This is a genomic window from Pseudomonas sp. CFBP13508, from assembly GCF_005233515.1.
Taxonomy (GTDB): domain Bacteria; phylum Pseudomonadota; class Gammaproteobacteria; order Pseudomonadales; family Pseudomonadaceae; genus Aquipseudomonas; species Aquipseudomonas mercuritolerans.
In genome coordinates this window covers 1-57,445 of the sequence record NZ_QFZZ01000016.1, presented here as the reverse complement: position 1 = coordinate 57,445, position 57,445 = coordinate 1, and the positions used below count along the sequence as shown (strand labels likewise).

Genomic DNA, 57,445 nt, shown 5'->3' with positions numbered 1-57,445 from the left:
GCCGACCGCGTGCCTACCGGCCCGGTTACTCCGGGCACTTTCACCGGCACGTTCGGGACGTTGGTTTTGAACGCCGACGGCACTTACACCTACACGCTCAATACCAGCGATGCCGATTTCAAAGCCTTGACCGGCGGCGGTAACGGCACGGAAACCTTTGCCTACACGATCACCGATGCCGACGGCGATTCCAGCACTGCCAATCTGGTTCTGCAGATTCACAACAACGACGACCCGGTGCTGCTCAACGGCCTCGACGTCAACGGTGGCGAACTCACCGTCTACGAAAAAAATCTCAGCGACGGCACCAGCCCCAACACCCCGGCGCTGACCCAGAACGGCACTTTCACCGTCAGCGCTCTCGATGGTCTGCAGACCCTCACAGTCGGCGGCATCGCCGTGATCACCAATGGCGTGGCCGCAGGCTTCCCGCAATCAATTGTCACCCCGCTGGGCAGCACCTTGACCATCACCGGTTATGACCCGGCGACCGGCGTGGTCAGCTACAGCTACACCCTGGCCGACAACGAAGCTCATCCAACCGCCAATGGCGCCAACAGCCTCACCGAGAACTTCGACGTCGTCGCGACTGACACCGACGGCAGCACCGCCAGCGGTCAGATCAACGTCAACATCGTCGACGATTTGCCGACCGCCCATGCGGACGCGGCTTCGGTGGCTGAGGGCGGCACCGTCAGCGGCAACGTACTCAACAACGATATCGGCGGCGCGGATGGTCCTGCGGTTACCGGTGCAGTGGTCGGCGTGCGTGCCGGTGCCGACACCTCGACTTCGGCCATTGGCGGACTCAATTCGCAGATCAACGGCACCTACGGCTACCTCACGCTTGATGCCAACGGCAACGCCATTTATCACAGCAATCCGAACACGGTGAACGGCCCGGGCGCGGTGGATGTGTTCACCTACACCGTGCGCGATGCCGACGGTGACGAAAGCACCACGACCATCACCATCGACGTCTACAACAGCTGCCTGAAAGCCGTCAGCGACACTGACGTCACCGTCTACGAAAAGGCCCTCGACCTGAACAAGGATGGCCTGGATCTGGCGGCGGGCAGCGTGGTCGGCAGCGATCCGAACAGCCCTGGCGAAACCGCTTCCGGCACCTTGGTCGGCTCGGTCACCGGTGCGGTCGGCGCGATCAGTTATGCGCTGGTCGGCAGCGCCACCGGCACTTATGGGCAGATCGTCCTCAACGCCAATGGCACTTACACCTACACGCTGACTTCGCCAGCGACCACCACGCCGCACGCCGACGATGGCGCCAACAGCCTGAGCGAAACCTTCACCTATCAGGCCACCGATTCGCTTGGCAATGTCGTCACCAGCAGCATCGTTGTCAGCATCGTCGATGACGTGCCGAAAGCGCTGAATGACAGCAATGCCGACAACGCGACCGAAGCCCAGCTGACCCTGACCGGCAACGTTCTCGACAATGATGTGCAAGGCGCCGACCGCGTCGCTAGCGGCCCGGTGACTGCCGGTACTTTCACTGGCACTTACGGCACGCTGGTGCTCAACGCCAACGGCACTTACACCTACTCGCTGGACGCCAATGACGCCGACTTCAAAAACCTCCACGGCGGCGGCAACGGCACTGAAACCTTCACCTACACCATCACCGATGCCGACGGCGACACCAGCACCGCCAACCTGGTGCTGAACATCCATAACAACGACGATCCGGTGTGCCTCGACGGCCTCGATGTGAAGGGCGGCGAGATCACCGTCTACGAGAAAAACCTCAGCGACGGCAGCAGCCCCGACACCTCGGCGCTGACCCAGAGCGGCAGCTTCACCGTCACTGCGCTTGATGGCCTGCAAACCCTCACGGTCGGCGGCATTGCGGTGATCAGCAATAGCGTCGCCGCCGGTTTGCCGCAATCGGTGGTCTCGCCACTGGGCAGCACCTTCACCATCACCGGTTACGATCCGGCCTCCGGCGTGGTCAGCTACAGCTACACCCTGGTCGACAATGAAGCTCATCCGAACGCCAACGGTGCCAACAGCCTCAGCGAGAGCTTCGACGTGGTCGCCACTGATACCGATGGCAGTACCGCCAGCGGTCAGATCAACGTCAATATCGTCGATGACCTGCCGAGCGCCAATCCGGATGCGGCTTCGGTCGCGGAAGGCGGCACCGTCAGTGGCAACGTCTTCGCTAACGATAGTGGCGGCGCTGACGGTCCGGCGGTTTCCGGTGCCGTGATCGGCGTGCGTGCCGGTGCCGATACCTCCACTTCAGCCGTCGGCGGTTTGAATTCGCAGATCAATGGTACCTACGGCTACCTCACCCTCGATGCCAACGGCAACGCCGTCTATCACAGCAATCCGAACGTGGTGAACGGCCCGGGCGCGGTGGATGTATTCACCTACACCGTGCGCGATTCCGACGGCGATGAAAGCACCACCACCATCACCATCGATGTGCATGACAGCTGCCTGGTCGCCGTCAGCGACACCGACGTCACCGTCTATGAAAAAGCCCTCGACCTGAGCAAGGATGGCACTGACCTGGCCCCCGGCACAGTCACCGGCAGCGATCCGGGCAATACCGGCGAAACCGCCAGCGGCACGCTGGTCGGTTCGGTCAGTGGCGGCAGCGGCGCGATCACTTACACCCTGGTCGGCAACGCCACCGGCAGCTACGGACAACTGCAGCTAAACGCCGACGGCACCTACACCTACACGCTGACGTCGGCAGCGAAAACCGCGCCGAGCGCCAACGACGGGCCGAACACCCTGAGCGAAACGTTCACCTACAAAGCCACCGATGCACTGGGCAACAGCACCACCAGCACCCTCGTGGTGAACATCGTCGACGACGTGCCGAAAGCCGTTGCCTCGGATCGCTCGGTTACCGCAGTGGAGATCGATTCGAACATCCTCATCGTCCTCGACATCTCCGGCAGCATGGCCGATCCCTCTGGGGTGCCGGGCCTGTCGCGGCTGGCACTGGCCAAGCAGGCCATTGGCGCCTTGCTCGACAAGTACGATGATCTGGGCGATGTGAAAGTGCAGTTGGTGACGTTCAGCAGCAATGCCGCCGACCGCACCACGGTGTGGGTCGATGTCGCTACTGCCAAGACATTGCTCGCCGGCCTCAACGCCGGCGGCGGCACCAACTACGATGCCGCCGTGGCGGTGATGCAGACCGCGTTCAACACCTCCGGCAAACTCACCGGGGCACAGAACGTCGGCTACTTCTTCTCCGACGGCAAGCCCAACGAGGGCGACATCGGCACGGCTGACGAGGCCGCTCTGAAAAACTTCCTCGATGCCAACAACATCAAGAACTACGCCATCGGCCTGGGTGACGGCGTAAGCAATGCCTACCTCGATCCGCTGGCCTACGATGGCATCAGCCACACCAACACCAACGCCGTGGTGGTCACCGATCTCAACCAGCTCAACTCGGTGCTGTCCGGCACTGTTCAAGGCGCGCCGGTCACCGGTTCGCTGCTGGGTGACGGTGGTTCGTTCGGCGCTGATGGCGGTTTTATCAAGTCGATCATGGTCGACGGCACCACCTACACCTACGATCCGAAAGCCCTCAGCGGCCAGGGTTCGTTGACCGCGAGCGGCGGCGCCAACCACGGCACCTTCAATACCGCCAACAACTCCGTAAGCATCGCCACCAACAACAGCGGCACGCTGGTGGTCAATCTCGACACTGGTGAATACAGCTACACCTCGCAGAAAACCACCGCAGTGGTGATCACCGAAAACATCGGCTTCACCGTGAGCGACAACGACGGCGATCTGGCCAGCTCAACGTTGACCGTGAAAGTGATTCCCAACGCGCCGCCAGTAGCGATGGACGATCACGTCATCACCAACGTGCTGTCGGGCAACATCGTGGTGCCAGGTGAGCTGTTGCTGGCCAACGACACCGATCCGAACGGCGACAGTCTCAGCGCCACGCCAACCAGTTTCAACACCGGATGGGTGTCGAAAGCGGCGGACTTCACCGGCAGCGGCCTGATCGGCTTCACTAACCAGAGCAACAGCGCGGCCAATCAGAACCTGGCCAACGTGCGCAGCGCCTTCAGCGCCAATGCTGCGACCATGACTGCCGTGCTGGTGGTCAGCGGTTATCTCGGCATGGTGAGCAACAGCAATGCCAACGATGAAGACCGCATTACCGTGAACCTGCGCCAGGGCGAAACCCTCAACCTTGATCACAATCTGGACGCCGGTCGGATCAGCATGGAGTACTCGCTCAACGGCGGCGCCTACACCGCGCTGGCGGACGGGCAAACGCTTACCGCCTCGGCGGACGGCGTCTACCAGATCCACATCACCAATATTGGTAACAGCGGCGGCAACCCCAACGCCGCGGAAAACTACCAACTGACCATGACCCTCAACTACGCCGGGGCCCATGACATCACACCGGACTACCACGGCACTTACACCGCCAACGACAACCACGGCGGCAGCGACACGGCCAACGTCAGCATCAGCTATCAGGACGGCCACACCCTGACCGGCACTGCTGGCGACGATGTGCTGGTGGCAGGCAGCGGCAACAACGTGATCAACGCCGGCGAAGGCAACGACGTGCTCACCGCAGGCTCCGGCAACAACGAAATGCACGGCGACGGCGGCAACGACTTGCTCTACAGCGGTGCCGGCAACGACCTGCTCGACGGCGGCACTGGCAGCGACACCGCCAGCTACGCCCACGCCACGGCCGCTGTCACCGTCAATCTCGGCCTGCTCGGTGCGCAGAACACCCTCGGCGCCGGCACCGACACATTGACCGGTATCGAAAACCTGATCGGCTCGAACTTCAACGACAGCCTCACCGGCGACGGCAACAACAACGTGATCAACGGCGGCCTCGGCAACGACTTCCTCAATGGCGGCGCTGGCGATGACTTGCTGATCGGTGGCATGGGCAACAATACGCTGACAGGCGGGGCAGGGGCTGACACCTTCCAATGGCTCAAGGGCAACAGCGGTCACGACCTGATCACCGACTTCACCCCCGGCACCGACAAACTCGACCTGTCGCAACTGCTGCAAGGCGAAAACGCCAGCACCGCGTCGCTGGACGACTATCTGCACTTCACCGTCAGCGGCAGCGGCGCCTCGGTGATGACCAGCATCGACGTCAGCGCCATGGCCGGCGGCACGCCGAACCAGACTATCGACCTGGCCGGCGTCAACCTCGCCAGCCACTACGGCGTGACACCCGGCGCAGGCGGCATGGTGGCTGGGGGGCATGACACGGCGACGATCATCAGCGGGATGCTTAATGATCATTCGCTGAAGGTGGATACGGTTTGACCTGAGATCTGAAACGACAAAACCCGCCGCCCCGGTTGTTTCGGGGGCGGCGGGTTTGTGTGTCTGGGCAGATGTGAGATCGTTCCCGCGCTCTGCGTGGGAATGCAGCCCGAGACGCTTTCCCCCATCCACAGCTGGACAGCGGAGCGTCCCTTGAGGCATTCCCACGCAGAGCATAGGAACGATCATCGTGAGGCTTGCTGCTGCGGCAACTCCAGATTATCCAGCACCCGATTGGGCGGATGCTGGCGTAGCTGTAGGCCAAAGCGCAAGGATATGTAGCCTGAGAGGTGTATCTGCGAGTGTCTTTTAAACAGTTGGTGAATTCGAAAGGGTGTGTCGAATGGCGGTAGAGAATGGCAGGTGTTCAGTATTCTGGATTTCGTCCTGAAGGAATGTCGCCACGTCGTCTGGCGAAAGATCTCCGGCCAGATCCATCAGATCCTGGGCAGTTTTCAGGTGGGGGCGGATAGCCTCGCGTCTCATCGCCCGCAAGGCTCCGTTTTGCGCATCCAGATTGTATATTCGCAGCGTCTCGACGGCGCGAATTCGCGATTGATCATTCAGATTGGCAAGTGGGCTGATCGTGCCGTCACTGACAAAAAGCAGAAAATCGTCCGGATCATCTTCGTCAGGTTTGAGCAGGTTGCGGTGATCGTAGGGAGGGCAATTGTCCTTGAATTTCCCGCAGGCTTCTTCGCGACAACATGAGTGGAAGAGATTGGTCCACTCGAAAGTACCTTGTGGGTATCCGTGTCTTTGTCGGAAGTGCTCGATATGCGAATTGCCCGGTGTGCTGATATCTGCTTCGCAGTATGCGCAACGTGTGTCTTGCATCGATTGAAGGCACTGCCGGATCTGCTCTTTATCCGTGTGCATCATATCAGCCCATCTATCTGATCCATGCTGATAGTTCGCTAGACAGGTTGGAGCCGTACCTCGAATCAACTTCCGCATGCTTGAGATTTCCTTATTTTTGCGTCAGTTGTTTGCGCTTGAATTTTTCAAGTCGAATCAACCGATTACAATCAAGCATGTCAGGGTGTTCAGCGCCGAAATGCATATCCAGGAACTCGCGCAGCAACAAGCCTTGTTGCGATTCATGATGATCTTGCTGAATCAACGCTTTGTAGTCACTCAATTTGCGCGAAGGCTCATTGTCCGGGGTAGGGTCAATGCCCATCACGTAGGCCAGGACCTGAGAGCTGGCGACCCCCTGCGTTTGTTGTTCGACGTTGCTGATTCTGACTTGCTGCGATTTATCGTCAGTTACCGTGTGCAGGATACGAATGCATTTAGCCTCAACGGATGAAATCACCTGCGGACTATGCGTAGTCACAACGAACTGAATGTTCGCAAATGCGCCAAGCAAATCAGGTACGACTGTTTGCTGCCACTCTGGGTGAAGGTGCATATCGATCTCGTCGATCAACACTACACCAGTGCATTCGCGCGGCGCGGTAATGCCAAGGTGAGGGTTCAGCTTGATGCAGCGATAGGCGATATCCGCCGCCAGGGCAACAATATTGCGGATACCGTCGCTAAGTTGGCTGACTTTCAGCGTCCCGTGGACTGGATGCTCCAGTACCAGATCCGCGAACTCACTGCTGTAAGCCAGATTTCGCCATCCGGTTCGGGATTCAAGCATTGAGTTGACTGCGGCCTGGATGGCTTTGACCGGATTCAAGAACTCATCTTTGACTTCAGAACTGCTTCGTCCGCGTTCCAGGCTGCGAATCTGCTCTTCACGATAGCTGCGAAAGATTCGCGTATACCATTTGCTGAACTGTTTGTAATTGGATGCCGGATCAAGACTGTCTCGGTAACCATAGGTCCTCGAGAACTCAGCGTTATCGATTGCCTCTGACCCCGGAGTGTTATCCCTCCAGAGACGACTCGTACCGTAGTAAGCGAGTACGGGTAGTTCGATCGTTTCGGTAACGTCATTCAAAGCGTTAGCAAATATGCGCCGCTGCAGGTTTCTGGCGCTGTTTTCCAGAGCCCTTGCGCCTTTGTCGCTACGGGTTTTAGTCCCTTTGCGGATACTGATGCGACTGCGCGACCAATAACTTTCGGCACCCTTGAAGTCAGCATGCGCCGTCAAACGAGCGGGAAGAGAGGGCTCCATCTGATGCGCATCGACCGGACGTAAGAAGACGTCGTCAGACTGGATACCCGTCAGAGGCGCGTTGCCCAAATCAAAACCGCGTACAAACGGCCACAACGCAATCTTGATGGCATCCAGCAAACTCGTCTTGCCCTGACCGTTACGTGCGACCAGCAATGTCAGCTGTTTATCCAGTTCGAGTGTCAGCGCGGGGAAGCAGCGATAGTTTTCCAGTTCGAGCCTGATCAGTTTCAAAGACGTTCCTCCATGTGGACCGATGTCAGGCTACGGCAGGGGCAGTATTTGCGTCGGCCAACGTGGCGCAAATTCTACTGTTATTGAATTCAGGTGAATACCTGCTCACTGCTAACGGCATGTGTCAGGATTTGCGCAACGTCTTCTGCCGCAAAATATAGACCGTCACCAGCACGGCACTGGTCAGCATGAACCCTCGCGCCCAAACCAGCGGCACCAGATAGCACGAGAACAGGATGCTCGCCCACATCAGCCCGATCGCGTAGACCTTGCCTTTGAGCGGGATGCCGTTGCCTTCGAGGTAGTCGCGAATCCATGGCCCCAGCCGTGGGTGTTCGACCAGCCAGCGATAGAAGCGTGGTGAGCTGCGCGCGAAGCAGGCTGCGGCGAGCAGGAGGAAGGGGGTGGTGGGCAGGACCGGCAGGAAGATGCCGATCACCCCCAATGCCACGCTGAGCCAGCCGATGGCCAGCAGGACGTAGCGCAACATCAGGGGGCGGTTGCCTATGGGGTTGTCCATAGGCCGGGTCTTAGTGGTGACGAGGCTTGAGGATCGCCGGTTTTTCGTCGGGGGCCTGGCACAGCAGGTACAGCGCGGTCAGGGCTTCCGGGATCTGCACGATCATGTCGTCCATCAGATTGGCGTCCTTGGCGATGTCTTCGAACTCAGGCTGTTCGTCGAACAGGCCGGAGCCGACCATGATCGGCAGGAGCATTTCGCTGACTTCTTCTTCGGCGGTTTCAAACCAGGCCGCTTCGCGCAGGAATACGCCTTCCATGAAGCCGATGCACCAGCCACGCAGTTCGGAGTCGTCCGGCTCTTCGCCCAGATCCAGTTCGCACGGCAATTCGAATTCTTCATCCGAGGCCAGTTGGCGAGCGATGTGCGCTTTGAGGCCGATCAGTGTGGCTTCGATTTCGGCACGCTGGGCTTCGTCGGTGTAATGCGGCTCTTCGGCGAACAGCGCGTCGATCCACTCGCGCTCCGGAACGTCTTCGGAGCAGATCGACAGCGCGGTCAGGTAACCGTGGGCGGCGACGTAATCCAGCGCCTCGTCGTGCAGCTCGTCGGCGTCGAGGAAGACTTGCAGGCGGGTCAGTTGCTCAGCGAAGGACATTACGGGGCTACCTTGGGGAATAAACAATGCGGGAATTCTAGGCCTTCTTGCGCGCTCTAGCCAGCCGCTTGGCAGATTTGCCCGAATTACCGGCCTTACTGGAAAGATGAATAACCCTGTGGGAGCGAGCCTGCTCGCGAAGGCGGTGTATCAGGCACTTTTGCATCGACTGACAGGTCGCTTTCGCGAGCAGGCTCGCTCCCACAGGGTTTTGTGTGTGGCAGGTTTATCAGGTGTCTTCTCAGCGGCACCCTCTGCGGCGAAGGCCTCGGGTATACTGCCGCGTTTTGCGATCCCTGCCGGCGCTGCGCTGGTCATGCAATGTGTTCTTACGTTTTGTTTAAGCAGCCGAAGCTGCTCTGAACCAGCCTGAGCAGGGATGTATCGGTAGATTTTTGGAGTTTTTATGCTCGAACAGGCTCAACGCGTCCTCAAGGACATCTTCGGCTACGACAGTTTCCGTGGCCGTCAGGGTGCGATCATTGAGCGCGTGGCCAGCGGCGGTGATGCGCTGGTGCTGATGCCTACCGGTGGCGGCAAGTCGTTGTGCTTCCAGGTGCCGGCGCTATTGCGTGAAGGTCTGGCGGTGGTCGTGTCGCCGTTGATCGCGCTGATGGACGATCAGGTCGCCACCCTTGAAGAACTGGGCGTGGCCGCCGCTGCGCTGAACTCCACGCTGAGTGCCGAGCAGCAGCGCGACCTCGCTCTGCGGATCAAACGCGGCGAAGTGAAAATGCTCTATCTCGCACCGGAGCGTCTGGTCCAGCCGCGCATGCTGGCGTTCCTGCAAAGCCTGGAAATCGCCCTGTTCGCCATCGACGAAGCGCATTGCGTTTCGCAATGGGGCCACGATTTCCGCCGCGAATACCTGCAACTGGGTCAATTGGCCGAGCTGTTCCCCAACGTTCCGCGCATCGCTCTCACCGCGACCGCCGACAAGCGCACCCGCGAAGAAATCGTCGATCGCCTGCACCTGCAGAACGCCGAACGCTTCCTGTCGAGTTTCGATCGCCCAAACATCTTTTATCGCATCGTGCCCAAGGAACAGCCGCGCAAACAGTTGCTGGCGTTCCTCGCCGAGCGGCGCAGCGATGCCGGCATCGTGTATTGCCTGTCGCGCAAGAAGGTCGAAGAAGTTGCGGCGTTCCTCAGCGAACAGGGTTTCCCGGCGCTGCCGTATCACGCCGGTCTGCCCAACGATTTGCGCGCCTATCACCAGAAGCGCTTCCTCAACGAGGAAGGCCTGATCATGGTTGCCACGGTGGCGTTCGGCATGGGCATCGACAAGCCCAACGTACGCTTTGTCGCGCACCTTGATCTGCCGAAATCCCTTGAGGCTTATTACCAGGAAACCGGGCGCGGCGGCCGTGACGGGCTGCCGGCGGATGCGTGGATGGCTTACGCTCTGCAAGACGTGGTGATGCTCAAGCAGATGCTGCAGAACTCAGAAGGCGACGAACGGCATAAACGTCTGGAGCAGCACAAGCTCGACGCCATGCTCTCGCTGTGCGAAGAGACCCGCTGCCGGCGTCAGGCGTTGCTGGCCTATTTCGATGAAGACATGCCCGAGCCATGCGGGCACTGCGACAACTGTGTCGACGGCGTGCAGACCTGGGACGCCACCGAGCCTGCACGTCAGGCGTTGTCGGCGATTTTCCGCACCGGTCAGCGTTATGGCGTCGGGCATCTGGTCGACGTGTTGCTGGGCAAGGACAACGAAAAGGTGCGCAGCTTCGGCCATCAGCATTTGTCGGTGTTTGGCGTGGGCAAGGCGTTGAGCGAGAGCGAGTGGCGCTCGCTGTTCCGCCAGTTGGTGGCGCGTGGCTTGGCCGATGTCGATCACGAGGGTTATGGCGGTCTGCGCTTGAATGACAGTTGCCGGCCTTTGCTCAAAGGCGAAGTGAAGCTGGAACTGCGCCGCGACCTGAAACCGCAAGTCACCGCCAAGACCGGCAGCAAGAGCCAGGCCAGCCAACTGGTGCGCGGCGAAGAACGCGAACAGTGGGAAGCCTTGCGCGCACTACGGCGCAAGCTTGCCGAAGAACACGGCGTGCCGCCATATGTCATCTTCCCCGACTCGACGCTGCTGGAAATGCTCCGCAGCCAGCCGACCTCGCTGGCGGAGATGGCCCGGGTCAGCGGCGTCGGCGCGCGCAAGCTGGAACGCTACGGCGAAGCCTTCCTCGAAGTGCTCGGCGGCGAGGCGGAGGCGCCGAAGGTGGTCGCCGATGTCCGTCACGAGTTGATCATCCTGGCCCGCGCCGGCATGACCCCGCTGCAGATCGCCGGGCAGTTGCAGTGCTCGGAGAAGAACGTCTACGCCATGCTCGCCGAAGCCATCGGCAAGCAGCAGTTGTCGCTGGAGCAGGCGCTGGACTTGCCTGAGGAACTGATGGGCGAAGTGCAGGACGCGTTCCTCGATGGTGAGGGCGAGTTGCCGTCCGTCGCTGAAGTGGCGGAATTGTTTGCCGGGCGTGTGCCTGAAGGCGTGCTGTATTGCGTGCGGGCGGCGTTGCAGTCTGAATTCGAGATGTAATCTGGCCCGACCCCTCATCGGAACGCCGCCCGCCCAGCCCTCTCCCCGAGGAGAGGGAGCCGACCGCGGTGTCTGGTGTCATATGTCGACCCGCAAAATCGAGTCGATTATGGATTCAGCACAGCGCTGTCAGGTCGGCGAATTTTAAGAGCATCCCCACTCAGTTCCCTCTCCCTCTGGGAGAGGGCCAGGGTGAGGGGCTTTTGATCTTCGCGCAGTTGTAACGATTCAGTACAGAGCGACTCTTGCCTATAACTGCCGCCCATGCTTAGCTGACTAATAATTAGATTTTCCGTATTTTCAGTCTAACCGTGAGTGTTTTATGCCGTTAACCGATCAACATCGCTTTGGTATGCAACTGGCCCAGATGTCTCGTGGCTGGCGTGCCGAACTGGATCGTCGTCTCGCCGGGCTGGGCCTTTCACAGGCGCGCTGGCTGGTGCTGCTGCACCTGGCGCGTTTTGAAGAGGCGCCGACCCAACGCGAACTGGCGCAGAGTGTCGGCGTCGAAGGCCCGACCCTGGCGCGCTTGCTCGATAGTCTGGAGAACCAGGGACTGGTGCAACGCCAATCCGTGATGGAAGACCGTCGGGCGAAAAAGATCGTTCTCTGCGCACCTGCGCTGCCCCTGATCGAACAGATCGAAACCATTGCCACGCAGCTGCGCCACGAATTGTTCGAAGGCGTCGACGAGGCGGATTTGAAGGTGTGCATGCGCGTGCACGGGCACATTCTGGCCAACCTGGAAAAATCTTGAGGCACATCCCGGCAGCGATTTTTTGAGAGATCGCGCTGAGCGGACTATAAGAACTACTGGGCAATATCGTGTTCGTACCGGATGTGCGAACGCATAGAAACCGGTTTTGCTTATTTAAGGGATGCTCATGCTCGCAAGTCGGCACGTGCTGCGCGGGGGCGCCAAATGGCTGCTGCTCGCTGGCGTATTCAGCTATTCGACCTGGTCGATGGCGTTGGGGTTGGGCGAAATCACTGTTCACTCAGGCCTCAATCAGCCGTTCAAGGCCGACATCGCGCTGGTCGATGTCGGCACTTTGACGCAAAACGATCTCTCGGCCAGCCTGGCCTCGGCCGATGAATTCGGCCGGGCCGGCGTCGAGCGGGTGTTCTTTCTCAACGATCTCAAGTTCACTCCGATCCTGCGCGGCAGCCGCCAGATGATCCGGGTGACCTCGGATAAGCCGGTCAACGAACCCTTCCTGAATTTCCTCGTGCAACTCGATCAGCCCAACGGCCGTCTGCTGCGCGAGTACACCGTGCTGATCGATCCGCCGGGCTCGCCTGGCATCGTGCCCGCCACCGACGAGCCGGATCCTCGCCCGCAATCTTCTGAATTTCCAACCGTCGAACCGGTTACCGCGCCGCCCCAGGCTGCCCAGGGCAAACGCACTGCCGCGCCTGTGCCGCCAACGCCAGCGGCAGTTGCCAACGATGCGCAGGCCGAGCAACTGGCCGCCAGCGTGCTGCTGACCCAGCAGTTGCAAAAGACCATCGACGAACAGAACCTCAGGCTGCAAGAGCAGCAAGTGCAGATTGCCGACGGCAAGAAGCAGATCGACGACTTGCAAACCCGCTTGGCCGAAGTGCAGAAAGCACCGCCACCGCCCGTGGTCGCGCCGGTTCCGGTCGCTGTTTCAGATCCGGTCGAGTCAACAGACGAGGGGCTGAACTGGCCATTGCTCGGTGGACTGATATTGCTGCTGGGGGTGCTGGCAGCGTTGCTCATACGCCGCCGTCAGCAACGTTCGACAGCAGATGGCACGGCGCTGCCGCTATTGCCGGTGAGCGCCGAAGACGACGTCGATGAGCCCGAACTGCAGCAATCCGTCGGTTCGCACGCGGGCGCCGATCATCGCGACGAACCCGGTGCCGGCGACGTGCTGGAGGCCGTGGGCATCTATCTGGCCTACGGCCGCCTCAGCGAAGCCTCCGGCATGTTGCGCGATGCCTTGCACAAGGAACCGGAGCGCACCGATCTTGGTTTGCAGCTCCTTGAAGTACTGGGGCGGCAGGGCGACAGCGACACTTATGAACAGCAGGAAAAACATCTGCGTGCCCTCGGTGTTGATGACCGCGAACTGGTCGAAGCACGCGCGCGCCATCCAAAACTGGCGGGCGCCGCATCGGCGTTGGCAACACCGCCAGTGGCGCCCGAGCTGCCCGTGGCCACGGCAGCGACCGTCGGTGCGCCGCTCGCATCGACGCTCAGCCCCGCGGAGGATGATTTCGAATTGAATCTGGGAGAGCTGTCGATGGATTCAAATTGGGATCTCAACGACAGCCGCGTCGATTCCGCCGCACCGCCGATCGATGATCCGGAACTGGGCACCAGCCTGTCAGTGCTGCCTGTCGATTTTGAACTGCCACAGGCTGCATCTGGCGAAGAAGCCGAACTTGAATGGATCCCCGAGCCCGACGCCCAGCCGCTCGACGATGACTTCCTCAATGAGTTCGGCGATCCCGAGACGTCGCTGGTGCTGGAACCTCTGGATCTGCAATTACCCGAGTCCACCGAAACCGAAACCGACACCGAAGCCGCCGGCAAGCTCGAACAGGCGCAAACCTGTATCGACGACGGCGACATCGACAGTGCGATCGCGCTGCTCAATGAGTTGCTCAGGGAAGGGGACGAGCCGTTGAAGCAGACGGCAAGGACGTTGTTGGCGGGGATTCGCTGAGCGCCAACGGATTCGGGTTCATCCTGGACCGCTTTCGCGAGCAGGCTCGCTCCCACAATGGAATGCGCTCTCCCTGTGGGAGCGAGCCTGCTCGCGAAGGCGTCAGATCGGCCAACACCGTCTCACGTCAGAACGTCTGCCCCAGATTCAGATAAACCGCCTGCTCATCCGCATCATTCAACCCATAAGTGAAATTCAACGGCCCCAGCGGCGTATCGAAGCCGATAAACACACTCGCGGCATTGATGTAGCCGCTGTCGAATTCATTGTCGTTGTTCCACGCCCGACCGCGCTCCAGCGAGGCGCCGGCGTACAGCGGGAAGTCCAGTGGCAGGTATGAGCGCGGCGTCAGGCGACGGTAATACACAGCGCGCATCAGGCTGACGTTCTGCCCGGACAGCGCATCCTCACGGAACCCCGACAACTGCCGCGCGCCGCCGAGCAGGAAGCTCGAAGTCACCACGTTGGCATCGTCCAGCGTCCGACCGTAGCGCCCGCCGAGTATCAGCGTATCCGGCCCGTGGCTCATGGCCTTGTCGAAATTCACTTCCCATTGACGATAGCGCGTGTCCGAGCTCAGTCCCGGTTCGAATTGCGTAAAGGTCAGGCTGACGTCCTTGCCCTCGTGTGGAAAGTAGACGTTGTCCAGAGAGTCGTAGGAATACTTCACGGTGTAGAAGCCTTCGTTGAAACTTTCGCTCGGCAGATCCTGATCACCGATGCGCACGTCAGCCTTGCCCCAGGCCTGCCCAATGCCGAGTCGCACTTCACCGTTGTTGCCGATCTGCCGCCCAAGGTTGAGGCCGAAGCCGTAACGCTCGACGCGATACTGCGCGATCGGATCGTTATCCAGCACCGAGTCAACGTTCTGCGCCTCGAACGACCCATAGGGCGCGACGAAGTAGCGAGAGCCGACGTCCAGCGGCTGATAGAACTCGCTGTACAGCTCCTGCTTGTCGCCGATCTGCGCCCGGGTCAGCCATTCCGCGCCGAGGCGGTTGATGCCGTTGACGCGGTAACTGGCGCCGAGGTTGAAAGCACTGTCGCCGCGCATGTCGTCCGACAGGTTGAGGCCGACCCGCAAATAATCGGTACCGCTGCGCTTGCCGCTGGCACTGATGACCAGGGTGTGATCCTGGCCTTTGTGCACCACGCGGTAACGCACTTGATCGAAGTAATCGAGACCGTACAACGTGCCCATGTCCGAATGCAGGCGGCCGAGGTCGAGCGGCGCGCCGATCGGCTGGCGGATGTAATAGCGAATCACGTCATCGTCTACTTTCGAGTCATTCTCGACACGAATGGCCGTGATGATCGGCGTGCGCTGTCCGGGCTGGCGCGCGGCGTTGAGTTCGGCGTCCTGGGTTTCAGTGGGCTTGAGTTGCGCCAGGCGCGCATCGAGGATCCGCGTGGCGCGGTAACCGGCGTCGATCATCTCCTGAGCCTTGCCGAAATCGGTCACGCCGAACGCGGCCAGCGCAGGCTGAATCAGCACGTCGTTGGCGTGCAGAGTCGCCAGTTGTTCTTCGGAGTTGCGCCGGGTCATCAGGGTGATCGACTGATTGAGCACATCCACCACCGTGGTCAGTTGCTTGCGATTGCGCAGCGGTGTGCCGATATCGACGACGATGGCGATGTCGACGCCCATCTCCCGCGCGACATCGAGCGGGATGTTGTCGGTCATGCCGCCGTCCACCAGCAGGCGCCCGTCGAGCTCGACCGGGGCGAACACCGCCGGGATCGACATGCTGGCGCGGATCACCTGCGGCAGGTGACCTTTGCGAAACACCACTTTTTCGCCATTGGCGATGTCGGTGGTCACCGCGCGAAACGGGATCGGCAGCTTGTCGAAGTCGCGGGTGTCGCTGGTGTGGGCCAACAGGCTTTCCAGCAGCAGTGCGAGGTTTTGCCCCTGAATCACTCCCAGTGGCAGGCCGAGGCTGCCGTCGTCGCGAAAACTGAGTTTCTGCTTCACCAGAAAGTCGCGGTCGTCCTGCTTGCGGCGAAATGGCACGTCCTCACGCGGCGGGGCGTCGGACAGAGCCGCTTGCCAGTCGATGCTCAGGGCGAGTTTTTCCAACTCGTCAATCTTGTAACCCGAGGCATACAGGCCGCCGACCACCGCGCCCATGCTGGTACCGGCAATCGCATCGATTTTGATGCCTTGTTCTTCCAGTGCCTTGAGCACGCCGATGTGCGCCAGCCCGCGTGCAGCGCCGCCGGACAGCACCAGGCCGACTTTCGGTCGTGGCGCTTCACTGGCGTGAACCAGCAGGGGAAGGAAACCAAGCAGCAGGCAGAGCAGCAAACGGCGCATTGTGAGTCTCGGGGCAAGCGGTAAAGCCGGCTATTATAGCGGCGCCCTCTGTCTCAGGAGTTTCAGCGATCATGACCGTCGCCAAAGCCGAAGTTGTCATCACTTATTGCACCCAATGCCAGTGGCTGCTGCGCGCGGCGTGGCTGGCCCAGGAGCTGCTCAGCACCTTCGCTGACGACCTGGGCAAAGTGTCATTGGTGCCGGGCACCGGCGGGGTGTTTCACATCACCTGCGCGGGCGTGCAGATCTGGGAGCGCAAGGCCGACGGTGGTTTCCCCGAGGCCAAGGTGTTGAAACAGCGGGTGCGCGATCAGATCGATCCCGACCGCGACCTCGGTCACAACGACCGCACTCAGTGAGAGGCGGCCTCGGCGGCGACGGTTTTCTTGTCGGCCGAGCCTGACATCCGCGCCGACACCACGATCGCGACGATGATCAGCGCGCCGCCGATGAGCATGCGCAGGGTCGGGGTTTCAACGAACAGCAGCCAGGCGATGGTGATGCCGTAGACCGGCTCCATGGCGAACACCACCGCCGCCGTGCGCGCTTTGATCACCGCCAGACTGGCGACGAACAGGCTGTGTGCCACGCCCGTGCAGAACACCCCGAGCAGGGCGATCCACAACCAGTCCAGCGCTCGAACCTGACTCAACTGCGGCGCCGCGACCGGCAACAGACACAAGGCCACGACGACGTTCTGGCACAACGCTGCCTGCACCGCCGGGATGCGTCCGGAGCTGGCGCGGTTGGTCAGCGACAGAAGAGAAAACAGCAGGCCGGACAGTACCGCCCAGAGCAGGCCGACGGTGGCGCCGCTGGCCAGATCGAACGCCGGGGTTACCAGCACCAGACCGACGCTGACCAATACCACCAGGAGAATTTCATTGGCGCGGATGCGTTCGCGGAAGATCAGCCCTTCGAGAATCACCGTGAACGCCGGGAAACTGGCAAAGCCCAAGGTGGCAATGGCTACCCCGGCGATCTTCACCGAAACAAAAAAACTCACCCAGTGCCCGGCCAGCAACACACCACTCAGCGCCAGGCGTCGCCAGTCCACTGCTTGCAGCTTTTGCCAGCCGCTCTGGCTGGCGAATCGAGCGAAGAAGGCCAGGGCAAGCACGGCGAAAGCAGCGCGGCCGAACACGATGACCGCCGGCGATGCGGCAGCGAGTTTGCCGAACACACCGGTCAGGCCGAACATCAAAGCGCCGATGTGCAGGGCGCCGAGGGCGGTACGCGGAGTCATTGCAATCCTTAATCCAGACACAGTTTTGATCGTTCCCACGCAGGAGCGTGGGAACACTCATCAAAAGAGCGCCAGTCTAAAGCGCTGTCGCCGTCGCGTCTGTCATCCGATTCCTCAATTTTTCAACGATGTGCGCTGTCACACGACTGACTCGCGCCTGTCACGGGCGATTAACGGCGCGCGCGCAAGCTGGCGAAAACATCGCAGAGGGTTGCCCATGACCAGCGCCGAGCTCGCCCGACCCAGTCGCAAACAACGGGTGCGAACCCTGTGGATCTCCGATGTGCATCTGGGCACCCGGGATTGTCAGGCCGAGCACTTGTCGCAATTTCTCAAGGGCTACCACGCCGACAAGGTCTATCTGGTCGGTGACATTATCGACGGCTGGAAACTGCGCAGCGGCATGTACTGGCCGCAGGCGCACACCAACGTCATCCGCCGACTGCTGACCATGAGCAAGCGCGGCACCGAAGTAATCTACGTCACCGGCAACCATGACGAATTCCTGCGGCGCTATTCGAAACTGATTCTGGGCAATATCCAGTTGGTCGACGAAGCTGTGCATGTCACTGCCGATGGCCGGCATTTGCTGGTGATTCACGGCGACCAGTTCGACGTGATCACCCGTTATCACCGCTGGCTGGCGTTTCTTGGCGACTCCGCCTACGAATTCACCCTGACGCTCAACCGCTGGCTCAATCACTGGCGCGCCCGTTATGGCTACGGTTACTGGTCGCTGTCGGCCTACCTGAAACACAAGGTCAAGACAGCGGTGAGTTTCATCAGCGACTTTGAAGAAGCCATCGCCCACGAATGCGTGAAGCGCGAACTGCATGGCGTGGTTTGCGGACATATCCACCATGCCGAGATTCGCAAGGTGGGGGAGGTGGACTACCTCAACTGCGGCGACTGGGTCGAGTCGTGCACGGCGCTGATCGAGCATTGGGACGGCACGATCGAGCTGTATCGATTGGCGGATGCGCAGGCGCGGGAGGCGGAATTGAAAGCTGCCAAAATTGCCGAGATCGCCTGAGCGAAAAAGCACCCTGTGGGAGCGAGCCTGCTCGCGAAGGCGTAGCGTCAGACGAAACTTCTGTGCCTGATACAGCGCTTTCGCGAGCAGGCTCGCTCCCACATGTGTTCTCAGGCCGGGCTGTGTTCTTGCATCGCGGCTTTGTAAATCGAGTTTTTCGGCTGCGCAAACAGCCTTTCCATCATCGGCTCGAAGAAACTCAGCGGCAGCGTGTCATACGCCGGATCAAACGCCGCCGCGTCGTATTTGGCGCAGAACTCGGCAGTGGCGTGGAACTGCGGATGATCCTTGAATTGCTCGCGTAAATGCCGGTCCATGCCCAGGTGATGAAAGAAGTAATAGCCCTGAAAGATGCCGTGCTTCTCCACCATCCACAGATTTTCCGCACTCACGAACGGCTTGAGAATCGCTGCGGCGATGTCCGGATGGTTGTACGAACCGAGGGTGTCGCCAATGTCGTGCAACAGCGCGCAGACCACGTATTCCTCGTCACGCCCGTCGCGAAAGGCGCGGGTCGCGGTTTGCAACGAGTGGGTCAGGCGATCCACGGGGAAACCGCCGAAGTCGCCCTCAAGCAGCTTCAGATGCGCGAGGATCCGCGACGGCAGCTGTCTGGCATAGGCACTGAAATCAGCGGCGATGATCGCCCAGTCTTCCTCGGTGCCGTCCTTCATATGGGTGAAGCGAGCATGGGCATTCATGGGCAGACCCTCATTCAGAACGCCACGCGACCGAGAATCATGTCGCGGTACATGACGAAATCGCCGAGCAGGCTGTACAGCGGATGCTGAAACGTCGCCGGGCGGTTTTTTTCGAAAAAGAAGTGGCCGATCCAGGCAAAGCTGTAACCCGCCAGAGGCAGGGCCAGCAACAGCAGCCAGGCGCTTTTGGCGATGCTGAGCGCGAGAATGAAGATGACCAGAGACGTGCCGATGAAATGCAGACGACGACAGGTGCTGTTGCTGTGCTCGGCGAGGTAATACGGGTAGAACTCGGCGAAGCTGTTGAACTGCTTGATGTTTTCCACGACCGCGCTCTCTGTGGTGATTGTTCTGGCGACAAGTTGTGCGTCGGGCAGCTTATTTGAGTCTAGAGTGATCATTGGCGTGGGCCAGTGACAATCGGCGCCACTTTAGTATCCTTCGCAAATAGGGCGGTTATCTGCAGCCCGTCATGTAAAAGAATAACAACCATGAGCGAACGAACGACTTCTGCAAGCTGGGCGATGGGGATTGTCAAAGCACTGGAGATGGACGGCCTGGATTGCCGGGTTCTGTTCAAGCAACTGGGGCTGGACTTCAGTGCCCTCGAAGATCCGGATGCGCGTTTCCCGCAGGATTCCATGACCCGGCTCTGGCAGCGCGCGGTGGAGGTTTCCGGCAACCCGGCGATCGGCCTGAACATGGGCAAAGTGGTGCGCCCGGCATCGTTTCACGTCGCCGGCTATGCGCTGATGTCGAGCAACACGCTGGCTGAAGGCTTCCAGCGTCTGGTGCGCTATCAACGAATCATTGCCGAAAGCGCTGACCTGAGCTTTCGCCTGCTCGACGAAGGCTACGCGCTGATTCTCACCGTGCACGGCGATCATCTGCCGCCGACCCGGCAGAGTGCCGAAGCGTCACTGGCATGTGCACTGGCGCTGTGCGGCTGGCTGACCGGGCGTCCGCTGCACCCGGTCAAAGTGCTGGTTCAGGGCGATCAGCCGACAAACCTGCAACCCTATAAAGAAGCCTTTCACGCACCGCTGGTGTTCAACGCGCCTTACGATGCGTTGATCTTCGAACGTGCCGATATGGAGGCGCCGCTGCCGACCGCCAATGAAGCCATGGCGCTGTTGCATGATCGCTTTGCCGGGGAATATCTGGCGCGGTTTTCCGAAAGTCGCGTGACGCACCGGGCACGTCAGGTGCTGTGTCGTTTGCTGCCCCAGGGCGAGCCCAAGCGTGACACCGTGGCGCAGACGCTGCACCTGTCGCAGCGTACGTTGCAGCGGCGCTTGCAGGAGGAGGGCACCAGTTTTCAGCAGTTGCTCGACGACACCCGGCGCGAGCTGGCCGAGCAATATCTGGCGCAACCGAGCATGACCTTGCTGGAAATCGCTTACCTGTTGGGCTTTGCCGACCCGAGCAACTTCTTCCGCGCGTTTCGCCGCTGGTTCGACACCACACCCGGCGAATACCGCTTGCGCCTGACGCAGGTGCCGGACGCGGTCAATGACGCCAGAACGCCGGAATACACAGCACAAACACCGTAATGATCTCCAGTCGGCCGAGCAGCATGCCGAACGACAGAATCCATTTCGCCGCATCCGGCAGGGTCGCGAAGTTGCCGGCCGGGCCGATGGTTTCGCCCAGACCCGGGCCGACGCCGGACACGGTGCTGGCGGCGCCGGTCAGTGCGGTCATCCAGTCGACTCCGAGCAGCGACAGCAGCAGGGCGATCACGCAGATGGTGATGGCGAAGAAAAACGAGAAGGTCAGGATCGAACGGACAATTTCTTCGTCGAGGCGGTGACCGTTGTACTTCTGCTTGATCACCGCGCGCGGGTGGATCAGCTGATTGAGGTTGGCCTTGAGCAGGATGTAGGCGACCTGGAAACGGAAAATCTTGATCCCGCCTGCGGTCGAACCTGAGCAACCGCCGACAAAGCCCAGATAGAAAAACAGCATCAGCGAGAAGTTGCCCCACAGGCTGTAGTCGCCGAGGGCGAAACCGGTGGTAGTGACTACCGAGGTCACGTTCAGCGCCACATGCCGCAGCGCTTCCAGCCAATGCAGCTTGGTGGTCCACCAATACCAGGTGCCGAGCACCAGCCAGGTCACCAGCAACATCGCCAGCAAACCCTGCACCTGTTGATCCTTGATCAACGCCCGGCGGTTGCCGCGCAGCGTCGCCACGTACAGGGTGAACGGCAGACTGCCGAGGATCATGATGACGATGGCCACCCAGTGCACCGCCGGTTGCGTCCATTTGGCCAGCGACTGGTCGGAGGTCGAGAAACCACCGGTGGAAATCGCCGACATCGCGTGGTTGATCGCATCGAACGGGCTCATCCCCGCCCACCAGAATGCCAGGCTGCCGAGAATGGTGATGCCGACGTAGGCCGCCACAATCAGCCGCGCCACCATGTGCGAGCGCGGCATGACTTTTTCCGAGCGGTCCGAGGATTCGGTCTGGAACAGGCGCATGCCACCGATGCGCAGCAGCGGCAGAATCGCCACCGCCATGCCGATAAAGCCGATGCCGCCGATCCAGTGCAGCAGCGACCGCCACATCAGAATCCCCGGCGACATGTTGTCCAGGCCGTTGAGCACGGTGGAGCCGGTGGCGGTGATGCCGGACATGCTTTCGAAGAACGAGTCGGTGTAGCTGATGTGCTGGGTCAGCAGAAACGGCAGCGCGGCGAAGATGCACACCACCAGCCAGCTGCTGACCGTCAGCAGATACATGTCGCGCGGGCGCAGGTGGATGTGTTCGGGTCTGCCGGGTATCACCAGAGCGAGGCCGGCGACAAAGGTGATCATGCTCGCCCAGAGGAACGACGGCAGGTCGCTGGTGCGCTCGAAAATCACCAGCGTGGCCATCGGCACGACCATGGCCACAGCCAGGGTGATCAGGAAGATGCCGATGATGAAACCAATGATCCGTAAGGTCGGCAACGCCATGAAATCCGCTCGGGCTGGTGGGAGAAGGGCGCCATTCTACCTGCGGGGCAAGGCATGTAAACCGGCAGGCGCTGCGCAGATGAAGCTAGAATAGCCGCACATTTTTCAAAGGAGGTGGCCGATGCAGGCTCTCGACGCGTTGCTCAACCGTGTTTCCGTTCCCCGACTGGTCGAACCGGCCCCCACTGCCGAGCAGCGCGAAGCCCTGTTCGGCGCGGCCCTGCGTGCCCCGGATCACGGGCATTTGCAGCCGTACCGCTTTTTGACCGTCGAAGGCGCAGCGCGTGAGCAAATGGGCGAGTTGCTGGCCGAGGCGGCCCGCCAGCAGAGCGGCGAAGTCACCGACGCGATGATCGACAAGGCCCGCAATGGTCCGCTGCGCGCGCCGCTGGTGGTTGTGGTCATCGCGAAATTGCAGGAACACGTGAAATACCCGAAGGCCGAGCAACTGCTCACGGCGGGCTGTGCGGCTCACGGGATTCTGCTGGCGGCGTATGCGCAGGGAATCGGCGCGGTGTGGCGCACCGGGGACCTGGCGTATTCCAGGCATGTGGCCGAAGGTTTGGGGCTGGAGGAAGGCGAGGAGGTGATCGCGTTTCTCTATCTCGGCACACCGCAGAAAGAGCCGCGGGTGGCCGAGAAGGTTGATCTGGCTGAATTCGTCAGAGCCTGGCCCGCTAAAGCCTGAAGATCAAAAGCCCCTCACCCTAACCCTCTCCCCGAGGGAGAGGGGACTGATTGGGGGATGCTTTGGAATTACACCGACCTGAGCGACCTTCGCTGAATCCAGAGTCGGGATACCGGATATCTAGTTTCTGCGAATCCATAAGGTCGATGCACAACGGCAGACAACCCGGTCGGCCCCCTCTCCCTCCGGGAGAGGGTTGGGGTGAGGGGCTTTTCAGGGCTGGACGATAACTCCCGGCACCAAGGGCAACTCCAGACTCGCCACAAAGCCGCCCTGCGGATGATTGGCCAGCGTCAGCGTGCCGCCATGCCGTTCCGCCGCCCGTTTGGCAATCGCCAGCCCCAGGCCATGCCCGGCAGCGGTCTGCCCCGGCGCCCGGTAGAACGGCTCGCCCAACTGACTCAGATGTTCGGTCTGCACCCCCGGGCCGTGGTCGCGCACGCTGATGACAATCCGCTCTCCCTGCCGCGCAGCCTGCAATTCGATCGGCTGATCGCTCGGGTTGAAGCGCTGGGCGTTGCGCAGCAGGTTATCCACGGCGCGTTCGATCATCGTCGGCCAGCCTTTGAGATTCAGCTGCGGCTCGGCTTGCAGGCGTACGGTCTGCTCGGGCGAGCTGAGCTGCGCATCCTTTTGCAGCGCGGCGAGCAACGCATTCAGGTCCACTTCTTCAGCGCTGGCGTTGTCGGCATCGACTCGTGCCAGTACCAGAATTTCACTGATCAACGCCTCCAACCGGTCGCATTCACGGGTCAGGCGTGGCCACAGTTTTTCGCGCTCGTCAGGGTTGGCGCGCTCGGCCAAAGCCAGCGCGATGCGCAGGCGCGCCAGTGGTGAGCGCAGTTCATGGGAGACATCGCGCAGCAGCTGTCGCTGACTGCCGATCAGGCTTTGCAGGCGCGCGCCCATGCGGTTGAAATCGGTGGCCAGCACGCCGAATTCGTCACGGCGGTTGGCCAGTTTCGCCAGACTGTTCTGCTGATATGTGGTCTGTCCCAGATCATGCACCGCGCCGCGCAAGCGACTCAGTGGGCGGGTGATGGAGAAAGTCACGAGCAAACTGAACAGGGTCAGCACTACCAGCGCGATGCCCAGCGCACTCAGCGGCCAGAGCAGGCTTTCGCGGTGCCAGGCGTCGAGTTCCGGGTGTGGGATGCGGTAGATGAACAGGTAGGTGTCACCGGTTTTTTCGCTGGTGATTTCGTCGGTCAGACGCCGCCACGGCAAGCGGCGGTCATCGTTGTTCTGCCGCGCCTCGAATGCTGCGGCCCGGCGCGGGAAGGTGCCACGCACCACCGGATCGCCGGTTTCGTTGAGCACTTGAACGTCGATGTGATACTGGCGTTTGCGTTGTTCGAGAATGTCCTGCGCGGCTTCTTCGCCCTGGGTTTCGTAGGTCTGCGTCCATTCTGCCGCCAGCGTGTTGAGGCCGGGATGGCGGCTGAGAATCCATGCGTCCTGATTGAGCATGTGCCCAAGCAGGATCGACAGCCCGGCTACCAGAGCGATGGCCAGCCAGAAGCTCGCAAGAATCCGCCAGAATAGTGAACGCACAGAAACTCCTCGAAAATCACACCGTTCAAATGTGGGAGCGAGCCTGCTCGCGAAGACGTAGTGTCAGTCAAACCATCGCTGGCTGATACACCGCCTTCGCGAGCAGGCTCGCTCCCACATTTGATTTGAATGGAACAGGCCCGACGAGTTGAGTCGTCGGGCCCAGGGTCAAGCCATTATTGCGCCTTTTGTGCCTGCTGCGCTTTCCAGGCCATGAACTCGGCCCATTCGGCGCGGCGTTCGGCGCGTTTCTTCTGGATCTCGTCGAACTGCTTCTGTTGCTCGGGCTTAAGCAGTGCACGGACATCGGACTCGGCTTTCTTGTGGTTGGCCGCGATCTCGTCCTTCATGGCTTTCTGGTCGGCCGGCGAGAGTTTCTCCAGGTACTTGTCGACCACCTGCTTACGCTCGTGCATCTGCTCGCCCATGATCTTGCGAATCTGCTCGCGCTGTTCGCGGGACAGATCGAGCTGGCTGTACGGGCCTTTGCCGTGCATGCCGCCGTGCATCTGACCACCGTGGCGCGGGCCATCCAGCGGACCACCCAGCGGACCGCCATCCTGCGGCATGGCCATGGCCACGGTTGGCAGAGCGGCAGCGAACATCAGAGCGATAAGAGTCTTGCGCATGGTGTATCTCCTTGTCTCGTTCCCGGTACGTTCCGGATGAGTGCAGATTACGCAGATCAAGGTCAGCGGCGGTCAGCGCAGCGTAAAGCTTCGGTAAAGACGTTTCGTGCCCGGCCTTACACATACCCAGTGCAGGTGATGCTGAAGGCTGCGATCTTTTGGATAATGCACGGGCCGAGGCTGTGATCGCTCATTTAGACGGTACTCGCTCAGCATAAGAGCAACGGCTGCGTGCCTTAACAAAGCAAATACCGAGATCCCCATGACAAATAAAACGTTTACCAGGCAAGTCGGCCCATGGCTGATGGCAGCTTTATCGGTCAATGCGATTTTTTTGGCATTCTTGATTTTTGATCATGGTTCGCAGGGGCACGATAAGAAGATGATCAAAACTAAAGAACCGTTGCTGATCGAGGTTCCAAACGGCGACGAGAATTACTACGTGCTGCCGCAGGGTACTACGCTATATCACGATAAAAGCTTTCCTGAAGGGCATGATCGTTATGTGGTGTATCTCAACCATAAGGGTACGATTGCCCACGAAGAAGTACCGATGAAGCCTGAGTACGGCGGTTCTTTCATTGATCCGCTCTGGCTGGCAAATGTTGATGCGAATACTTTGCAAGAAATTTTCAAGCGTTTTCCACTTTCCAAAAAAGACATTGCCGCTGCCATTAAGGCCAACGAGATAACCAAGGACGATTTGGCCGACATTATTCGTTCGATGCCCGATTAACCGATTATGAGGCACCGAAGGCACCGAAGGCAGCGATCTTCAGGCTGTGGGACGCGAAACTTCCCAGGCCGCATTCCTTTGCTGCGCGTGGGAACGATCAGACACCACAAATCCAAAGCCAACCACCCGCTCCTAACCACTCAACAATGAGCGTTAGCTCGAGTGCCCTTGATCTTGCCTAACCGGCGACATCGGAAGGCTGAGTGGAGGGATTGATCCGGGCGTGGGAGCGTAGCGACCGTCTGGCGCAGCCAGACACAGCGGAAGTAGGTGCAGCGAAGCAAACCGGAGCCGCTGCGCCCGGATCGATCCCGCAGCGAAGGAACCCGAGCCTGCGAGGGCCGAACGTAGGAGCAAGCCTTTTGGGTTACCTTTTTGGCGTTTGAAAAAGGTGACCCGCTGTAAGAGCGGAACCTTAAGTAGCCGTTACCGCAGCAACGGATATACACGCAAAAAACCCGACCAAACAAACACCATCGCCAGCCGGCCCGCACAGGATAAGTGCGCTGGTTCAGAGGCTGTAGTAATAACCACGACTACGCAGCGCAACGATGCGCGGGCGGCCGTCGGGGTGGGGGCCGATTTTTTTGCGCAGATTGCTGACGTGCATGTCGAGGCTGCGGTCGTACAGGGTCAGCTTGCGGCCGAGGGCCAGTTGCGCCAGTTCCTGTTTGTCCAGCGGCTCGCCGGGTTGCTTGAGCAGGGCTTCGAGCAGGCGGCTTTCGGAAACGGTCAGGGTCAGTTCTTTTTCGTCGATGCTGACCACGCCGCGCACCGGGCTGAAACTCAGGTCGCCCAGCTCAAGTTGCGTTGACACAGCGGCGGGATGGCTGCGGCGCAACACGGCGCGCAGGCGCGCGGTCAGTTCGCGGGGGTCGCAGGGTTTGGCCAGGTAATCGTCGGCGCCCAGTTCGAGGCCGAGGATGCGGTCCAGCGGTTCGCCACGCGCTGACAGCATCAGCACCGGCAGGTCGGCGTGGTCGTTGCGCAATTGCTTGAGCAGTTCCAGACCGCTGCCGTCGGGCAGCATCACGTCCAGCACCACCGCCGCCGGGGCGGTTTCGGCCAACGCCTTGCGGGCGCTCTGGCCGTCGTGGCAGGCGCGCACCTGGAAGCCTTCCTGGCTCAACCAGCTACTCAGGAGTTCGCACAACTCCTGGTCATCATCAATCAGTAACAGCTCGCTCATGACTCACTCAATTTAGCCATTGCCGACGTTTTCGGCTTGCACCACTGGCAAAGATACCGCAGAGCAGCGCCAATAGCGCTACCCCGGCGCCAGTGACGAACCACTGCTGTTGATCGGTCAGCAAACGCGGCAGCGGGCTGGCCTGGGCTTCCTTGAGTTGCAGCTTCAGACGCTGGTTCTCCTGGCGCAGCCGGGCGAGCTGGGCGCTTTCGCGAGTGTTGTCGGCATTTTGCAGTTGTTTGTTCAGTTCTTCACGCTGCTGTTCACTGGCCTTGAGCCGCTGTTGCAGTTCGGTGATCTGGCTGCCGGCGCTCAGCGACAATGGCGTGGAGCTGCCGCTTTCGGTGGTTTCCTCACCATGGGCGGGGGCCATGATCGACAACGTGAGCAACATCAGACACAACGGACCCTTGCGCATCGCGACACCTGTTTCCAAATGGATATTGGGCAGGTTGTCGGCAGGCAAACGAGAATAATGAGCGATTGTGGCGAGGGGATTTATCCCCGTTCGGCTGCGCAGCAGTCGTGAGTTATTGAACGCGGTGTGTCAGACATTCCGCGTTGGATGGGTTTGGGGCGGCTTCGCCACCCAGCGGGGCGGTGCGACGTTTCGCTAAATCCCCTCGCCACATAAATCCCCTCGGCATTTCAACACCGGATTACGGCAGGACTTGCTTGAACGGCTTGACGATCACGTTGGCGTAGACGCCGGCGGCAATGTACGGATCGGCATCGGCCCAGGCCTGTGCGGCGCTCAGGGAGTCGAACTCGGCGACGATCAGGCTGCCGGTGAAACCCGCTGCGCCCGGATCATTGCTGTCGACGGCCGGGTGCGGGCCGGCCAGCACGATGCGGCCTTCGCCCTTGAGCGCTTGCAGGCGTTCCAGATGAGCGGGGCGTGCGGCCAGGCGAGCTTCCAGCGAGTTGGCAGCGTCGGTGGCAATGATGGCGTAGAGCATGTCAGTCCTCGGTTTTAGGCGTTGTGGTATCGGTGTCATGCAGATGGCGCGACAGGTAAACGCCCTGTGCGACCAGGAACAGCACGGTCATGCCCAGGCTGCCGAACACCTTGAAGTCGACCCAGATGCTCTGGAAGGTGAAGGCGACGAACAGGTTGGCTGCGCCGCAGAACAGGAAGAAGCCGATCCAGGCGATGTTCAGGCGCGTCCAGACCGGGTCTGGCAGGGTCAGCGCGTGGCCCATGATGCGTTTGATCAGCAGGCGATCGCCGATGAAATGGCTGCCGATGAACGCCGCAGCGAACAACCAGTTGACCACCGGCGCTTTCCATTTCAGGAAGGTTTCGCTGTGAAAGGCCAGCGTCAGGCTGCCGAATACCAGGCAGGCGATCAGCGTCAGCCATTGGCTCTTTTCCAGCTTGCGCTGCTTGATGAACAGCGCGCCGTACACCACCAGGGAGCTGATGATCAGCATCGCCGTGGCGCTGTAGATACCGCCTACGGTCACTTGCTGGCCGGCAATGTCGACGACCCGTGGATCAAGTTTGTAAACGATGAAGAACAGCAGAAGCGGGATGAAATCGATGAATTGTTTCACAGTGAGAGCCAGAAGCTGGATGTGGCGGCATAATAACAAACATATGGGCGCGCGATAGCGCCAGCTGATTTGAGGTTACAACTCCCCGTGAATGTTGATTTGCACTGCCACAGCACGGCCTCCGACGGCGCCCTGGCGCCTGCGGTTCTGGTTGCGCGAGCGTTCGAAAACGGCGTGCGAGTCCTGGCGTTGACCGACCACGACACCCTTGAGGGGCTCGCCGAGGCGCGTACTGCCGCCACCGAGTTGGGCATGCAACTGGTCAACGGCGTCGAATTGTCCTGCACCTGGGGCGGGGCGACTATTCACGTGCTGGGCTACGGTTTCGACGTCAACGCCGCGCCGTTGGTCGAAGCGATCGCCAAATTGCACGATGGCCGCTGGCTGCGGTCGGAAGAAATAAGCCGCAAGCTCGCTCTCAAGGGCATGCCCGGTGCTCTCGACGGCGCCCGGCAGATCCAGCAGGAACTGGGCGACAGCGGCAACGCGCCGGCCCGGCCGCATTTTGCCGACTGGATGGTGCGTGAAGGTTATGTAAAGGATCGCGCCGAGGCGTTTCGCAAATGGCTCGGCGCCGGCAAGCTCGGCGACGTCAAGCTGCACTGGCCGACCCTGGAAGACACCGTCGCCACCCTGCGCGCCGCCGGTGCCTGGGTCAGCCTGGCGCATCCCTGGCACTACGATTTCACCCGTAGCAAGCGCCGAAAGCTGATTGCCGACTATATTCAAGCAGGCGGGCATGCTATCGAGGTGGTCAATGGCCATCAGCCCGCAGAACAGGTGGGCAGCCTGGCGATCCTTGCCCGTGAGTTCGGTCTGCTGGTCAGCGCCGGCAGTGACTTCCATGGCCCTGGCGGCTGGTCCGAGATCGGCCAGTACCGGCCGGTTCCCGAGGACCTTCCACCCCTGTGGTGTCGGTTCAAACATGACACAGATATTGCCGCCGTCTGAACAGGTAGAGAATGTGAGTCAATTTTTCCAGATACATCCGGAAAACCCGCAAGCGCGCCTGATCAAACAGGCGGTCGAGATCATCCGCAAGGGCGGGGTGGTGATTTATCCCACGGACTCGTCCTACGCCATCGGTTGCCAGATCGGCGACAAGACCGCCATCGAGCGTGTGCGCCGGCTGCGTCAGCTCGATGAAAAGCACAACTTCGCGCTGATCTGCAGCGACCTGTCGCAACTGGGCAATTACGCCAAGATCGACACCGGCACTTTCCGCATTCTCAAGGCGCACCTGCCGGGGCCTTACACCTTTATTCTCAACGCCACCCGCGAAGTGCCGCGCCTGTTGCTGCATCCGAAGAAACGCACCATCGGCCTGCGCGTGCCAAGCCATCCGATCGCGCTGGCGCTGCTGGCCGAACTCGGCGAGCCGCTGATGAGTGTGACGCTGATCATGCCCGGCGACGAAGACCCGCTCAGCGATCCCTACGAAATGCGCCAGTTGCTTGAGCATCAGGTCGATCTGATCATCGACGGCGGTTTTGGCGGCATCAAGGCCTCGACGGTGATTGACCTGACCGGCGACGACCCGGAAGTGGTCCGTGTCGGTTGCGGCGATCCAACGCCGTTCATGGTCGAGGCCTGAATGTCCGCAGTGGAAACCGTGGTCGATCCCCAGGCCGGCGCCCAGCAGGAACTGCCGTTCGCGATGGTCTATGGCCAGGCGGTCATGGAAATGCCGCTGGATCTGTATATCCCGCCGGATGCGCTGGAAGTCTTTCTTGAAGCCTTCGAAGGCCCGCTCGACCTGCTGCTGTATCTGATCCGCAAACAGAACATCAATATCCTCGACATCCCGGTGGCGGAAATCACCCGCCAGTACATGGGCTACGTCGAGTTGATGCAATCGGTGCGTCTGGAACTGGCTGCCGAATATCTGGTGATGGCGGCGATGCTCGCCGAGATCAAATCGCGCATGCTTCTGCCGCGCGCCGAAACCGTTGAAGATGAAGAAGACGACCCGCGCGCTGAACTGATCCGCCGCTTGCAGGAATACGAGCGCTTCAAGGCCGCTGCCGAAGGTATTGATGGTCTGAGCCGGGTCGGTCGCGATGTGATCGTGCCCAAGCTCGACGCCCCGGAAGCGCGGGCGCGCAAGCTGTTGCCCGACGTCGCGCTGGAAGAGATTCTGATGTGCATGGCCGAAGTTCTGCGCCGTGGCGACATGTTCGAAAGCCACCAGGTCAGCCGTGAAGCGCTGTCCACCCGCGAGCGCATGAGCGATGTGCTGGAACGGCTCAAGGGCGGCGGTTTCGTGCCGTTTGTCGAGCTGTTCACCGCTGAAGAAGGTCGCCTGGGTGTGGTGGTGACCTTCATGGCGATCCTTGAACTGGTCAAGGAATCCTTGGTCGAGCTGGTGCAGAATGAGCCGTTCGCCGCGATCCACGTGCGAGCCCGAGCCGAATAACGAGTCCCTGTATGAACCTGACTGAACCCCGCGAGCTGGCGTCCCTGCTTGAAGCCTTTCTGTTGGCCTCGGGAAAGCCGCAATCCCTTGAGCGCCTGTTTGAACTGTTCGAAGAAGGCGAGCGGCCGGAGCCGGCGGTCTTCAAGAAAGCCCTGACCCTGCTCGGCAAGTCCTGCGAGGGCCGTGCCTTTGAACTCAAGGAAGTCTCGTCGGGCTATCGCTTGCAGATCCGCGAGAAGTTCTCGCCGTGGGTCGGCCGACTCTGGGAAGAGCGCCCGCAACGCTATTCCCGTGCGTTGCTGGAAACCATCGCGTTGATCGCCTATCGCCAGCCGATCACTCGTGGCGAAATCGAAGATGTGCGTGGCGTGGCGGTGAACAGTAACATCGTCAAAACCTTGCTTGAGCGTGAGTGGATTCGCGTCGTCGGCTATCGCGACGTGCCGGGCAAACCGGCGATGTTCGCCACGACCAAGGCGTTTCTCGACCACTTCAACCTGAAAAACCTCGAAGACCTGCCGCCGCTGGCCGAACTGCGCGAGATGGAAGCCGAACCGGTGCTCGATTTCGACGACGCGCCGGTGCCGCAGAGTCTGCAGGAGCTGGCCGACGCCAGCGCTGAGCCGGAGGAGGAAAAGGAAGAAACCAGTTTCCATTCCCTGCTGCTGGAGCTGGACAGCATGGAAGAGGGCATCAAAACCGACTTCGACGACTTGCTGCGCGATGCGGTGGATGGCGAAGCGCCGGTGCCGGAGCCTGAGATTATCGCGCCGGTTGTTGAAGCTGAAGCTGAAGTTGAACTTGAAGCGGCGCCTGACGCCGAACCGGAAGAAGATATTCTCGGTGTCGCCGAAGCTCGCGAGAAACTCCTGGCCGCCGTAGCCGCCCTCGAACAGCCGGAACCGGAACTCAGCGAAGAAGAAGCCGAAGCCCGCGCACTGGCTGAGGCAATCGAAGCCGAACGGCGCGAGTTCGAAGAATGACGCCTATTGAGAAACCAATGTAGACCCTTGTGGGAGCGAGCCTGCTCGCGAAGGCGGTGTGTCAGATACATCGATACTGAATGACACTGCGCCTTCGCGAGCAGGCTCGCTCCCACAGGGTGAAATGTCGTTCTGGAGATTGCGATGAGCTCAACCAAAGACCCCTGCATCAGCCTCTGCAAATTCTCCGACGACATCTGCCTGGGTTGCGGTCGCAGCAAGCGCGAGATCAAGGCCTGGAAGAAACTCGACAAGGACGACAAACGCACGGTGCTGGCGGAAGCCGCGCTGCGCCTGATCAAACTCGGCGGTGCCGGTCGGCGGAAAAAGAAATAACCGGCAATCGATCAGCTAGTCTCTGATGCGCGATGGCGCACATCCGCGTATGATTCGCGACCCTTCGCCGATCCCTTCGGCCGAACACCAGTTTCCAATGCTTCAGGCGCCGCCTGAACAGACCACACCGGGAGGTGCCCAGATGAGTGACATCAATCAGCAAGACGACCAGGAAATCGGCCCAGCAGGCGAAAAGCTGCAGAAAGTCCTCGCCCGTATCGGCGTCGGCTCGCGCCGTGACGTCGAAGCCTGGATCAGCCAGGGCCGGATCAAGGTCAATGGCAAAGACGCCACCCTCGGCCTGCGCGTCGACATGCATGACGCCATTACCATCGATGGCAAAGTGATCAAACGCGAAGAGGCCGCCGAATCGGTGCGCCGCGTGATCATGTACAACAAGCCTGACGGCGAAATCTGCACCCGTGACGACCCGGAAGGCCGTCCGACCGTATTCGACAAGCTGCCGCGTCCGAAAGAAGGCCGCTGGATCAACATCGGCCGTCTCGACATCAACACCACCGGTCTGCTGATGTTCACCACTGACGGTGAACTGGCCAACCGTTTGATGCACCCGTCCTACGAGATGGACCGCGAGTACGCCGTACGCGTACGCGGTGAAGTCGATGACGAGATGATCGAACGCCTCAAGGCCGGCGTGGTGCTGGAAGACGGCCCGGCGCGTTTCACCGACATTCAACAGGCGCCGGGCGGTGAAGGTTTCAACCACTGGTACCACTGCGTGGTCATGGAAGGGCGTAACCGTGAAGTGCGTCGTCTGTGGGAATCGCAGGGTCTGGTGGTCAGCCGTCTGAAGCGCGTGCGTTTCGGTCCGGTGTTCCTCAACTCCGACCTGCCGATGGGCCGCTGGCGCGAAATGAGCCAGTACGAAGTCGACGTGCTCAGCGCCGAAGTCGGCCTGACGCCGGTGGCGATGCCGCAGCTGAACGCCAAGAGCAAGGACAAGCTCGAACGCATGCAGCGCAAATCGTCGCGGCCGATGGCCAAGACCGAGCGCGTGCGCACCTTGCGTCCAGCCGCCGGCGCACCGACCGGTCCACGCCCGGGCCGCGAGCCGCAGATCGAAGGCGAGCGTCCAGGTCGCAAGCCAGTCGCCCGTGACGGCGAGCGCGCACCGCGTCCGGCCAATGGCCGTACTGAGCGCGGCGAACGCGGCGCTCCTGCCGGTCGCGGTACGCCAGTGGCGGATCGTCCAGCCGACACCACCAACAAGCGCCCGGCCAAACCAGCGCCGAAGCGTCCGGGGATCAAACTGGTCGACGGCGACAAGCCCTCGGGCAAGCGTCGCGGCGCACCGGCCGGTTCCGGTCAGCGCCCGGGGTTTGGACGCAAGAAGCCGGAATAAGGCAGCTGTGAGTTACTAGCTGCAAGCTGCAAGCTGAAGCAAAAACGCCAACCTAAGGGTTGGCGTTTTTTTGTCTGGCTCTCATGTGCGGTGCGCTCACCCGTAGGAGCTGACGAGTGAAACGAGGCTGCTATCTTTTGATCTTGAAAATCAACATCTAAAGATCGCAGCCTCGTTTAACTCGTCAGCTCCTACAGGGCTCATGCGCAGTCTAGAAGACGAATCGCCCATCAAACACCGGCTTGTCATCCAGCGCCAACACCCCGCCAGAAAAGATCAAATCCAGGTGATGGCTGCCCTTGGCACCACCGCCCAATCCGAGATGCAGCCCACAGTGCCGCTCCTCGAACCCGGCATTACGCGCATACAGATCCTTCACGCCTTCGTTGGTGCCAATCCCCAACTCCTCAATCCGCCGGTTTGAAGGGTTGGCGTCCAGGTATTTGTTGAAATCATGCTCCAGCCCCGGCACGTCGGTAGCGATGCGGCTGATGGTCGAGTTCTCGATCCATAGCTCCAGCGGCGATTCCAGCACGCCGTACTTGCGCGCGAACGGGATGGTGCTGAGGAAGGTGCCCTTGAATTTCACATGGCCGTTGATGGCTTCGCTGTGGGTGGCGATTTCGCCGGGAGCGAGGTCGAAGTTGCCGACGCCGTTGATGTCGGTCCACTTCTTGATGCTGCTCATCGGCGTTTCGAACCATGAGCCGTGGTCATCCTTGAAGCTCAGCGTGGTCGCCTGGGACATACGCTGGATCAGGTGACTGTTGAGCCCGGCGATGCGTTGCGGAGTGATACTGAAGGTGTCGTAGAAGTAATCGCCGTAATCCTTGAACAGCAGCGACTTCTTCCAGTTTTCCGCCATGACCGCTTGCAGCGCACGAACGAACTCCGGGCCATCGGGTCGTGGGTTGGGCAGGGTAGAAGAGTCGTAGAAGAAAATGTACAGATCGCTGTCGGCAATTGCCTCGGACAGCGCTGCGGTGCTTTCCAGGTCCAGACGCCGGACGCTGAACTGAAAGCGCGGATGTTCGCCGGCCTGTTCGGCGATCGCGCCGGTCAGGGCTTCGTAATCGGCGGTATGGCCGAGCATGACCTTCGCCGAGTCGAGGCCGGCGAGGGCAGGGTGATGTTCGAGGTAGTAAAGGAAATGCGAGATGGCGCGGGGCTTGTCCATGAATCCTCCCTGACTGACCGGGAAATGAAGCGGCAGGCACGACCGGCCGGACCGTGCCTGCCCGGGATGTCTTACAGAGGCCACATCGCCGTGCCGAACGGAACGACCGCGTCGGCTTGCATCATTTCCACAGCGGCCTCATGGGTTGGCGCTTCAAACCATTCGTCCAGTTGCAGTTCGGTATCCAAGTCTTTTTCCAGTGCTTGCATGGTCGATCTCCTAGAGAATTTCACGGTTTATGACTGACCGGTCGAGGTGGCCGGTGAGACGTGAAAAACCTAGTTGAGGCTTTTTGCGAATGCAAAATTTTATCCATTTAATTTTTAAATAGACTTTTTGTTCTGTTTTTCTAAATGAGTTTTCTTGTTTTAAAACAGAAAAATGGGTTGTCGGATTCGATAGCAAGCTAGCGACCGTCAAGATGCAGACGTCCTTCGGAAATTTCTGATTCGGAAAGTTTACGTTACGCGTTGTAAACAATACGTGACAAAACGGTCCGCCAGCGGTGCGCTTTTGCCTGCTTATGGCGCCCTGTAAGGAAAAGCTTCCGAAACCCGACAGTGCGGGCGCCACGCAAGGCTCTGGCGCGCTTGTTTCCAGCGCTCAGGCAGGGTGTGATGCGCCCCATGCCTGTTGTGCAGGCCAATAACAAGAAGGAGGCGCAATGAACGCCGCGACTGATTTCCACTTCTCCCCGTGGGACGGTTTTCTCCTCGTCCCCGTCGATGGCCTGCAAAGGCCTGACTCAAATTTTGCAGCCGCTCGAGACTGTCGAGGCGGACACATGCAATCCCGGCAACCGACACGCTGATCAGGCGGGTCTGGCAGCAGGGGGTTAGCGGTGTACAATGCGCCGCGTTTTAACTGTGACCCTCTGCGTAATCGCAAAAATCTCGAGGCTATCCGCCTTGTTCACTCCGCCGCGCCACAAGCGTGCCGGGTTCGATTTCGTCACAGATAAAAACAAACAGGTGACGCATGACCGTTGTAAATGAGCTGAACTCCTGGTGCCTGCGCTGGGGTTTGATCGGGGCTGCCTGAAATCGCAACCTTGCAGCAACGTCTACTGAACATCATCAAACCTTGCGTGAGACCTTTTTCATGAGTGGACAACCCTCGCAATCAGGCGAGCTGAAACGCGGCCTGAAAAATCGCCATATTCAACTGATCGCCCTCGGTGGCGCGATCGGTACCGGATTGTTCCTCGGTTCTGCCGGGGTACTGAAATCCGCCGGCCCGTCGATGATCCTCGGCTACGCCATCTGCGGCTTCATCGCCTTCATGATCATGCGCCAGCTCGGCGAAATGATCGTCGAAGAGCCGGTGGCCGGTTCCTTCAGCCATTTCGCGCACAAATACTGGGGCGGTTTCGCCGGGTTCCTGTCGGGCTGGAACTGCTGGATTCTGTACATTCTGGTGGGCATGTCCGAGCTGACAGCAGTCGGCAAATACATTCACTACTGGGCGCCGGATATCCCGACCTGGGTCTCCGCTGCGGCATTCTTTGTGCTGATCAACGCGATCAACCTGGCCAACGTCAAAGTCTTCGGTGAAGCCGAATTCTGGTTTGCGATCATCAAGGTTGTGGCGATTGTCGGCATGATTGCGCTGGGCAGCTACCTGCTGGTCAGTGGCCACGGCGGCCCGCAAGCCTCGGTGAGCAACCTGTGGTCCCACGGCGGGTTCTTCCCCAACGGCGTGAGCGGTCTGGTGATGGCCATGGCGATCATCATGTTCTCGTTCGGCGGTCTGGAAATGCTCGGTTTCACCGCCGCTGAAGCCGACAAACCGAAAACCGTGATTCCGAAAGCGATCAACCAGGTGATCTACCGCATCCTGATTTTCTACATTGGCGCACTGGTGATCCTGCTGTCGCTGACCCCGTGGGACAGCCTGCTGGAAACCCTCAACGCCTCGGGCGATTCCTACAGCGGTAGCCCGTTCGTCCAGGTGTTCTCGATGCTCGGCAGCAACACCGCCGCGCACATCCTCAACTTCGTCGTGCTGACCGCTGCGCTGTCGGTATACAACAGCGGTACCTACTGCAACAGCCGTATGTTGTTGGGCATGGCCGAGCAGGGCGATGCGCCGAAAGGCCTGGCGAAGATCGACAAGCGCGGCGTGCCGGTGCGTTCGATTCTGGCGTCGGCGGCAGTGACGCTGGTTGCCGTGCTGCTCAACTACCTGATCCCGCAGCACGCGCTGGAACTGCTGATGTCGCTGGTGGTTGCGACGCTGGTGATCAACTGGGCGATGATCAGCTACTCGCACTTCAAGTTTCGCCAGCACATGAACCAGACCAAACAGACGCCATTGTTCAAGGCGCTGTGGTACCCGTACGGCAACTTCGTCTGCCTGGCGTTCGTGGTGTTCATTCTTGGCGTGATGCTGTTGATTCCGGGGATTCAGATCTCGGTGTACGCGATTCCGGTTTGGGTCGTGTTCATGTGGGTCTGCTACGTGATCAAGAACAAGCGCAGTGTGCAGCCGGTGGTGGCTGCGACGGCGAAATAACCTAGCAGGTAGAAACGACGAACCCGGCCAGAGTGCCGGGTTTGTTGTTTCCAGAGGTCCCGAAAGATTCCCCTGTGGGAGCGAGCCTGCTCGCGAAAGCGTCGTACCAGCTTGCATAAATGCCGACTGACACACCGCCTTCGCGAGCAGGCTCGCTCCCACAGAGGTTGAGTGAATCAGGTTATCCTGCACCCTCTGATTACGGACGCTTTTCCATGCTGGTGATTTCCAACAATGTGCATCTGCCGGATGCCGAGATCGAATTGACCGCCATCCGCGCGCAAGGCGCCGGTGGGCAGAACGTCAACAAGGTTTCCAGCGCCATGCATTTGCGCTTCGACATTCCCAACTCGTCATTGCCGGAGTTCTACAAGGAACGCCTGCTGGCGCTGCGTGACAGTCGCATCACCAGCGATGGCGTGCTGATCATCAAGGCGCAGCAATATCGAACCCAGGAAGCCAACCGCGCCGACGCGCTGGAGCGGCTGGTCGAACTGATTCTCAGCGCCACCAAAGTCGAAAAGAAACGCCGCCCGACCAAACCGACCCTCGGTTCGAAGAAGCGTCGGCTCGAGTCGAAAACCAAGCGCGGCAGTATCAAGGCCGGGCGCGGCAAAGTGGACTTCTAAACCTCGCGATACTTCGCCGTGTGCTTGTACAGATAGACACTCAAGCCAAGTCCGCTCAACGCCGCGAAGGCTGCGAACAGAAAGATCGAAGCAAAACCGAACCCCGCCGCAATCGCCCCGGCCAGCGGCCCGGTGATCCCCAGCGACAAATCAATGAACAGTGAATAGGCACCGACCGCCGCGCCACGGCTCGATGCCGGCACCAGATTCACCGCTTCCACGCCCAGCGCCGGGAATACCAGCGAGAAGCCAAAGCCGCTCAGCGCCGCACCGGCCAATGCCCAATGCGCATCGGGTGCAATCCATAGCAGCAACAAACCCAAGGTTTCCACCGACAGGCAGGCAATCGCCACGCGAAAGCCGCCGAGGCGGTTGATCAGATTGCCGAACAGCAGCCGCGCGCCGATGAAGCTGGCGCCGAACAGGCTCAGGCACAGCACGGCGTTGTCCCAGTGCTGGGTCGCGTAATACAGAGTGATGAACGTGGCGATGGTGCCAAAACCGATCGAGCCCAGCGCCAGTCCGCAGCCGTGGGGGAAGACTTTGCCCAGCACATGCATGAACGGCAGACGTTCGCCGGCAACAATCGGCGCAGCGGTTTTGGGCCATGCCAGCGCCAGACCGAGCAAAGCGAGGAGGATGATGCTCACGCCCATGCTCCACAGCCCCAGCCGGCTCACCAGCCAGACACCGAACGGCGCGCCGATCGCCAGGGCGCCATAACTTGCGATGCCGTTCCAGGAAATTACTTTCGCCGTATTCGCCGCGCCGACCCGACCGATGCCCCAGCCAATCGAGCCGGAACCGACCAGACTCTCGGCGCTGCCAAGTACCAGGCGGCCGATCAACAGGCTGATCAGGCTCAGCAGCGGCAGGTTCGGCGTCCACGCGGAAATCAGCATGAACACACCGCTCAAGCCGCAACCAGCCAGGCCAATCATCACTGCGCGTTTGCTGCCCTGGTTGTCGATGATCTTGCCCGCGTACGGGCGGCTGAGCAGGGTGGCGAGGTATTGCACGCTGATCACCAGCCCGGCGATCACCGCACCGAAACCGAGGTCACTGTGGACGTAGCCCGGCAACACGGCGAGCGGGATGCCGATGTTCAGGTAACCGATGAAGGTGAAAAGGACGATGGAGACTACTTGCAGCGTAACCGTCAGCGGACGCTGGGGCTCGGGTATAGACGACATGGGTAACGATCCACGGGAGCAGCAGATTAGATAGGCTGCTCATGATACCGGCGTGAACCGCTCAAGGGCGGGGAAAAGTAAAACTATTTGCCGGGCGGCGCGTTCAGGATTTTGCCGGAGCGACCAGTTGCGTGGTGACGAGGGCGGCGAGGGCGTTTTCTTCGCTGCCGAAACGCTCGAGCAGGGCGGCCTGTTTCTCGGGTGAGAGGCGATTCCAGATCTCGATCATTTTCTCGGTGGCGCCGATCAGCACGGCAGCTTGGCTTTCGGAGAATTCGTCGGTCATGGCGGGCTCGGGTTTCAGGCAGTGTGGAAAGCGCATGTTAGCGCTTTCCACACGGTCTGTACGGCGGGTCTTACTCTTCGCTGTCGGCTTTGCGGCTGTCAGCGGCTTCTTGCGGCTCGGGCTTTTCAGCACCGGCGTGTTGCGGGGTCGTCTGCTCAGGTATGTGCAGGCTTGGGAAGGGGAGATTGGGAATCTCGTGCATGGTTGCGCTCCTCGCTAAGTCTGTTGATAGATCAGGTGCTCCGCGCTTTACAAAGCCTGCGCAGGATACAGCAGGAAAAATGACAATCAGACTTTTAATTCAAATTAATGCGACAGATGGCCGCAGGGCGCGAGATCAACCGAAAACCAAATGTGGGAGCGGGCCCTGTGGTGAGGGGATTTATCCCCGCTGGGCTGCGAAGCTGCCCCAGACCCTGCATTCGCGGAATGTCTGACACTCCGCGAGCAACGGTGTACGACTGCTGCGCAGCCGGGCGGGGATAAATCCCCTCGCCACAAGGGCCCGCTCCGACCGGGTTGTGTACTCCAAAAACTATTTGCAGGCGTCAGCGATGGCGTCTGCGAGCAATGCGAGGCGGGTGGCATCAATGCCGGCGACGTTGGCCCGGCCAGAGCTGACCATGTACACGCTGTGCCGCTCGCGCAGGCTCTTCACCTGTTCCGGCGACAGGCCGGTGTAGGAGAACATCCCGCGTTGCACGCCGATGTGGGCAAAACGCTCGCGTAGACCATGCGGTTCCAGCGCTTCGACCAGACCGCTGCGCAACTGCGCGATTCGCAAGCGCATCGCTTCCACTTCATCGGCCCAGCGCGCTTTCAGCTCTGGATCGGCGAGGATGGTCGCGACCACTGCCGCGCCATGATCCGGCGGCGTCGACCACAGATTGCGGGCGATGTTGGCCAGTTGGCTGCGGATGTCGATGAGCTTGTCGGCGCTGGTCGCGCAGACGATCAGCGCCCCGGTACGGTCTCGATACAGACCAAAGTTCTTCGAGCAGGAACTGGTGATCAGCAGCTCTGGCACTTCGGCTGCGAACAACCGGGTCGACCAGGCGTCCTGTTCCAGGCCATCACCAAAACCCTGATAAGCGAAGTCGATCAGTGGCAGCAGATCGCGGCTGCGCACCACTTCAAGCACGCGCTTCCAGTCGTCATGGCTCAGGTCGAAACCGGTCGGGTTGTGGCAGCACGCATGCAGCAGCACCACGTCGCCCTTCGGCACTTCCTTGAGCACGGCGAGCATCGCTTCGACGTCGAGGCGGTTGTCACTGCCGACGTACGGGTAGTGGCTGACCTTGACCTTGGCGGCGGCGAAAATGGTTTCGTGGATCGGCCAGGTCGGGTTGCTCAACCACACGCCTTTGCCCGGCAGGCACTGCGCGATGAAGTCGGCCGCCAGACGCAGGGCACCGGTGCCGCCCGGGGTCTGGGTGGCGCCGGCGCGTTGTTCGGCGATCAGTTGCGAGTCGGCACCGAGCACCAGTTCATTGATAACCTTGCCGAACAATGGGTTGCCGTGGCCACCGATGTAAGTCTTGGTGTCCTGGCTTTCGACCAGTCGCGCTTCGGCGATTTTCACCGCTTCCGGGATCGGCGTCAGGCCCTGGGCATCCTTGTAGACGCCAACGCCGAGGTCGAACTTGCGCGGATTGGCATCCTGCGCATAGGCCTCCATCAAACCGAGAATCGGGTCGCCGGGGACCCGGCCGATGGCGTCGAAGTGCATTACTTGCGTCCTTCTGCGGTCTTGGCCACTTCGTCAGTGCGCGCAGCCATGATGAAGTCGTTGCGGTGCAGGCCTTTGATCGAGTGGCTCCACCAGGTCACGGTGACTTTGCCCCACTCGGTCAGCAGGCCCGGGTGGTGACCTTCGGCCTCGGAGATCTCGCCCACGGCGTTGGTGAACGCCAGCGCGTGCTTGAAGTTCTTGAACAGGAAAACTTTCTCCAGCTGCATGATGCCGTCGCGTACTTCGATGTTCCAGTCAGGGATCTGCTTGATCAGGATCGGCAGTTCTTCGTCGCTGACTTGTGGCGCATCGGCGCGGCAGGCTTCGCAGTGGGCTTGGTTCAAAGTCGACATGGTGTATTCCTGAAAACGAGTGTGTTTTTTATTAAAGCGCGTGTGCCGTCAATGCCGTCACGCTAAAGCAAAGTGGCGGCGACGGACAGACGCAATTGTCAGCAAAAGTCGCGGTTCAGGCGGCTTTGGGTTTCGGCGGAAATTTCGGCGCGTGCAAGCCCAACTGCATGCCTTGGCGAACCATGGCCATGATGTCTTCATGGGCCACATCGAACAGGCGCTTGAGATTGGGCAGGACGAAGTACAGCGGTTGCAGGATGTCGATGCGATACGGCGTGCGCATGGCTTCCAGCGGATCGAAAATCTGATGCTCGGGCTCGTCCGACAGGCAATAAACGGTTTCTTTCGGCGAGGACAGAATCCCGCCGCCGTAGATGCGCTTGCCTTGCGGGGTATCGACCAGACCGAATTCGATGGTCATCCAGTACAGCCGCGCCAGATACACGCGCTCTTCCTTCGTCGCTTGCAGGCCGAGCTTGCCGTAGGTGTGGGTGAATTCAGCGAAATACGGGTTGGTCAGCAACGGGCAATGACCAAAGATCTCGTGAAAGATGTCCGGCTCCTGCAGGTAGTCGAGTTCTTCGCGGGTACGAATGAAGGTGGCGACGGGGAATTGCTTGCTGGCAAGCAACTCGAAAAAGGTCTGGAAAGGAATCAGCGCCGGCACTCGGGCAACCTGCCAGCCGGTGGTCTCGCCGAGGACTTTATTGATCTCGGCCAGTTGCGGGATGCGGTCGTGGGGCAGACCGAGTTTTTCGATACCGTCCAGGTATTCCTGGCACGCGCGACCTTCAATCACCTTCAACTGGCGAGTGATCAGCGTGTTCCACACCGCATGTTCTTCGGCGGGGTAGTCGATAAAACCTTGCGCATCGGGCTCGCGAGCCACGTATTGCGTCTGCTTCATGCTGCTCTCCTGCTAGGAAATTCGTTTTTGTTATGTCCAGCGATGGGTAAAGGAATACCCGAGAGTGACAGGGCGTGCAGCATGTTGACCGGTGCGTGCGTAGGAAAATTCTGCGTATTTCGTAAAGTTATCGTTACGCTTTGTCGGGTAATGCGCATTTACGGTGATTGGCGGGTTTGAAAAGGGCAGGGGCTGTCACATAATCTTGACAATTATATGCGTGCCTCGACAGAAAACTCTGCCTCGGGCGCGCCACAAAACCCTGTGGGAGCGAGCCTGCTCGCGAAAGCGATCGATACTGGATGTGCTGGCGCCTTCGCGAGCAGGCTCGCTCCCACAAGGACATGTGTTTACTTCTCAAACCTGTCGGGCCTTTTTCTATGCGCATCAAAGTCCACTGCCAGAACCGCATCGGCATCCTGCGCGACATTCTCAATCTGCTGGTGGCGTACGGGATCAACGTTGCCCGCGGTGAAGTTGGCGGTGAGCATGGCAATGCGATCTACCTGCACTGCCCGAACCTGATCAACATCCAGTTCCAGGCATTGCGCCCCAAGTTCGAGGCGATCGGCGGGGTGTTTGGCGTCAAGCGCGTCGGGCTGATGCCCAGCGAACGTCGGCACATGGAATTGAACGCGCTGCTCGGCGCGCTGGAGTTTCCGGTGCTGTCGATCGACATGGGCGGCTCGATCGTTGCGGCCAACCGCGCGGCGGCGCAGTTGCTCGGGGTGCGCGTCGATGAAGTGCCGGGGATTCCGCTGTCGCGCTACGCCGAGGATTTCGACCTGCCGGAACTGGTGCGCGCCAACAAGTCTCGAATCAACGGCATGCGCGTCAAGGTCAAGGGCGACATCTTTCTCGCCGACATCGCGCCGCTGCAATCGGAGCACGATGACAGCGAGGCCATGGCCGGCGCCGTACTGACGCTGCACCGCGCCGACCGCGTCGGCGAGCGTATCTACAATGTGCGCAAGCAAGAGCTGCGCGGCTTCGACAGTATTTTCCAGAGCTCGAAAGTCATGGCTGCCGTGGTCCGCGAAGCGCGACGCATGGCGCCGCTGGATGCTCCGCTATTAATAGAAGGCGAAACCGGCACCGGCAAGGAACTGCTGGCGCGCGCCTGTCACCTCGCCAGCCCGCGTGGACAGTCACCGTTGATGGCGCTCAACTGCGCCGGACTGCCGGAGTCGATGGCCGAGACCGAACTGTTCGGCTACGGCCCCGGCGCCTTCGAGGGCGCGCGGGCCGAGGGCAAGCTAGGCCTGCTGGAGTTGACCGCTGGCGGCACGCTGTTTCTCGATGGCGTTGGCGAGATGAGCCCGCGTTTGCAGGTCAAGCTGCTGCGCTTTCTCCAGGACGGTTGCTTCCGTCGCGTCGGCAGTGATGAAGAGGTGTATCTGGATGTGCGGGTGATCTGCGCGACCCAGGTGGACTTGTCGGAACTGTGCGCGCGCGGTGAGTTTCGCCAGGATCTCTATCACCGCTTGAACGTGCTGTCGCTGCACATCCCGCCGCTGCGCGAATGCCTCGACGGTCTGACGCCGCTGGTTGAACACTTTCTCGATCAGGCCAGTCGGCAGATCGGCTGTCCGCTGCCGAAACTGGCCCCGGCGGCGATGGATCGCCTCAGCCATTACCACTGGCCGGGCAACGTACGGCAGCTGGAGAACGTGCTGTTCCAGGCGGTTTCCCTGTGCGACGGCGGCACGGTCAAGGCCGAACATATTCGCCTGCCGGATTACGGCGTGCGTCAGCCGCTTGGCGATTTCTCCCTGGACGGAAGTCTGGACGAGATCGTCGGGCGTTTCGAGAAGGCCGTGCTGGAACGCTTGTATTCCGAGCACCCGAGCAGTCGGCAGTTGGGCAAGCGACTCGGAGTGTCGCACACCACCATTGCCAACAAGCTGCGTGAGTATGAGGTGGGGAAAGACAGCGGAGCTTAAGATCAAAAGATCGCAGCCTTCGGCAGCTCCTACATTTGGAACGCGGTTTCCTGTAGGAGCTGCGGAACGCTGCGATCTTTTGATCTCTTGCCGCGAAGCGGCATGACACCGCCGGTTTTTCGTCTTCTGCCCATTTCAAATTCCCCCTCCGATCCCCTCAAGTCCCCTGTTTACCGGGCCTTCGCTCGCCAATATAAAGTTGGTCTGCAAATTGCTTATGGCTGAGCAGTACAGCGGTGGGCGGCAAACGTCCGGCATGCAGAGGAAACACAGTGGACAAGTACCTTTATGTGGCAATGACCGGCGCCAGCCAGAACGCACTGGCGCAGCGGGCGCATGCCAACAACCTGGCGAACATCTCCACCAACGGCTTTCAGCGCGACCTTGAACAGGCGCGTTCGATGCCGGTGTTTGGTGACAGCTTTCCGGCGCGCGCGTTTGCCATGAGCGAACGTCCCGCCACCGACTTCACCCCGGGCTCGCTGGTGCAGACCGGTCGCGACCTCGACGTCGCAGTGACCGGCAACGGTTTCATTGCCGTGCAGAACCCAAATGGCGGCGAAAGCTACGTGCGCACCGGCAGCCTCAACATCGACGCCCTCGGCGTATTGCGCGCCGGCAACGGCATGCCGGTGATCGGTAATGGCGGCCCGATCGCCGTGCCGCCCGAGCAGCAGGTCGAAGTCGGCGAAGACGGCACCATCAGCATCCGCGCGATGGGCGAGGGCCCGCGCGTCATGGCCGAAGTCGACCGGATCAAGCTGGTCAACCCGGACATCAAGAACATGAACAAAGGCCTCGACGGTTCGATTTACACCAAGGACGGCCAGCCGGCGCAAGCCGACGCCAACGTCAAACTGGTCTCGGGTTTCCTCGAGTCGAGCAACGTCAATGCCGTGGAAGAAATGACTTCGGTGCTGGCCCTGGCCAAGCAGTTCGAGTTGCACGTCAAGATGATGAACACCGCCAAAGACGACGACCAGGCCATGGCTCGGGTCTTGCAGATCAGCTAATTATCAGAACGTCGCGCCGTAAAACAGGCGCACGAGGAGAATCGAATGCTTCCGGCTCTATGGGTTGCCAAAACCGGTCTGTCCGCCCAGGACACCAACCTGACCACCATTTCCAACAACCTGGCGAACGTCTCGACCACGGGTTTCAAACGTGACCGTGCCGAGTTCCAGGACTTGCTCTATCAGATCAAGCGTCAGCCAGGCGCCCAGTCGACCCAGGACAGCGAACTGCCGTCGGGTCTGCAAGTGGGTACCGGTGTGCGCATTGTCGGCACCCAGAAAAACTTCACCGCCGGCAGTCTGCAAACCACCGAGCAGCCGCTGGACATGGCCATCGACGGTCGCGGTTTCTTCCAGATCCTGCAGCCGGACGGCACCACGTCCTACACCCGTGACGGTACTTTCCACCTCGACTCCAATGGCCAGATCGTCAACGCCAGCGGTTTCGCGCTGGAACCGGCGATCATCATCCCGAACGATGCGCAGACCTTCACTGTCGGCCGTGACGGCACCGTGTCGATCACTATCGCCGGCAACCCGGCCTCGCAAGTGATCGGCAATCTGCAGACCGCCGACTTCATCAACCCGGCCGGCCTGCAAGCCGTGGGCAACAACCTGTTCCTGGAAACCGCGGCTTCCGGCGCGCCGCAGATCGGCACCCCGGGCCTGAACGGTTTCGGTACCACGCTGCAGAACACCCTGGAAACGTCCAACGTCAGCACCGTTGAAGAGATGGTCAACATGATCACCACTCAACGCGCCTACGAGATGAACTCCAAGGTGATCTCCACCGCCGACCAGATGCTCTCGTTCGTAACGCAGAATCTGTAATCCAGTCTTTGGGGCGGCCTGAGGTCGCCAGCAACACCGTGAGGTAGGGTCATGAAGCGCTTTGTATCTGTTCTGGCATTGAGTGGGGTCGTCTCGCTCGCGGGCTGCGTCGCCCCGACGCCCAAGCCCAATGACCCTTACTACGCCCCGGTGTTGCCGCGCACACCGTTGCCGGCGGCTGCCAACAACGGCTCGATCTATCAGGCCGGTTTCGAGCAGAACCTGTACAGCGACCGCAAGGCGTTCCGGGTGGGTGACATCATCACCATCACCCTGAACGAGCGCACCCAGGCGAGCAAGAACGCCAACTCGCAGATGGACAAGAACAGCGATAACTCGATCGGTCTGACCTCGTTGTTCGGCTCCAGCCTGACCACCAACAACCCGATTGGTGGCGGTGACCTGAGCCTCAACGCCGGCTACAGTGCCGACCGTTCGACCAAGGGCGACGCCAAGTCCGGGCAGAGCAACAGCCTGACCGGCTCGATCACCGTGACCGTGGCCGACGTGCTGCCCAACGGCATCATCGCCGTGCGTGGCGAGAAGTGGCTTACGCTCAACACCGGTGACGAACTGGTGCGCATCGCCGGCATGGTCCGCGCCGATGACATCGCGACCGACAACACCGTGTCGTCGACCCGTGTCGCCGATGCGCGCATCACCTACTCGGGTACCGGCGCGTTTGCCGATACGAGTCAGCCAGGCTGGTTCGACCGTTTCTTCCTCAGCCCGCTGTTCCCTTTCTAGGTGGCTACGTTGAATCTGAAAAGCCTTATGGTGGCCGCGTTGTTGATGTCTGCGGCGTTCACTGCACACGCCGAGCGGCTGAAAGACATCGCCAGCATTTCCGGCGTGCGCTCCAACCAGTTGATCGGTTACGGCCTGGTGGTCGGGCTTAACGGCACCGGTGACCAGACGACGCAGACCCCGTTCACCCTGCAGACCTTCAACAACATGCTCTCGCAGTTCGGCATCAAGGTGCCGCCGGGATCGGGCAACGTGCAGTTGAAGAACGTCGCGGCGGTGTCGGTGAGTGCCGATCTGCCGGCGTTCGCCAAGCCAGGTCAGCAAGTCGACATCACTGTGTCTTCGATCGGTAACTCCAAGAGCCTGCGCGGCGGCACCTTGTTGCTGACGCCGCTCAAGGGTATCGACGGCAACGTCTATGCGATCGCTCAGGGCAACCTGGTGGTCGGCGGTTTCGACGCTGAAGGTCGTGACGGTTCGAAGATCACCGTCAACGTTCCGTCGGCCGGTCGCATCCCTGGCGGTGCTTCGGTAGAGCGTGCAGTGCCGAGCGGTTTCAACCAGGGCAACAGCCTGACGCTGAACCTCAATCGCTCCGACTTCACCACCGCCAAGCGCATCGTCGACAAGGTCAACGACATGCTCGGCCCTGGCGTCGCCCAAGCCATCGACGGCGGTTCGGTGCGCGTGACTGCGCCGCTGGATCCGAGCCAGCGCGTCGACTACCTGTCGATCCTGGAAAACCTTGAAATCGATCCGGGTCAGGCGGTGGCGAAAGTCATCATCAACTCGCGCACCGGCACCATCGTCATCGGCCAGAACGTGAAAGTGTCGCCAGCCGCCGTGACCCACGGCAGCCTGACCGTGACCATCACCGAAGACCCGATCGTCAGCCAGCCAGGTCCGCTGTCCAACGGCCAGACCGCCGTCGTACCGCGCTCGCGAGTGAATGCCGAACAGGAAGCCAAACCGATGTTCAAGTTCGGCCCTGGCACCACCCTCGACGAGATCGTCCGTGCGGTGAACCAGGTCGGCGCAGCACCGGGTGACTTGATGGCGATTCTCGAAGCTCTGAAGCAGGCCGGCGCATTGCAAGCCGACCTGATCGTGATCTGAGGCCGACCCCCATGGATATGCGCAAAAGCGGTCTGGTCAGCAGCAGCGATTCGGGTTCCTACTCCGACCTCAATCGTCTGAACCAGCTCAAGGTCGGCGACAAGAACAGCGACGAAAACATGCGCAAGGTGGCGCAGGAATTCGAGTCGCTGTTCCTCGGCGAAATGCTCAAGTCGATGCGTTCGGCCACCGAAGCGCTCGGCCAGGACAACCCGCTGAACACACCTGCGGCCAAGCAGTATCAGGAAATGTACGACCAGCAACTGGCGGTTTCCATGTCCCGCGAGGGCGGTGGTATCGGCCTGGCCGACGTGCTGATCCGGCAGATGTCGAAGAACAAGCCGATGGCCCCGGGCGAGGCAGCGGCCGCGTCCGCCGCCAAGCAACAGGAAGCGCTGGCCAAGGCCGCCGCCGTGCCGACGCCGATTGCCGCCGGCACCGTTGCCACCGGTCCGCTGTCGCGGGTCAATGGCGAGCGTCCGTTGTGGGCATCGCGTTCGGTGCATGCGCCGAACAACACCGATATTTCCCATCGCAATGACATGGCACTGCTCAATCAGCGGCGTCTGGCATTGCCGCCGAAACTGGCCGATCGCTTGCTCGCTGGTCTGGTGCCGTCGGCGCCGAGCGTGGCCACTGCGACCACTGCAGCAGCGGCGACCAACGCCTTGCCGCAACGGGCTGCGACTACCGCCGTCACAGGCTCCGGCGCGTTGTACAACGGCGACTGGCTGGCCCGTGCCGAAGAGCAGAAAGCTGCCGGCGGGCAGATGCAGGTCTATGGCCGCGCCATGGCGCAGATTCCGCTGGCACCGGCGAAGAAGGCCTTCAGTTCCGCCGACGAATTCGTCAACACCATGCTGCCGATGGCCAAGGAAGCCGCCGACCGCATCGGCGTCGATCCACGCTATCTGGTGGCGCAAGCGGCACTGGAAACCGGTTGGGGCAAATCGGTCATGCGCGCCCAGGATGGCAGCAGCAGCCACAACCTGTTCGGCATCAAGGCGAGCAGCAACTGGAAGGGCGATTCGGCCCGCGCGATCACCAGCGAGTTCCGCAATGGTGCGATGGTCAAGGAGACGGCCGAGTTCCGTTCCTACGCCTCGTACAAGGACAGCTTCCACGATCTGGTGACGTTGCTGCAGAGCAACAATCGCTATCAAGAAGTGCTGAAGTCGGCCGATAACCCAGAACAGTTTGTACGCGAGTTGCAGAAGGCCGGTTACGCCACCGACCCGAACTACGCGACGAAGATTTCGCAAATTGCCAAGCAGATGAACAGTTTTGAAAACTACGCTGCGGCGGGTGTCTCCACCACGCCTTTATAAGGCACCAGGTAATAAGGTCTGAACCATGAGTTTGCTCAATATCGGGATGTCGGGACTGTCGGCCAGCCAGTCCTCTCTGGCTACGACAGGCAACAACATTGCCAACGTCGACACCGCCGGTTATTCACGTCAGCAAACCGTGCAGGGCACCAAGTCCTCGCAGCAGTACGGCAACGTTTTCATCGGCACGGGCACGACCCTGGCTGACGTGCGTCGGGTGTACAACTCGTACCTGGAATCGCAACTGCACACCGCGACTTCGCTGGACAGCGAATCGGCTGCGTTTCTCAAGCAGGCGACGCCGCTGGACGCCATGCTGTCGGACACCAACACCGGCCTGACCGGCGTGCTGCAGAAATTCTTCACCTCGATGCAGGGCGTATCGACCTCGGCCACCGATGACACTTCGCGTCAGTCGGTGCTGACCGGTGCGCAGGCGCTGACCAGCCGTTTCAATACCCTGGCCAAGCAGCTCAACGATCAGAACACCACGATCAACGGCAGCCTCGGCGACATGACCGCCCAGGTGAACAAACTTGCCACCTCGATTGCCAATCTCAACCAGAAGATCGGCGAAATCTCCACCAGTGGCGGGGCGCCGAACGACCTGCTCGACAGCCGTAACGAAGCCGTGCGTCAGCTCTCGGAGCTGACCGGTGCCCAGGTCGTCGAGCGCGGCACCAGCTTCGACATCTATGTCGGCAGCGGCCAGCCGCTGGTCATCGGCAACACCACCAACAGCCTGAGCATGGTCGCGAGCAAGACCGACCCGTCGCGCATGTCGATCCAGATGGATCGCGGTTCGAGCACCATCGACATCACTTCGGTGATCAGCGGCGGCGAAATCGGCGGTCTGCTGACCTATCGCAAGGAGGTCCTCGACCCGTCGCTCAACGAGCTCGGGCGCGTGGCCCTGGTGATTGCCGATCAGGTCAACAGCCAGCAAGCCCAGGGCATCGACAAGAACGGTGACTTCGGCGCGGCGATTTTCAACAACATCAACAGTGCCGCCCTGATCAGTCAGCGCAGCATTGCGAAGGACGGCAACAGCGCCGGCTCCGGCAACCTCGATGTGACCATCAAGGACACCGGCAAGCTGACCACCAGCGACTATCAGGTGACCTTCACCAGCGCCACCGATTACACCGTCAAACGTTCCGACGGCACCGATCTGGGCGCATTCAGCACCAACACCAGTCCGCCGCCAGTGATCGATGGCTTCACCCTGGCCTTGAAGGGCGGCGCGCTGAGTGCCGGTGACTCGTTCAAAGTCACGCCGACCCGCAACGCGGCGGCGAGCATTCAGACCGTGCTCAGCGATCCGAAGAAAATCGCTGCGGCAGGTCCGCTGACCGGCGTTGCCAGCGCCAACGGTCTGGGCACTTACACCCAGCCGACGCTCAGCGACAAGATCGACATCTACAACCCGACTGCCCAGGCCGACATGCAGGCGGCGCTGAAGAATTCGACACCGGTCAAATTGGTATTCGGCGCAGCCAGCGGTGGCAGCCAGTCGTACAACCTGGTCGACGCCAAGGGCGCGACCATTGGCACCGGCACCATCGTGCCCGGCCAGTCGAACACGCTGAACCTGAAAGTCGGCATCGTCGATGCCAGCGGCAATCCGGTGATGGACACCACGGTCACGCCGAACGTGCAGAAGACCTTCACCGTGCAGACCACCGTGGGCGGCACGCCGAAATCCGGCGAGACCTTCACCATGAACCTGACTGGCGCGGCGTCTTCGGACAACCGCAACGCCCAGGCACTGGTCGCGTTGCAAACCAAACAGACCGTGGACACCGGTTCGGCGAGCAAGGGCATCAGCCTGACCGACGCCTACAACACCCTGGTGACCAACGTCGGTACCAAGACCGCCCAAGGCAAGTCCGACAGCGCCGCGACCACGGCGATTCTGGAGAACGCCAAGGGTGCCCGCGATTCGCTTTCCGGGGTCAACCTGGACGAAGAAACCGGCAACCTGGTCAAGTACCAGCAGTACTACACAGCGTCTTCGCAGATCATCAAAGCTGCGCAGGAAACTTTCGCCACGCTGATCAACAGCCTTTAAGGAGTCGTAATTCATGCGCATTTCCACCGCCCAGTATTACGGAACGCAAGCTTCGGATTATCAGCGTAACTTCAACAAGGCCGTCGCCACCGCGAGCGAGGCGAGCAGCCTGCAGCGCATCAACACCGCCGCCGATGATCCGGTCGGGGCCGGGCGCTTGCTGCAATTGGGCCAGCAGGCCGCGATGCTCGATCAGTACAAGACCAACGTCAACACCACCAAAAGTGCCTTGACCGTGCAGGAGTCCACGCTGGATTCGATCACCACGGCGTTGGCACGAGCCAAGGAACTTGCGCTGGCGGCGAACAACGGCACGATCACCGACAAGGACCGCCAGGCTTACGCCTCGGAGATGGGCGAGATCCAGCAACAAGTGCTGGGCCTGATGAACGCCAAGGATGCCAACGGCAACTACCTGTTCTCCGGTTCGAAAACCGATACCGCACCGTACTCGAAGAATTCTGACGGCACATTCAGCTACAACGGCGACCAGACCACCATCGATCTGGGCATCGGCGACGGCATGACCGTGGGTACCAACACCACTGGTTGGGATGCGTTCCAGCAGACCATCAATACTGGCCGCACCAACACCAAGATGACTGCGCCTGCTGTGGATGACGGCCGTGTCGTGCTGTCCAACGGCACCGTCGGCACTGCCGCCACTTACGACGCCAAGTTCACCGCCGGGCAGCCGTATACCATCGATTTCGTCAGCAGCACGCAGCTGAAAATCACCGATGCCCTGGGCAACGATGTGACGGCCGAAGCGAGCCAGAATGGCTTGATCAGCAACAGCAGCGGCGCCAACCAGACCGTCAGCTTCCGTGGCGTCGACCTCAAGCTGAACGTCAACCTGAAGGCCGGCGATAGCAATCCGGACGCCGTTATCGCAGGGCACAGTTTTCAGCTGTCCGCGTCGCCGGACTCGTTCACGACCACGCGTAATCCGGGTAACCCGTCCACCAGCGTGATCACCGGTTCGACCATCACCGATCAGGCGGCCTACACTGCAGCGTTTCCGCAGGGCGGCGCAGTGCTCAAGTTCACCAGCGCTACTGCGTTCGATCTGTATGCCGCGCCAGTGACGGCCGACAGCAAGCCGGTTTCGTCGGGCACGGTGGCCGGCGGTAACGCGACTGCTGCCGGGGTGACTTTCGCTCTGGGCAACACGCCGGCTGCGGGTGATCAGTTCTCGATCCAGCCGAACAATCACCAGACCCAGAACGTGCTCGACACCCTGGGCCAGATGATCACTGCACTGAACACGCCGGTCGACGGTGACCCGGTTGCCAAGCAGAAATTGCAGGGCGCGATGGAAGCAGGCCTCGGCAACATCGACGCTGCCGCCAATCAGATCGGCACCGCAGTCACCACCATTGGTGCGCGCGGTCAGGCGCTGGACATGCAGACCATCACCAATGACAGCCTGACCACGGCCAACAGCACGACCCAAGGCTCGATCCGTGATTCCGATCCGGCCGAAGTCATGACCCGTCTGACCCTGCAACAGACCATGCTGCAAGCCGCGCAACTGGCATTCAGCAAGATCAGCCAGTTGGGCCTGTTCAACAAGATCTGATGGTTGCCGGGCGCGTGAGCGCCCGTTTTCAGTCAATGTTTTTTCGCGGTACCCAGGGCTCGCTTTTCCGAGCGGGCTCGTACCGCCTGTGAGCCCGCCGTGAATTCACTTCCCCTCGTCAGCATCACCATTCCTGCGTTCAATCCGCGCTTTTTCGAGCGCACGCTCAACAGTGCCGTCAGCCAGACTTACGGCAATCTCGAGATCGTCGTGTGCGATGACAGTCGTGGTGATGAAATCGAGACCGTCGTCAGCACGGTGATCGAGCAGACGGGCGTGGCGGTGCGGTACGTGCGCAACCCACAGACGTTGGGACTGGTGGGCAACCTGAAGGTCTGCCTCGAGCAGGCGCGCGGCGAGTTCATTAAATTCCTCTGCGACGATGATTTGCTCTACTCGGCCTGTATCGAACAGCAAGCCCATGAGTTGCAGCGCGAAGAAGTCAGTCTGGTGGTCGCGCAGCGGCTGTTGTGGGACGCCAACGACATCATCCTGCCGGCGCGTCTGGAAAACAGTTCGTTGTCGCCGGTCAGCGGCTTGCTCAAGGGCGACGATGTCCTGAGCATTTTCGAAAAATTCCCGGTCAACGTCCTCGGCGGTTTCAGCAGTGCGCTGTTCCGGCGCGCCGACGTCGCCGAGCTGTTGCCAGCCCTGACGGAAGACGGCGCGTGCTTCGTTGCGACCCTGGATTTTGCCCTGTACGTCTGCCTGCTGCGGCGCGGCAATCTGGTGACATCGAACAATGTCCTGAGCGCCGAGCGCCTGTATCCGGAACGCCTGAGCGCACAGCAAGCGATGAAGGACGCGGCAGAGATCGAGCGTGAGTGGATTTCGCAAATGCTCAAGGTCCGTAGCGGCGAGTCGGCACCGGCGCAGGGTTGGGTTCGCTATGTACAACTGACCAAGGCCGACGAGTCGCCACGGGTCTGGGAAGAGCTGCCGCTGAGCCGCACCCTGGGTTCCAAGCAGAGCCGTCAGGAGCTGGGCGTGGGTGTCGACAGCTTCAGTTTCGGCGAACTCTATGCGCAGTGGCTGGCGTGTCGGGTGCTCACCGAGGCGCAGCGCCAGTGGCTGCCGGAGACCCTCGCCGGCTGGCCGCAGCAGCCGCGCATCGTGCCGATCATCATCGACGCGCACGGCAGTCGCGACAACCTTCAGCGTACCCTTGAGGCCCTCGCTGCCCAGGATTACCCGCCGGAACTTGTGCTGGTGCTGTCCGCAGCCTGTACCGAAGCGCAGTTGCACGAGCGCGTGTTCCACATGCCGTTGCAGGATGACGGTCTGGAGCAGATCAACACGCTGCTGCCGCAGCTGGAAGGCGCCGACTGGTTCTACCTGCTGCAACCCGGTGACTGCCCGGTGGCGCCGGCGTTGCTAGTGATGGCTGACCGCATTGCGCATTCGCGCGCGCTGACCTGCCTCTACAGCGACGAAGGCAGTTTGCGCGACGGTGAATCGGCCGAGCCGGCATTCAAGCCGGATTTCAACCTCGACCTCATGCGCAGTTATCCGTATGTCGGCCGCGCGCTGGCGTTCCAGCGTGAGCGCTTTCTGGCACTCGGCGGTTTCGCCCCGACGTTCGCCGAACTGGCGCCCCATGATGTGCTCTGGCGGATGGTCGAAAGCGATGGCTTGCAGGTCGTCGGACACATCGCTGAGGTACTGCTGGAGTCCAAGTTCGACCTGTCGCAATGGCTGACGGAACCGGGCGTCGTCGAGCAAAGCCCGCGCATTCTCCAAGCGCATCTGCAACGTCTGGGAATCGCTCACGACATCCGCCGCGGCAGCCGGGAACTGCTCAACCGTGTCGACTATCACCACGCCCGTCGTCCCTTGGTCTCGGTGATCATCGTCACCCAGGACCAGACCGCAGCCTTGCAGCGCTGTGTCGAGACGCTGCTGGAAAAGACCGCTTACAGCGAGTACGAATTGCTCCTGGTCGACAACGGCAGCGAAAGCGTGGAAGCGCTGGCATGGCTCGATGGCATGGCGCAACTGGGCGGTGAACGCATTCGCGTGCTCAAGTATCCGCAGAAGGGCAATGCCGCCGCCGTGCACAATTTCGCCGTGCAACAGGCGCGTGGTGAATACGTGCTGATGCTCAATGCCTTCGCCGTGATCACCCAGGCGGACTGGCTCGACGAATTGCTCAATCATGCGCAACGGCCGGAAGTCGGTGTGGTCGGCGCCAAGTTGTTCAACCCGGACGGCGGCGTGCTGCACGCCGGCCTGATTCTCGGTTTGAACGGGCCGGTCGGCCTGCCGTTCTATGGCCAGCCCATGCAGTCGGAAGGCTATATGTTCCGCTTGCAGGCGGTGCATGACCTGAGCGCAGTGGGCGGTGACTGCCTGATGATTCGCAAGTCGGTATTCGACGCCGCTGGCGGTCTCGACGAGCAGGATTTCAAGCAGACGCTGAATGTCGTTGACCTGTGTCTGCGCGTCGGCCGCGACGGCTATCTGGTAGTGATGAACCCGCACGCCGTGCTGGCGGTGGGCGCGCGTCCAAGTACCGCAGCGACTGCGCAAGAGGAAGCGCTGCACGCCGAGGAGAAGGACACCTTTTATCAGCGCTGGCTGCCACTGATTGCGCGCGACCCCGCCTACAACGTCAACCTGACGTTGCAGGGCGTGGGCGCCACCAACTTCAGTCTGGAGCCTGGCCTGCGTACCGGCTGGAGTGCGTTTTCCAAGGCGCAACTGCCCAATGTGCTGGCGGTGCCGATCAATGCCTCTGCCATCGGCCACTACCGCATGAGCCAGCCGATGATCGAGCTGGAAGCGGCCAATCGGGTGGAAGGGCGCATCTGCTACGGCTTGCCGTCGATCATCGATATCGAGCGGCAATCGCCCGATGTGATCGTCCTGCAAGGGCGCTATTCGGAACATGCGATTGATGAAATCCCGCCGCTGAAGAAGTTCTTCAACGCCCGGCGGATCTTCGAACTCGACGATTATGTGATCGACGTTCCTCATCGCAACGCACACATCCGCAACATGCCGAGCAAGCAGGACATGGAGCGCATGGTGCGCCGGGCGATCGGCTTGTGTGATCGCGTGGTGGTCTCGACCGCGCCGCTGGCCAACGCGCTGTCGGACATGCACCACGACATTCGTGTGGTGCCGAACATGCTGGCCAAGGACCTCTGGGGGCACCTGCGCAGCCAGCGCCGCACCTCGAAAAAGCCGCGCGTCGGCTGGGGCGGCGGCACCAGTCACCACGGTGATCTGGCCGTGATCGCCGATGTGGTCCGCGAGCTGGCCAATGAAGTGGACTGGGTGTTCTTCGGCATGTGCCCGGATGATCTGCTGCCGTACATGCATGAGTTTCACGGAGTGATCCCGCTGGATGTCTATCCGGCAAAACTGGCCAGCCTGAACCTGGATCTGGCGCTGGCACCGTTGGAGTTCCACATCTTCAACGACTGCAAGAGCAACCTGCGGCTGCTCGAGTACGGCGCCTGCGGTTTCCCGGTGGTCTGCACCGACACCGAGGCTTATCGCGGCTACTTGCCGTGCACGCGGGTCAAGACCAACAGCACCGATGAGTGGCTGCAGGCGATTCGCATGCATCTGGCTGACCCGGATGCCAGTTATCGCATGGGTGACGAGTTGCGCGAGGTGGTGCTGCGCGATTACGTGTTGCGCGGGGATAACCTGCGGTATTGGGAATATGGCTGGCTGGCGGACTGATCTTTCAGATGGGCGACCTTTTGGGTCGCCTTTTTTTGGGGGGCTTGGCGGCCTCTGGGCCGACCAGGCTCTTGGGTTTTGGGGGTATATCCGTTTTTGCGGTGCTGCGGCTGGCGGTTTCGCCCTTACGGCGAGGCACTTTTTCCAGACGCCGAAAAAGTACCCAAAAAGGCTTGCTCCTGCGTTCGGCCCTCGCAGGCTCGGGTTCCTTCGCTGCGGGATCGATCCGGACGCAGCGGCTACGGTTTGCTTCGCTGCACCTCCTTCCGCTGTGTCTGGCTGCGCCAGACGGTCGCTGCGCTCCCACGCCCGGATCAATCCCTCCACTCAGCCTTCCGACGTCGCCCGTGGATCAAAGGCAAGATCAAAAGCACTCGAGCTTGCGCTCATTGTTGAGTGGGGCGGCTTTGCCGCGGGCAGCTGCGCTGCTTGGGTTTTGTAGGAGCGAGCCTGCTCGCGAAGGCGGCCTGACAGCCGACCTTTTCTTGAGTGGTACGCGATCCACCTGTAGATACCGTCTTGAGCCTCACCGGGCAAGCGCAAGTTTCGGGTCATATGGCAGTCCTGACTTGAGCACTCCGTAAACGAAG

General features: G+C 60.7%; 49 protein-coding genes. 26 read left to right on the top strand and 23 right to left on the bottom strand.

The features are described 5' to 3' along the window. Window positions 1-5,316: VCBS domain-containing protein (locus PspCFBP13508_RS27075; protein ID WP_137216261.1), on the top strand; the 5,316-nt coding region annotated here is incomplete at its 5' end. A 309-nt stretch (window positions 5,317-5,625) separates the two neighbouring features. Here the strand turns inward: PspCFBP13508_RS27075 and ptuB are convergent. The 4 genes from ptuB to PspCFBP13508_RS27050 form a co-directional block, all read right to left on the bottom strand. Further along, window positions 5,626-6,273, bottom strand: a complete 648-nt coding sequence (gene ptuB / locus PspCFBP13508_RS27065) for a retron Ec78 anti-phage system effector HNH endonuclease PtuB (RefSeq protein WP_130909960.1) — start codon at window positions 6,271-6,273, stop codon at window positions 5,626-5,628. A 13-nt stretch (window positions 6,274-6,286) separates the two neighbouring features. Then, window positions 6,287-7,678: an AAA family ATPase gene (locus PspCFBP13508_RS27060; protein WP_130909959.1), complete on the bottom strand. Its 1,392-nt coding sequence runs from the start codon at window positions 7,676-7,678 to the stop codon at window positions 6,287-6,289. Between the two features lie 124 nt (window positions 7,679-7,802). After that, a complete protein-coding gene (locus PspCFBP13508_RS27055) occupies window positions 7,803-8,198 on the bottom strand; it encodes a YbaN family protein (protein WP_130909958.1) in 396 nt (131 codons plus the stop codon). A gap of 10 nt (window positions 8,199-8,208) precedes the next feature. Continuing rightward, a complete protein-coding gene (locus PspCFBP13508_RS27050) occupies window positions 8,209-8,796 on the bottom strand; it encodes a YecA family protein (protein ID WP_016771143.1) in 588 nt (195 codons plus the stop codon). Between the two features lie 406 nt (window positions 8,797-9,202). On the opposite strand from PspCFBP13508_RS27050, the gene recQ reads away from it, so the two are divergent. The 3 genes from recQ to PspCFBP13508_RS27035 all read left to right on the top strand — a co-directional run bounded on the left by recQ (window position 9,203) and on the right by PspCFBP13508_RS27035 (window position 14,028). Beyond that, window positions 9,203-11,332, top strand: coding sequence for a DNA helicase RecQ (gene recQ / locus PspCFBP13508_RS27045; RefSeq protein ID WP_137216260.1), 2,130 nt, complete (start codon window positions 9,203-9,205; stop codon window positions 11,330-11,332). Window positions 11,333-11,654: 322 nt separating this feature from the next. Then, window positions 11,655-12,089: a MarR family transcriptional regulator gene (locus PspCFBP13508_RS27040; protein WP_016771142.1), complete on the top strand. Its 435-nt coding sequence runs from the start codon at window positions 11,655-11,657 to the stop codon at window positions 12,087-12,089. A gap of 127 nt (window positions 12,090-12,216) precedes the next feature. Next, window positions 12,217-14,028 (top strand): FimV/HubP family polar landmark protein, encoded by a 1,812-nt coding sequence (locus PspCFBP13508_RS27035; protein WP_137216259.1) that lies wholly within the window; start codon window positions 12,217-12,219, stop codon window positions 14,026-14,028. A gap of 127 nt (window positions 14,029-14,155) precedes the next feature. Here the strand turns inward: PspCFBP13508_RS27035 and PspCFBP13508_RS27030 are convergent, their stop codons facing one another. Further along, complete coding sequence (locus PspCFBP13508_RS27030) at window positions 14,156-16,345, bottom strand: patatin-like phospholipase family protein (protein ID WP_137216258.1); 2,190 nt, start codon at window positions 16,343-16,345, stop codon at window positions 14,156-14,158. Between the two features lie 71 nt (window positions 16,346-16,416). Between PspCFBP13508_RS27030 and PspCFBP13508_RS27025 the strand changes: the two genes are divergently transcribed. Continuing rightward, a complete protein-coding gene (locus PspCFBP13508_RS27025; RefSeq protein WP_016771139.1) occupies window positions 16,417-16,704 on the top strand; it encodes a SelT/SelW/SelH family protein in 288 nt (95 codons plus the stop codon). Here PspCFBP13508_RS27025 and PspCFBP13508_RS27020 read toward each other — a convergent pair. After that, the gene (locus PspCFBP13508_RS27020) at window positions 16,698-17,591 is read right to left on the bottom strand and encodes a DMT family transporter (RefSeq protein ID WP_137216257.1); all 894 of its coding nucleotides are present in this window, start codon (window positions 17,589-17,591) and stop codon (window positions 16,698-16,700) included. The genes PspCFBP13508_RS27025 and PspCFBP13508_RS27020 overlap by 7 nt on opposite strands. Before the next feature lie 217 nt (window positions 17,592-17,808). Here PspCFBP13508_RS27020 and PspCFBP13508_RS27015 point away from each other — a divergent pair, with 217 nt between their 5' ends. After that, window positions 17,809-18,624: a UDP-2,3-diacylglucosamine diphosphatase gene (locus PspCFBP13508_RS27015; RefSeq protein WP_137216256.1), complete on the top strand. Its 816-nt coding sequence runs from the start codon at window positions 17,809-17,811 to the stop codon at window positions 18,622-18,624. A 110-nt stretch (window positions 18,625-18,734) separates the two neighbouring features. On the opposite strand, the gene PspCFBP13508_RS27010 is transcribed toward PspCFBP13508_RS27015, so the two are convergent. Together PspCFBP13508_RS27010 and PspCFBP13508_RS27005 are read right to left on the bottom strand one after the other, a co-directional pair. Next, the gene (locus PspCFBP13508_RS27010) at window positions 18,735-19,325 is read right to left on the bottom strand and encodes an HD domain-containing protein (RefSeq protein ID WP_056783723.1); all 591 of its coding nucleotides are present in this window, start codon (window positions 19,323-19,325) and stop codon (window positions 18,735-18,737) included. Between the two features lie 14 nt (window positions 19,326-19,339). Beyond that, window positions 19,340-19,651 (bottom strand): DUF962 domain-containing protein, encoded by a 312-nt coding sequence (locus PspCFBP13508_RS27005; protein ID WP_130910813.1) that lies wholly within the window; start codon window positions 19,649-19,651, stop codon window positions 19,340-19,342. Between the two features lie 165 nt (window positions 19,652-19,816). On the opposite strand from PspCFBP13508_RS27005, the gene PspCFBP13508_RS27000 reads away from it, so the two are divergent. Beyond that, entirely contained in the window at window positions 19,817-20,878 is a 1,062-nt protein-coding gene (locus PspCFBP13508_RS27000) for an AraC family transcriptional regulator (protein WP_202883387.1), read from the top strand. Here the strand turns inward: PspCFBP13508_RS27000 and PspCFBP13508_RS26995 are convergent. Further along, complete coding sequence (locus PspCFBP13508_RS26995; protein ID WP_038363735.1) at window positions 20,835-22,289, bottom strand: TrkH family potassium uptake protein; 1,455 nt, start codon at window positions 22,287-22,289, stop codon at window positions 20,835-20,837. The two genes, PspCFBP13508_RS27000 and PspCFBP13508_RS26995, sit on opposite strands and share 44 nt — an antisense overlap. Window positions 22,290-22,410: 121 nt before the next feature. Between PspCFBP13508_RS26995 and PspCFBP13508_RS26990 the strand changes: the two genes are divergently transcribed. Continuing rightward, window positions 22,411-22,977, top strand: a complete 567-nt coding sequence (locus PspCFBP13508_RS26990) for a nitroreductase family protein (RefSeq protein ID WP_137216255.1) — start codon at window positions 22,411-22,413, stop codon at window positions 22,975-22,977. Between the two features lie 213 nt (window positions 22,978-23,190). On the opposite strand, the gene PspCFBP13508_RS26985 is transcribed toward PspCFBP13508_RS26990, so the two are convergent. Together PspCFBP13508_RS26985 and PspCFBP13508_RS26980 are read right to left on the bottom strand one after the other, a co-directional pair. Then, window positions 23,191-24,531 (bottom strand): HAMP domain-containing sensor histidine kinase, encoded by a 1,341-nt coding sequence (locus PspCFBP13508_RS26985; RefSeq protein WP_137216254.1) that lies wholly within the window; start codon window positions 24,529-24,531, stop codon window positions 23,191-23,193. A 176-nt stretch (window positions 24,532-24,707) separates the two neighbouring features. Further along, a complete protein-coding gene (locus PspCFBP13508_RS26980; RefSeq protein ID WP_137216253.1) occupies window positions 24,708-25,160 on the bottom strand; it encodes a Spy/CpxP family protein refolding chaperone in 453 nt (150 codons plus the stop codon). Window positions 25,161-25,422: 262 nt separating this feature from the next. On the opposite strand from PspCFBP13508_RS26980, the gene PspCFBP13508_RS26975 reads away from it, so the two are divergent. Next, window positions 25,423-25,896, top strand: a complete 474-nt coding sequence (locus tag PspCFBP13508_RS26975) for a hypothetical protein (protein WP_130909571.1) — start codon at window positions 25,423-25,425, stop codon at window positions 25,894-25,896. Window positions 25,897-26,407: 511 nt separating this feature from the next. Here the strand turns inward: PspCFBP13508_RS26975 and PspCFBP13508_RS26970 are convergent. The 4 genes from PspCFBP13508_RS26970 to PspCFBP13508_RS26955 all read right to left on the bottom strand — a co-directional run bounded on the left by PspCFBP13508_RS26970 (window position 26,408) and on the right by PspCFBP13508_RS26955 (window position 28,642). Then, entirely contained in the window at window positions 26,408-27,085 is a 678-nt protein-coding gene (locus PspCFBP13508_RS26970; protein ID WP_016771129.1) for a response regulator transcription factor, read from the bottom strand. A gap of 7 nt (window positions 27,086-27,092) precedes the next feature. Further along, window positions 27,093-27,503 carry a translation initiation factor 2 gene (locus PspCFBP13508_RS26965; protein WP_016771128.1) on the bottom strand — a complete coding sequence of 137 codons (411 nt, stop codon included), beginning with the start codon at window positions 27,501-27,503 and terminating at the stop codon, window positions 27,093-27,095. 241 nt (window positions 27,504-27,744) lie between these two features. Next, window positions 27,745-28,044, bottom strand: coding sequence for a YciI family protein (locus tag PspCFBP13508_RS26960; RefSeq protein ID WP_137216252.1), 300 nt, complete (start codon window positions 28,042-28,044; stop codon window positions 27,745-27,747). Between the two features lies 1 nt (window position 28,045). Then, window positions 28,046-28,642 (bottom strand): septation protein A, encoded by a 597-nt coding sequence (locus PspCFBP13508_RS26955; protein WP_016771126.1) that lies wholly within the window; start codon window positions 28,640-28,642, stop codon window positions 28,046-28,048. A gap of 87 nt (window positions 28,643-28,729) precedes the next feature. Here PspCFBP13508_RS26955 and PspCFBP13508_RS26950 point away from each other — a divergent pair, with 87 nt between their 5' ends. From PspCFBP13508_RS26950 to rluB, 6 genes are all read left to right on the top strand, one after another. Next, window positions 28,730-29,593 carry a PHP domain-containing protein gene (locus PspCFBP13508_RS26950; RefSeq protein WP_016771125.1) on the top strand — a complete coding sequence of 288 codons (864 nt, stop codon included), beginning with the start codon at window positions 28,730-28,732 and terminating at the stop codon, window positions 29,591-29,593. 13 nt (window positions 29,594-29,606) lie between these two features. Then, window positions 29,607-30,236 (top strand): L-threonylcarbamoyladenylate synthase, encoded by a 630-nt coding sequence (locus PspCFBP13508_RS26945; RefSeq protein WP_016771124.1) that lies wholly within the window; start codon window positions 29,607-29,609, stop codon window positions 30,234-30,236. Between the two features lie 123 nt (window positions 30,237-30,359). Further along, a complete protein-coding gene (locus tag PspCFBP13508_RS26940) occupies window positions 30,360-31,058 on the top strand; it encodes a ScpA family protein (protein ID WP_172828192.1) in 699 nt (232 codons plus the stop codon). Between the two features lie 11 nt (window positions 31,059-31,069). Continuing rightward, window positions 31,070-32,041, top strand: a complete 972-nt coding sequence (gene scpB / locus PspCFBP13508_RS26935) for an SMC-Scp complex subunit ScpB (protein ID WP_137216251.1) — start codon at window positions 31,070-31,072, stop codon at window positions 32,039-32,041. Window positions 32,042-32,185: 144 nt separating this feature from the next. After that, complete coding sequence (locus tag PspCFBP13508_RS26930) at window positions 32,186-32,377, top strand: DUF1289 domain-containing protein (RefSeq protein ID WP_016771121.1); 192 nt, start codon at window positions 32,186-32,188, stop codon at window positions 32,375-32,377. A gap of 142 nt (window positions 32,378-32,519) precedes the next feature. Beyond that, window positions 32,520-33,740, top strand: coding sequence for a 23S rRNA pseudouridine(2605) synthase RluB (gene rluB / locus PspCFBP13508_RS26925; RefSeq protein ID WP_137216250.1), 1,221 nt, complete (start codon window positions 32,520-32,522; stop codon window positions 33,738-33,740). A gap of 211 nt (window positions 33,741-33,951) precedes the next feature. Here the strand turns inward: rluB and PspCFBP13508_RS26920 are convergent, their stop codons facing one another. Together PspCFBP13508_RS26920 and PspCFBP13508_RS27495 are read right to left on the bottom strand one after the other, a co-directional pair. After that, window positions 33,952-34,917 carry a leucyl aminopeptidase gene (locus tag PspCFBP13508_RS26920; protein WP_137216249.1) on the bottom strand — a complete coding sequence of 322 codons (966 nt, stop codon included), beginning with the start codon at window positions 34,915-34,917 and terminating at the stop codon, window positions 33,952-33,954. Between the two features lie 71 nt (window positions 34,918-34,988). Next, window positions 34,989-35,126, bottom strand: a complete 138-nt coding sequence (locus tag PspCFBP13508_RS27495) for a hypothetical protein (protein WP_003222780.1) — start codon at window positions 35,124-35,126, stop codon at window positions 34,989-34,991. A gap of 892 nt (window positions 35,127-36,018) precedes the next feature. Between PspCFBP13508_RS27495 and PspCFBP13508_RS26915 the strand changes: the two genes are divergently transcribed. Both PspCFBP13508_RS26915 and arfB read left to right on the top strand, forming a co-directional pair. Beyond that, on the top strand, window positions 36,019-37,431 hold the full coding sequence (locus tag PspCFBP13508_RS26915) for an amino acid permease (protein WP_137216248.1): 1,413 nt from the start codon (window positions 36,019-36,021) through the stop codon (window positions 37,429-37,431). A gap of 215 nt (window positions 37,432-37,646) precedes the next feature. Then, window positions 37,647-38,060 carry an alternative ribosome rescue aminoacyl-tRNA hydrolase ArfB gene (arfB, locus tag PspCFBP13508_RS26910; RefSeq protein ID WP_016771119.1) on the top strand — a complete coding sequence of 138 codons (414 nt, stop codon included), beginning with the start codon at window positions 37,647-37,649 and terminating at the stop codon, window positions 38,058-38,060. Here arfB and PspCFBP13508_RS26905 read toward each other — a convergent pair. From PspCFBP13508_RS26905 to phhA, 6 genes are all read right to left on the bottom strand, one after another. Beyond that, window positions 38,057-39,244: an MFS transporter gene (locus PspCFBP13508_RS26905; RefSeq protein ID WP_038861083.1), complete on the bottom strand. Its 1,188-nt coding sequence runs from the start codon at window positions 39,242-39,244 to the stop codon at window positions 38,057-38,059. The two genes, arfB and PspCFBP13508_RS26905, sit on opposite strands and share 4 nt — an antisense overlap. A 112-nt stretch (window positions 39,245-39,356) precedes the next feature. Beyond that, entirely contained in the window at window positions 39,357-39,539 is a 183-nt protein-coding gene (locus PspCFBP13508_RS26900; RefSeq protein ID WP_039761215.1) for a hypothetical protein, read from the bottom strand. A 70-nt stretch (window positions 39,540-39,609) separates the two neighbouring features. After that, window positions 39,610-39,741 (bottom strand): hypothetical protein, encoded by a 132-nt coding sequence (locus PspCFBP13508_RS27785; RefSeq protein WP_275551351.1) that lies wholly within the window; start codon window positions 39,739-39,741, stop codon window positions 39,610-39,612. Between the two features lie 333 nt (window positions 39,742-40,074). Continuing rightward, window positions 40,075-41,268 (bottom strand): amino acid aminotransferase, encoded by a 1,194-nt coding sequence (locus PspCFBP13508_RS26895; RefSeq protein WP_137216247.1) that lies wholly within the window; start codon window positions 41,266-41,268, stop codon window positions 40,075-40,077. Further along, complete coding sequence (locus PspCFBP13508_RS26890) at window positions 41,268-41,624, bottom strand: 4a-hydroxytetrahydrobiopterin dehydratase (protein ID WP_016771115.1); 357 nt, start codon at window positions 41,622-41,624, stop codon at window positions 41,268-41,270. Before PspCFBP13508_RS26890 ends, PspCFBP13508_RS26895 begins: the two co-directional genes overlap by 1 nt. Window positions 41,625-41,739: 115 nt before the next feature. Next, window positions 41,740-42,531: a phenylalanine 4-monooxygenase gene (gene phhA / locus PspCFBP13508_RS26885; RefSeq protein WP_133340600.1), complete on the bottom strand. Its 792-nt coding sequence runs from the start codon at window positions 42,529-42,531 to the stop codon at window positions 41,740-41,742. Between the two features lie 380 nt (window positions 42,532-42,911). Between phhA and PspCFBP13508_RS26880 the strand changes: the two genes are divergently transcribed. From PspCFBP13508_RS26880 to PspCFBP13508_RS26840, 9 genes are all read left to right on the top strand, one after another. After that, window positions 42,912-44,474: a sigma-54-dependent transcriptional regulator gene (locus PspCFBP13508_RS26880; protein WP_122611664.1), complete on the top strand. Its 1,563-nt coding sequence runs from the start codon at window positions 42,912-42,914 to the stop codon at window positions 44,472-44,474. 272 nt (window positions 44,475-44,746) lie between these two features. Beyond that, the gene (locus PspCFBP13508_RS26875) at window positions 44,747-45,487 is read left to right on the top strand and encodes a flagellar basal body rod protein FlgF (RefSeq protein ID WP_137216246.1); all 741 of its coding nucleotides are present in this window, start codon (window positions 44,747-44,749) and stop codon (window positions 45,485-45,487) included. A gap of 45 nt (window positions 45,488-45,532) precedes the next feature. After that, window positions 45,533-46,318 carry a flagellar basal-body rod protein FlgG gene (gene flgG, locus PspCFBP13508_RS26870; protein WP_016771111.1) on the top strand — a complete coding sequence of 262 codons (786 nt, stop codon included), beginning with the start codon at window positions 45,533-45,535 and terminating at the stop codon, window positions 46,316-46,318. A gap of 51 nt (window positions 46,319-46,369) precedes the next feature. Next, window positions 46,370-47,065, top strand: a complete 696-nt coding sequence (gene flgH / locus PspCFBP13508_RS26865; protein ID WP_016771110.1) for a flagellar basal body L-ring protein FlgH — start codon at window positions 46,370-46,372, stop codon at window positions 47,063-47,065. 27 nt (window positions 47,066-47,092) lie between these two features. After that, the gene (locus tag PspCFBP13508_RS26860; protein ID WP_024012083.1) at window positions 47,093-48,181 is read left to right on the top strand and encodes a flagellar basal body P-ring protein FlgI; all 1,089 of its coding nucleotides are present in this window, start codon (window positions 47,093-47,095) and stop codon (window positions 48,179-48,181) included. Window positions 48,182-48,192: 11 nt separating this feature from the next. Then, window positions 48,193-49,509 carry a flagellar assembly peptidoglycan hydrolase FlgJ gene (gene flgJ / locus PspCFBP13508_RS26855; RefSeq protein WP_130912070.1) on the top strand — a complete coding sequence of 439 codons (1,317 nt, stop codon included), beginning with the start codon at window positions 48,193-48,195 and terminating at the stop codon, window positions 49,507-49,509. Window positions 49,510-49,534: 25 nt separating this feature from the next. Continuing rightward, window positions 49,535-51,580, top strand: coding sequence for a flagellar hook-associated protein FlgK (gene flgK / locus PspCFBP13508_RS26850; RefSeq protein ID WP_130912069.1), 2,046 nt, complete (start codon window positions 49,535-49,537; stop codon window positions 51,578-51,580). A gap of 13 nt (window positions 51,581-51,593) precedes the next feature. After that, window positions 51,594-53,162, top strand: a complete 1,569-nt coding sequence (locus PspCFBP13508_RS26845) for a flagellar hook-associated protein 3 (protein WP_137216245.1) — start codon at window positions 51,594-51,596, stop codon at window positions 53,160-53,162. 99 nt (window positions 53,163-53,261) lie between these two features. Next, a complete protein-coding gene (locus PspCFBP13508_RS26840) occupies window positions 53,262-56,855 on the top strand; it encodes a glycosyltransferase (RefSeq protein WP_137216244.1) in 3,594 nt (1,197 codons plus the stop codon). The last annotated feature ends 590 nt before the right edge of the window (window positions 56,856-57,445 follow it).

What these genes read in the sequence shown, in the direction of transcription:
- ptuB (WP_130909960.1), bottom strand. Translation starts at nt 6,273, where the DNA reads ATGCGGAAGTTGATTCGAGGTACGGCTCCAACCTGTCTAGCGAACTAT.
- PspCFBP13508_RS27055 (WP_130909958.1), bottom strand. Translation starts at nt 8,198, where the DNA reads ATGGACAACCCCATAGGCAACCGCCCCCTGATGTTGCGCTACGTCCTG.
- PspCFBP13508_RS27050 (WP_016771143.1), bottom strand. Translation starts at nt 8,796, where the DNA reads ATGTCCTTCGCTGAGCAACTGACCCGCCTGCAAGTCTTCCTCGACGCC.
- recQ (WP_137216260.1), top strand. Translation starts at nt 9,203, where the DNA reads ATGCTCGAACAGGCTCAACGCGTCCTCAAGGACATCTTCGGCTACGAC.
- PspCFBP13508_RS27040 (WP_016771142.1), top strand. Translation starts at nt 11,655, where the DNA reads ATGCCGTTAACCGATCAACATCGCTTTGGTATGCAACTGGCCCAGATG.
- PspCFBP13508_RS27035 (WP_137216259.1), top strand. Translation starts at nt 12,217, where the DNA reads ATGCTCGCAAGTCGGCACGTGCTGCGCGGGGGCGCCAAATGGCTGCTG.
- PspCFBP13508_RS27030 (WP_137216258.1), bottom strand. Translation starts at nt 16,345, where the DNA reads ATGCGCCGTTTGCTGCTCTGCCTGCTGCTTGGTTTCCTTCCCCTGCTG.
- PspCFBP13508_RS27025 (WP_016771139.1), top strand. Translation starts at nt 16,417, where the DNA reads ATGACCGTCGCCAAAGCCGAAGTTGTCATCACTTATTGCACCCAATGC.
- PspCFBP13508_RS27020 (WP_137216257.1), bottom strand. Translation starts at nt 17,591, where the DNA reads ATGACTCCGCGTACCGCCCTCGGCGCCCTGCACATCGGCGCTTTGATG.
- PspCFBP13508_RS27015 (WP_137216256.1), top strand. Translation starts at nt 17,809, where the DNA reads ATGACCAGCGCCGAGCTCGCCCGACCCAGTCGCAAACAACGGGTGCGA.
- PspCFBP13508_RS27010 (WP_056783723.1), bottom strand. Translation starts at nt 19,325, where the DNA reads ATGAATGCCCATGCTCGCTTCACCCATATGAAGGACGGCACCGAGGAA.
- PspCFBP13508_RS27000 (WP_202883387.1), top strand. Translation starts at nt 19,817, where the DNA reads ATGAGCGAACGAACGACTTCTGCAAGCTGGGCGATGGGGATTGTCAAA.
- PspCFBP13508_RS26995 (WP_038363735.1), bottom strand. Translation starts at nt 22,289, where the DNA reads ATGGCGTTGCCGACCTTACGGATCATTGGTTTCATCATCGGCATCTTC.
- PspCFBP13508_RS26990 (WP_137216255.1), top strand. Translation starts at nt 22,411, where the DNA reads ATGCAGGCTCTCGACGCGTTGCTCAACCGTGTTTCCGTTCCCCGACTG.
- PspCFBP13508_RS26980 (WP_137216253.1), bottom strand. Translation starts at nt 25,160, where the DNA reads ATGCGCAAGACTCTTATCGCTCTGATGTTCGCTGCCGCTCTGCCAACC.
- PspCFBP13508_RS26975 (WP_130909571.1), top strand. Translation starts at nt 25,423, where the DNA reads ATGACAAATAAAACGTTTACCAGGCAAGTCGGCCCATGGCTGATGGCA.
- PspCFBP13508_RS26970 (WP_016771129.1), bottom strand. Translation starts at nt 27,085, where the DNA reads ATGAGCGAGCTGTTACTGATTGATGATGACCAGGAGTTGTGCGAACTC.
- PspCFBP13508_RS26965 (WP_016771128.1), bottom strand. Translation starts at nt 27,503, where the DNA reads ATGCGCAAGGGTCCGTTGTGTCTGATGTTGCTCACGTTGTCGATCATG.
- PspCFBP13508_RS26960 (WP_137216252.1), bottom strand. Translation starts at nt 28,044, where the DNA reads ATGCTCTACGCCATCATTGCCACCGACGCTGCCAACTCGCTGGAAGCT.
- scpB (WP_137216251.1), top strand. Translation starts at nt 31,070, where the DNA reads ATGAACCTGACTGAACCCCGCGAGCTGGCGTCCCTGCTTGAAGCCTTT.
- PspCFBP13508_RS26930 (WP_016771121.1), top strand. Translation starts at nt 32,186, where the DNA reads ATGAGCTCAACCAAAGACCCCTGCATCAGCCTCTGCAAATTCTCCGAC.
- rluB (WP_137216250.1), top strand. Translation starts at nt 32,520, where the DNA reads ATGAGTGACATCAATCAGCAAGACGACCAGGAAATCGGCCCAGCAGGC.
- PspCFBP13508_RS26920 (WP_137216249.1), bottom strand. Translation starts at nt 34,917, where the DNA reads ATGGACAAGCCCCGCGCCATCTCGCATTTCCTTTACTACCTCGAACAT.
- PspCFBP13508_RS27495 (WP_003222780.1), bottom strand. Translation starts at nt 35,126, where the DNA reads ATGCAAGCACTGGAAAAAGACTTGGATACCGAACTGCAACTGGACGAA.
- PspCFBP13508_RS26915 (WP_137216248.1), top strand. Translation starts at nt 36,019, where the DNA reads ATGAGTGGACAACCCTCGCAATCAGGCGAGCTGAAACGCGGCCTGAAA.
- arfB (WP_016771119.1), top strand. Translation starts at nt 37,647, where the DNA reads ATGCTGGTGATTTCCAACAATGTGCATCTGCCGGATGCCGAGATCGAA.
- PspCFBP13508_RS26900 (WP_039761215.1), bottom strand. Translation starts at nt 39,539, where the DNA reads ATGACCGACGAATTCTCCGAAAGCCAAGCTGCCGTGCTGATCGGCGCC.
- PspCFBP13508_RS27785 (WP_275551351.1), bottom strand. Translation starts at nt 39,741, where the DNA reads ATGCACGAGATTCCCAATCTCCCCTTCCCAAGCCTGCACATACCTGAG.
- PspCFBP13508_RS26895 (WP_137216247.1), bottom strand. Translation starts at nt 41,268, where the DNA reads ATGCACTTCGACGCCATCGGCCGGGTCCCCGGCGACCCGATTCTCGGT.
- PspCFBP13508_RS26890 (WP_016771115.1), bottom strand. Translation starts at nt 41,624, where the DNA reads ATGTCGACTTTGAACCAAGCCCACTGCGAAGCCTGCCGCGCCGATGCG.
- phhA (WP_133340600.1), bottom strand. Translation starts at nt 42,531, where the DNA reads ATGAAGCAGACGCAATACGTGGCTCGCGAGCCCGATGCGCAAGGTTTT.
- PspCFBP13508_RS26880 (WP_122611664.1), top strand. Translation starts at nt 42,912, where the DNA reads ATGCGCATCAAAGTCCACTGCCAGAACCGCATCGGCATCCTGCGCGAC.
- flgG (WP_016771111.1), top strand. Translation starts at nt 45,533, where the DNA reads ATGCTTCCGGCTCTATGGGTTGCCAAAACCGGTCTGTCCGCCCAGGAC.
- flgH (WP_016771110.1), top strand. Translation starts at nt 46,370, where the DNA reads ATGAAGCGCTTTGTATCTGTTCTGGCATTGAGTGGGGTCGTCTCGCTC.
- PspCFBP13508_RS26860 (WP_024012083.1), top strand. Translation starts at nt 47,093, where the DNA reads ATGGTGGCCGCGTTGTTGATGTCTGCGGCGTTCACTGCACACGCCGAG.
- flgJ (WP_130912070.1), top strand. Translation starts at nt 48,193, where the DNA reads ATGGATATGCGCAAAAGCGGTCTGGTCAGCAGCAGCGATTCGGGTTCC.
- flgK (WP_130912069.1), top strand. Translation starts at nt 49,535, where the DNA reads ATGAGTTTGCTCAATATCGGGATGTCGGGACTGTCGGCCAGCCAGTCC.
- PspCFBP13508_RS26845 (WP_137216245.1), top strand. Translation starts at nt 51,594, where the DNA reads ATGCGCATTTCCACCGCCCAGTATTACGGAACGCAAGCTTCGGATTAT.